At 74.4% G+C, this 57248-nt stretch carries 47 protein-coding genes, 1 tRNA gene and 1 pseudogene (2 of these 49 cut by a window edge); 22 read left to right on the top strand and 27 right to left on the bottom strand.

What is annotated here, in order from left to right:
• Positions 1-381: the 3' portion of a TerD family protein gene (locus KSE_RS12110; protein ID WP_033259359.1), read on the top strand. The gene continues 363 nt to the left of window position 1, outside the view; the window shows 381 of its 744 coding nt (coding positions 364-744); its start codon lies off the left edge, out of view; its stop codon occupies positions 379-381.
• Positions 382-424: 43 nt separating this feature from the next.
• Here the strand turns inward: KSE_RS12110 and KSE_RS12105 are convergent, their stop codons facing one another.
• Positions 425-1501, bottom strand: a complete 1077-nt coding sequence (locus KSE_RS12105; RefSeq protein ID WP_014135602.1) for a TerD family protein — start codon at positions 1499-1501, stop codon at positions 425-427.
• Positions 1502-1859: 358 nt separating this feature from the next.
• On the opposite strand from KSE_RS12105, the gene KSE_RS12100 reads away from it, so the two are divergent.
• From KSE_RS12100 to KSE_RS12090, 3 genes and pseudogenes are all read left to right on the top strand, one after another.
• Positions 1860-3032, top strand: coding sequence for an HpcH/HpaI aldolase/citrate lyase family protein (locus tag KSE_RS12100; RefSeq protein WP_014135601.1), 1173 nt, complete (start codon positions 1860-1862; stop codon positions 3030-3032).
• 291 nt (positions 3033-3323) lie between these two features.
• Positions 3324-5842 (top strand): annotated as a pseudogene (locus KSE_RS41110) (phosphoribosyltransferase).
• A 31-nt stretch (positions 5843-5873) separates the two neighbouring features.
• Positions 5874-6692 carry a hypothetical protein gene (locus tag KSE_RS12090; protein ID WP_014135598.1) on the top strand — a complete coding sequence of 273 codons (819 nt, stop codon included), beginning with the start codon at positions 5874-5876 and terminating at the stop codon, positions 6690-6692.
• Between the two features lie 115 nt (positions 6693-6807).
• Here the strand turns inward: KSE_RS12090 and KSE_RS12085 are convergent, their stop codons facing one another.
• Together KSE_RS12085 and KSE_RS12080 are read right to left on the bottom strand one after the other, a co-directional pair.
• Positions 6808-7023: an FmdB family zinc ribbon protein gene (locus KSE_RS12085; RefSeq protein WP_014135597.1), complete on the bottom strand. Its 216-nt coding sequence runs from the start codon at positions 7021-7023 to the stop codon at positions 6808-6810.
• Positions 7024-7049: 26 nt separating this feature from the next.
• The gene (locus KSE_RS12080; protein WP_014135596.1) at positions 7050-8306 is read right to left on the bottom strand and encodes a coiled-coil domain-containing protein; all 1257 of its coding nucleotides are present in this window, start codon (positions 8304-8306) and stop codon (positions 7050-7052) included.
• Between the two features lie 181 nt (positions 8307-8487).
• On the opposite strand from KSE_RS12080, the gene KSE_RS12075 reads away from it, so the two are divergent.
• Positions 8488-8559, top strand: a tRNA-Val gene (locus KSE_RS12075).
• 79 nt (positions 8560-8638) lie between these two features.
• Here the strand turns inward: KSE_RS12075 and KSE_RS39345 are convergent.
• The gene (locus tag KSE_RS39345) at positions 8639-8818 is read right to left on the bottom strand and encodes a hypothetical protein (RefSeq protein ID WP_193365921.1); all 180 of its coding nucleotides are present in this window, start codon (positions 8816-8818) and stop codon (positions 8639-8641) included.
• A 135-nt stretch (positions 8819-8953) separates the two neighbouring features.
• Here KSE_RS39345 and KSE_RS46490 point away from each other — a divergent pair.
• A protein-coding gene (locus KSE_RS46490; RefSeq protein ID WP_456236163.1) for an IS630 family transposase occupies positions 8954-10017 on the top strand; the annotation gives its coding sequence in 2 pieces (ribosomal slippage) (positions 8954-9401 and positions 9401-10017; 1065 coding nt in all).
• A gap of 46 nt (positions 10018-10063) precedes the next feature.
• On the opposite strand, the gene KSE_RS12055 is transcribed toward KSE_RS46490, so the two are convergent.
• From KSE_RS12055 to KSE_RS44585, 6 genes are all read right to left on the bottom strand, one after another.
• Entirely contained in the window at positions 10064-14293 is a 4230-nt protein-coding gene (locus KSE_RS12055; RefSeq protein WP_014135594.1) for a caspase family protein, read from the bottom strand.
• 47 nt (positions 14294-14340) lie between these two features.
• Positions 14341-15186: a lipase family protein gene (locus KSE_RS12050; RefSeq protein WP_202523300.1), complete on the bottom strand. Its 846-nt coding sequence runs from the start codon at positions 15184-15186 to the stop codon at positions 14341-14343.
• A gap of 293 nt (positions 15187-15479) precedes the next feature.
• Positions 15480-16424, bottom strand: coding sequence for a DUF6602 domain-containing protein (locus tag KSE_RS12045; protein WP_014135592.1), 945 nt, complete (start codon positions 16422-16424; stop codon positions 15480-15482).
• A gap of 760 nt (positions 16425-17184) precedes the next feature.
• Positions 17185-19374, bottom strand: coding sequence for a glycosyltransferase 87 family protein (locus tag KSE_RS12040; RefSeq protein WP_014135591.1), 2190 nt, complete (start codon positions 19372-19374; stop codon positions 17185-17187).
• Positions 19374-20498: a glycosyltransferase gene (locus KSE_RS12035; RefSeq protein WP_014135590.1), complete on the bottom strand. Its 1125-nt coding sequence runs from the start codon at positions 20496-20498 to the stop codon at positions 19374-19376. The genes KSE_RS12040 and KSE_RS12035 overlap by 1 nt, the downstream gene beginning before the upstream one ends.
• Positions 20499-20515: 17 nt before the next feature.
• Positions 20516-20758, bottom strand: a complete 243-nt coding sequence (locus KSE_RS44585; protein WP_014135589.1) for a hypothetical protein — start codon at positions 20756-20758, stop codon at positions 20516-20518.
• 2807 nt (positions 20759-23565) lie between these two features.
• Between KSE_RS44585 and KSE_RS12025 the strand changes: the two genes are divergently transcribed.
• Entirely contained in the window at positions 23566-24141 is a 576-nt protein-coding gene (locus KSE_RS12025; protein WP_033258062.1) for a flavoprotein, read from the top strand.
• Positions 24142-24334: 193 nt separating this feature from the next.
• Here the strand turns inward: KSE_RS12025 and KSE_RS12020 are convergent, their stop codons facing one another.
• Positions 24335-25681 carry an acyltransferase gene (locus KSE_RS12020; RefSeq protein ID WP_014135586.1) on the bottom strand — a complete coding sequence of 449 codons (1347 nt, stop codon included), beginning with the start codon at positions 25679-25681 and terminating at the stop codon, positions 24335-24337.
• 324 nt (positions 25682-26005) lie between these two features.
• Between KSE_RS12020 and KSE_RS12015 the strand changes: the two genes are divergently transcribed.
• Entirely contained in the window at positions 26006-27547 is a 1542-nt protein-coding gene (locus KSE_RS12015) for an APC family permease (protein ID WP_014135585.1), read from the top strand.
• 67 nt (positions 27548-27614) lie between these two features.
• On the opposite strand, the gene KSE_RS12010 is transcribed toward KSE_RS12015, so the two are convergent.
• A complete protein-coding gene (locus KSE_RS12010; RefSeq protein ID WP_014135584.1) occupies positions 27615-28265 on the bottom strand; it encodes an NAD(P)-dependent oxidoreductase in 651 nt (216 codons plus the stop codon).
• A 278-nt stretch (positions 28266-28543) separates the two neighbouring features.
• Between KSE_RS12010 and gcl the strand changes: the two genes are divergently transcribed.
• The 3 genes from gcl to KSE_RS11995 all read left to right on the top strand — a co-directional run bounded on the left by gcl (position 28544) and on the right by KSE_RS11995 (position 31942).
• Positions 28544-30325, top strand: coding sequence for a glyoxylate carboligase (gene gcl, locus KSE_RS12005; protein ID WP_033258061.1), 1782 nt, complete (start codon positions 28544-28546; stop codon positions 30323-30325).
• A 203-nt stretch (positions 30326-30528) separates the two neighbouring features.
• Positions 30529-31371: a S1 family peptidase gene (locus tag KSE_RS12000; RefSeq protein ID WP_014135582.1), complete on the top strand. Its 843-nt coding sequence runs from the start codon at positions 30529-30531 to the stop codon at positions 31369-31371.
• Positions 31372-31456: 85 nt separating this feature from the next.
• Positions 31457-31942, top strand: coding sequence for a membrane protein (locus KSE_RS11995; RefSeq protein WP_014135581.1), 486 nt, complete (start codon positions 31457-31459; stop codon positions 31940-31942).
• On the opposite strand, the gene KSE_RS11990 is transcribed toward KSE_RS11995, so the two are convergent.
• Both KSE_RS11990 and KSE_RS11985 read right to left on the bottom strand, forming a co-directional pair.
• Positions 31911-32147: a DUF2277 family protein gene (locus tag KSE_RS11990; RefSeq protein WP_014135580.1), complete on the bottom strand. Its 237-nt coding sequence runs from the start codon at positions 32145-32147 to the stop codon at positions 31911-31913. The two genes, KSE_RS11995 and KSE_RS11990, sit on opposite strands and share 32 nt — an antisense overlap.
• Before the next feature lie 59 nt (positions 32148-32206).
• The gene (locus tag KSE_RS11985; protein WP_014135579.1) at positions 32207-33220 is read right to left on the bottom strand and encodes an Lrp/AsnC family transcriptional regulator; all 1014 of its coding nucleotides are present in this window, start codon (positions 33218-33220) and stop codon (positions 32207-32209) included.
• A 104-nt stretch (positions 33221-33324) separates the two neighbouring features.
• Between KSE_RS11985 and KSE_RS11980 the strand changes: the two genes are divergently transcribed.
• On the top strand, positions 33325-34110 hold the full coding sequence (locus tag KSE_RS11980; protein ID WP_014135578.1) for an inositol monophosphatase family protein: 786 nt from the start codon (positions 33325-33327) through the stop codon (positions 34108-34110).
• 360 nt (positions 34111-34470) lie between these two features.
• On the opposite strand, the gene KSE_RS11975 is transcribed toward KSE_RS11980, so the two are convergent.
• Positions 34471-35139, bottom strand: a complete 669-nt coding sequence (locus KSE_RS11975; RefSeq protein WP_014135577.1) for a 4'-phosphopantetheinyl transferase family protein — start codon at positions 35137-35139, stop codon at positions 34471-34473.
• 215 nt (positions 35140-35354) lie between these two features.
• Between KSE_RS11975 and KSE_RS11970 the strand changes: the two genes are divergently transcribed.
• Positions 35355-36728, top strand: coding sequence for a choice-of-anchor A family protein (locus tag KSE_RS11970; RefSeq protein WP_033258097.1), 1374 nt, complete (start codon positions 35355-35357; stop codon positions 36726-36728).
• A gap of 72 nt (positions 36729-36800) precedes the next feature.
• On the opposite strand, the gene kynU is transcribed toward KSE_RS11970, so the two are convergent.
• Both kynU and KSE_RS11960 read right to left on the bottom strand, forming a co-directional pair.
• Complete coding sequence (kynU, locus tag KSE_RS11965) at positions 36801-38030, bottom strand: kynureninase (protein WP_014135575.1); 1230 nt, start codon at positions 38028-38030, stop codon at positions 36801-36803.
• 17 nt (positions 38031-38047) lie between these two features.
• Positions 38048-38893, bottom strand: coding sequence for a tryptophan 2,3-dioxygenase (locus KSE_RS11960; RefSeq protein ID WP_014135574.1), 846 nt, complete (start codon positions 38891-38893; stop codon positions 38048-38050).
• Between the two features lie 166 nt (positions 38894-39059).
• Here KSE_RS11960 and KSE_RS11955 point away from each other — a divergent pair, with 166 nt between their 5' ends.
• Positions 39060-39491, top strand: a complete 432-nt coding sequence (locus KSE_RS11955) for an Lrp/AsnC family transcriptional regulator (protein ID WP_033258059.1) — start codon at positions 39060-39062, stop codon at positions 39489-39491.
• Between the two features lie 133 nt (positions 39492-39624).
• Here KSE_RS11955 and KSE_RS11950 read toward each other — a convergent pair whose 3' ends face one another.
• Together KSE_RS11950 and KSE_RS11945 are read right to left on the bottom strand one after the other, a co-directional pair.
• Positions 39625-40266: a MarC family protein gene (locus KSE_RS11950; protein WP_014135572.1), complete on the bottom strand. Its 642-nt coding sequence runs from the start codon at positions 40264-40266 to the stop codon at positions 39625-39627.
• Between the two features lie 17 nt (positions 40267-40283).
• Complete coding sequence (locus KSE_RS11945; RefSeq protein ID WP_014135571.1) at positions 40284-40601, bottom strand: barstar family protein; 318 nt, start codon at positions 40599-40601, stop codon at positions 40284-40286.
• 115 nt (positions 40602-40716) lie between these two features.
• Here KSE_RS11945 and KSE_RS11940 point away from each other — a divergent pair, with 115 nt between their 5' ends.
• The 3 genes from KSE_RS11940 to KSE_RS11930 all read left to right on the top strand — a co-directional run bounded on the left by KSE_RS11940 (position 40717) and on the right by KSE_RS11930 (position 43940).
• Positions 40717-41280 carry a DoxX family protein gene (locus KSE_RS11940; protein ID WP_014135570.1) on the top strand — a complete coding sequence of 188 codons (564 nt, stop codon included), beginning with the start codon at positions 40717-40719 and terminating at the stop codon, positions 41278-41280.
• A 48-nt stretch (positions 41281-41328) separates the two neighbouring features.
• Entirely contained in the window at positions 41329-41847 is a 519-nt protein-coding gene (locus KSE_RS11935; RefSeq protein ID WP_197540709.1) for a hypothetical protein, read from the top strand.
• 266 nt (positions 41848-42113) lie between these two features.
• The gene (locus KSE_RS11930; protein WP_014135568.1) at positions 42114-43940 is read left to right on the top strand and encodes a glycosyl hydrolase family 18 protein; all 1827 of its coding nucleotides are present in this window, start codon (positions 42114-42116) and stop codon (positions 43938-43940) included.
• A gap of 149 nt (positions 43941-44089) precedes the next feature.
• Here the strand turns inward: KSE_RS11930 and KSE_RS11925 are convergent, their stop codons facing one another.
• Positions 44090-44653 (bottom strand): MarR family winged helix-turn-helix transcriptional regulator, encoded by a 564-nt coding sequence (locus KSE_RS11925; protein ID WP_014135567.1) that lies wholly within the window; start codon positions 44651-44653, stop codon positions 44090-44092.
• A gap of 153 nt (positions 44654-44806) precedes the next feature.
• Between KSE_RS11925 and KSE_RS11920 the strand changes: the two genes are divergently transcribed.
• A complete protein-coding gene (locus KSE_RS11920; protein WP_014135566.1) occupies positions 44807-46093 on the top strand; it encodes an MFS transporter in 1287 nt (428 codons plus the stop codon).
• Between the two features lie 108 nt (positions 46094-46201).
• Here the strand turns inward: KSE_RS11920 and KSE_RS11915 are convergent, their stop codons facing one another.
• The gene (locus tag KSE_RS11915) at positions 46202-47203 is read right to left on the bottom strand and encodes a DNA polymerase III subunit beta family protein (protein ID WP_014135565.1); all 1002 of its coding nucleotides are present in this window, start codon (positions 47201-47203) and stop codon (positions 46202-46204) included.
• A 130-nt stretch (positions 47204-47333) separates the two neighbouring features.
• On the opposite strand from KSE_RS11915, the gene KSE_RS11910 reads away from it, so the two are divergent.
• The gene (locus KSE_RS11910; protein ID WP_231873161.1) at positions 47334-48962 is read left to right on the top strand and encodes a dolichyl-phosphate-mannose--protein mannosyltransferase; all 1629 of its coding nucleotides are present in this window, start codon (positions 47334-47336) and stop codon (positions 48960-48962) included.
• Positions 48963-49129: 167 nt separating this feature from the next.
• Complete coding sequence (locus tag KSE_RS11905) at positions 49130-49720, top strand: TMEM165/GDT1 family protein (RefSeq protein WP_014135563.1); 591 nt, start codon at positions 49130-49132, stop codon at positions 49718-49720.
• A 15-nt stretch (positions 49721-49735) separates the two neighbouring features.
• Here KSE_RS11905 and KSE_RS11900 read toward each other — a convergent pair whose 3' ends face one another.
• Complete coding sequence (locus KSE_RS11900) at positions 49736-51190, bottom strand: hypothetical protein (protein ID WP_014135562.1); 1455 nt, start codon at positions 51188-51190, stop codon at positions 49736-49738.
• 112 nt (positions 51191-51302) lie between these two features.
• Between KSE_RS11900 and KSE_RS11895 the strand changes: the two genes are divergently transcribed.
• Complete coding sequence (locus KSE_RS11895) at positions 51303-51521, top strand: hypothetical protein (protein WP_014135561.1); 219 nt, start codon at positions 51303-51305, stop codon at positions 51519-51521.
• Between the two features lie 44 nt (positions 51522-51565).
• Positions 51566-51880 (top strand): antibiotic biosynthesis monooxygenase family protein, encoded by a 315-nt coding sequence (locus tag KSE_RS11890; RefSeq protein ID WP_014135560.1) that lies wholly within the window; start codon positions 51566-51568, stop codon positions 51878-51880.
• 52 nt (positions 51881-51932) lie between these two features.
• On the opposite strand, the gene KSE_RS11885 is transcribed toward KSE_RS11890, so the two are convergent.
• The 5 genes in view from KSE_RS11885 to KSE_RS45765 are tightly spaced (at most 2 nt apart) and all read right to left on the bottom strand, a layout consistent with a single transcriptional unit that may run on beyond the window.
• Positions 51933-52775 carry an ECF transporter S component gene (locus tag KSE_RS11885; RefSeq protein WP_014135559.1) on the bottom strand — a complete coding sequence of 281 codons (843 nt, stop codon included), beginning with the start codon at positions 52773-52775 and terminating at the stop codon, positions 51933-51935.
• Positions 52772-54388, bottom strand: coding sequence for an ABC transporter ATP-binding protein (locus tag KSE_RS11880; RefSeq protein WP_014135558.1), 1617 nt, complete (start codon positions 54386-54388; stop codon positions 52772-52774). The genes KSE_RS11885 and KSE_RS11880 overlap by 4 nt, the downstream gene beginning before the upstream one ends.
• Positions 54385-55578: an energy-coupling factor transporter transmembrane component T gene (locus tag KSE_RS11875; protein ID WP_014135557.1), complete on the bottom strand. Its 1194-nt coding sequence runs from the start codon at positions 55576-55578 to the stop codon at positions 54385-54387. The genes KSE_RS11880 and KSE_RS11875 overlap by 4 nt, the downstream gene beginning before the upstream one ends.
• A 2-nt stretch (positions 55579-55580) precedes the next feature.
• Positions 55581-56369, bottom strand: coding sequence for an SCO2322 family protein (locus tag KSE_RS11870; protein ID WP_014135556.1), 789 nt, complete (start codon positions 56367-56369; stop codon positions 55581-55583).
• Positions 56366-57248, bottom strand: partial view of a prenyltransferase/squalene oxidase repeat-containing protein gene (locus KSE_RS45765; RefSeq protein WP_014135555.1) — the 3' portion only. 500 nt of this gene lie beyond the right edge of the window; the window shows 883 of its 1383 coding nt (coding positions 501-1383); its start codon lies off the right edge, out of view; it ends in the stop codon at positions 56366-56368. The genes KSE_RS11870 and KSE_RS45765 overlap by 4 nt, the downstream gene beginning before the upstream one ends.

Raw genomic sequence — 57248 nt, 5'->3', positions numbered from 1 at the left:
TACATCAAACTCTCCGGCGACGACGTCTCCGGCGCCCCCTCCGGCGAGACCATGCACATCAACCTGGAGAAGAAGGACCAGTTCAAGCGGCTGCTGGTGTTCGTCTACATCTACGACGACACCCCCGCCTTCGACCGCACCCAGGCGGTGCTCACCATCGTCCCGCAGAGCGGCCCGCGGATCGAGATCAAGCTCGACGAGCGCGCCCCGGCGGCCCGTTCGTGCGCGGTGGTGCTGATCGAGAACGACGGCGAGGGCAAGCTCACCATCCGCCGCGAAGTGCGGTACGTGCACGGGTTCCAGTCCGACCTGGACCGGCTGTACGGCTTCGGCATGCAGTGGGAGCGCGGCTACAAGAGCCCCTCCGCGCCCGGGAACTGACCTCGGCGGGCGGGAGGGGCCGGGGGCTTGCGGCTCCGGCGGTTCAGCGGGGCTGGAACTGCGGGCCCTGCGGCGGCAGCGCGAACGGCGTTCCCGCCTGCGGCTGTTGCTGTTGCTGTTGCGGCTGCGGGGGCTGGAGCGGCTGCTGGGCTTGCGGGGGTTGCGGCGGGTAGCCGTACCCCTGCTGCGGGGGCGGGTAGCCGTAGCCCTGGGCGGCGGCGGGCTGCGGGTAGCCGTAGCCGCCGGGCTGCTGCTGCGGGGGCTGTTGCGGCGGGTAGCCGTAGCCCTGCTGCGGGGGCGGGTAGCCGTAACCGCCCTGCTGCGGCTGCGGCGGCTGCTGGGCGTGGTGGACGGTCGGCGGCAGCGCGGGCGGGGGTGGCGGTGGGGTGGTCGGGGCCGCCGGGACGGGCCGGGCCGGGGTGGGCGCGGCCGGGGCGAGCGTCCAGTCGTCCTCGTCGGCCGGGAGCGGCTCGGGCCGCGACGGCGGCGGCTCGGGGGCGCTCGGGCGGGCGAGGCGCGGGTCGCCGCCGCGGTCGGTCAGGTCGACCGCGGAGCCGTCGGCGGGGCCGTCCGCGGCCTCGTCCTCGACCGTGATGCCGAAGTCGGTGGCCAGCGCGACCAGTCCGTCCGTGTAGCCCTGGCCGACCGCGCGGAACTTCCAGCCGCCGGCCCGGCGGTACAGCTCGGCGGCCACCAGGGCGGTCACCGGCTCGTCCTCGTCGACCGCGAACTCGGCCAGCGCGGGCGCCCCTTCGGGCGCGGCCGCGTCGAACAGCAGCACCCGCAGGTCCGGCACCGCCGGGAAGGCGCCGCCCTCCGCGGAGCCGGCCAGCACCACCCGGTCGATCTCGGGCGGCAGTTGGGACAGGTCGATCTCCAGCCCGTCCCGGACCGCTCCGTCCGCGACCTGCTTCGGCAGGTGCCGGACCAGGCCGGACGGGTGCCGGGGCTGGTTGTAGAACACGAAGTCGGAGTCGTCGCGGACCTTGCCGTGCACGGTCAGCAGCAGGGCCGAGGCGTCCACGTCCGGGATGCCCGGGGAGTCCGTCCAGCGCAGCACGGCACGGACGGCGGCGGCCGTCAGCGGGATGTTGGCGCCCTTCGCCATCACGTGCGTCATGGCGCACCATCCTGCCGCCTGCCGGGGCCCCGGGACAACGCGGGGCGCGGCATCGGCGTGCCGGAGGGCGGAGCGGGAGCGGTCCGGGGCGGTCCGGGGGCGGACCGGCCGGGAGAGGGGCAGGTGGCCGGGCCGATGACGGGGCCGACAATGTTGCGAGAATTCGATGTTTCGAACTCTTTCGCCGAGGTCATCCGGCCGTACGATAAGCGGCCAACGGCCCCGGTGCTCCCTGCCCGGGACGGCGCCGGCGCTCCGGGCGAACTTTCCGGCCGCGCCGACCGTCCCAAGGTAAGGACGAAGGCGTCAGCCGTTCCCGCCGCCGGCGGGGCCCACCAGACCACAGCGGGAGAGCACCTTGCGCCACTTCGGGCATCTCGCGGACGACGTCCGCAGCCGGCTCTTTCACGAGCAGCCCGCCCCCTTCGACCGCGACAGCGAGGCCGCCGTCCTCGCCACCGCCCTCGGCGCCACGCTCTACAGCCCCGCCACCCGGACCACCCTGGCCCGCGACGTCCGCAAGCAGGCCGCCCGCGGCGTGGTCTCCATGGTGCTCTGCCTGGAGGACGCGATCGCCGACCACGAGGTCGACGGCGCCGAGCGGAACCTGGTCGCCCAGCTCACCGAACTCGCCGGCCAGGACGCCGACGCCGACCTGCCGCTGCTGTTCGTCCGGGTCCGGGCCGCCGAGCAGATCACCGACCTGGCCGCCCGGCTCGGCCCGGCGCTGCGGCTGCTCAGCGGCTTCGTGGTGCCCAAGTTCACCGAGGACAGCGGCCTGCCCTTCCTGGAGGCGCTGACCGCCGCCGAGGAGCGCACCGGGCAGCGGCTGTTCGTCATGCCGGTGCTCGAATCGCCCGAACTCGCCCACCTGGAGAGCCGCCGCGAGCAACTGCACGGCATCGCCCGGCTGCTCGACAAGCACCGCTCCCGGGTGCTGGCCGTCCGGCTCGGCGTCACCGACCTGTGCTCCGCGTACGGCCTGCGCCGCTCGCCCGACCTGACCGCCTACGACGTCGCCCTGGTGGCCGGCGTGATCGGCGACGTGGTCAACGTGCTCGGCCGGGCCGACGGCACCGGGCACACCGTCACCGGGCCGGTCTGGGAGTACTTCCCGCTGCAGGAGCGGATGTTCAAGCCGCAGCTGCGCCGCACCCCGTTCGCCGAGGTCACCCCGCCCGCCGACCGGGTCCGCCAGCAGCTGATCGAGCACGACCTGGACGGCCTGATCCGGGAGATCGAACTCGACCGGGCCAACGGGCTGCTCGGCAAGACCTGCATCCACCCCAGCCACGTCGCCGCCGTGCACGCGCTCTCCGTGGTCACCCACGAGGAGCTGTGCGACGCCCGGGACATCCTGCAGCAGCACCGCGGCGGCGGCGGGGTCAGCCGCTCCGCGTACACCAACAAGATGAACGAGGCCAAGCCGCACCGGGCCTGGGCCGAGCGGGTGCTGCTGCGGGCCGAGGTGTTCGGCGTCGCCCGGCCCGAGGTCACCTTCGCGGAGCTGCTCTCCGCCTGCATCGGCTGAAGTCCCCTCCGGGGAGCCGCTCCTGACACCGGGTCAACCGATCGGCTGACGGGAGGGTCGACCGGTCGGCTGACGGGAGGGTCGACCGGTCGGCGCCGCCGTCATGGCCGGTCGGCCGATCCGCGGGCCCCCGCGGGCCCCGTACGCTCGACAGCGAACCGGGCGGACCTGCGCCCGCGTCCGTCCCACCAGCACCACCTGCCACGCCCGCACCACCCGCCTCGCCCGCCCCGCCCCGTCCGCGACACCGTCCGCCCCGCCCGCAGCCTTGCCCGTCGAGAGGAGCCCCCGATGACTGCCGACACCACCGCCCCCGGGCCGGTCGGGGCCGAGCCCTGGACCGGCCAGTGGGTCACCGACCGGCTCGGCCTGCGGCTGACCGGCGACCCCGCGCTGCCCGGGCTGATCGGCCTCGCCCTGCGGGTCAACCCCAAGCGCGCCCACCTGCTGGTCTCCCGGGTGCTGGGCAAGCACGTCCCGCAGCGGCCCGAGGTGGTGCACGGCGCCGGGGTCGACCTCGGCCGCCGGGTCGCCGAACTGCTCGGCCCGGCCGACGCCGCGCGCGCCGTCGTGCTCGGCTACGCCGAGACCGCCACCGCCCTCGGCCACAGCGTCGCCGACGGCCTCGACGCCCCCTACCTGCACTCCACCCGGCGGCCCGTCCCCGGCGTCGCCCCGCTCGGCGGCTTCGAGGAGGAGCACTCGCACGCCACCAGCCACCTGCTGCTCCCCGAGGACCCGCGGCTGCTGGCCGGCGACGGCCCGCTCGTCCTGGTCGACGACGAGTTCTCCACCGGCACCACCGTCATCAACACCATCCGCGCCCTGCACGCCGCCCACCCGCGCGAGCGGTACGTCGCCGTCGCCCTGGTCGACCTGCGCACCCCCGCCGACCGCGAGCGCCTGCGCGCCGCCGCCGCCGGGCTCGGCGCCCGCCTCGACCTGGTCGCCACCGCCGCCGGCGGCGTCGAACTGCCCGACGGCGTCCTCGACCGGGCCCGCGAACTGATCGCCGCCGCCCCCGCGCCCCGGCCCCCCGCCGGGCCGCCCGGCGAACTGCTCCGGGCCGAGCTGCCCTGGCCGGCCGGCCTCCCCGACGGCGGCCGGCACGGCTTCACCCCCGCCCACCGCCGCCGCCTCGACGCCGCCCTGCCCGCCCTCGGCGCCGCCCTCGCCGCCGACGCCGGCCCCCGGGCCCGCCGGGTCCTGGTGCTCGGCTGCGAAGAGCTGATGTACGCCCCGCTGCGGCTCGCCGAAGCCCTCCAGCGGGCCCGCCCCGACACCGAGGTGCGGTTCTCCACCACCACCCGCTCCCCGGTCCTCGCCCTCGACGACCCCGGCTACGCGATCCGCACCCGCCTCGCCTTCGCCGCCCACGACGACCCCGCCGACCGCAGCACCGAGCGCTACGCCTACAACGTCGCCGCCGGCACCGACCCCGCCCGCCGCTTCGACACCGTCGTCCTGGTCGTCGACGACCCCGCCGACACCCCCGCCCTGCACCACGGCCCCGCCGCCCTGCTGCCCGCCCTGCGCGCCAGCACCGACCGGGTGGTGCTCGCCGTTCTCCCGTCGTACCGCCCCGCGCCACCCGCCCGACGCCCCGCTGCCCGAGCATGACCCCGTACCCGTCGAAGGCACCCAGCATGACCGCACACACCGTCCCCTCCCCGCCCGCCGCCCGCCCGCTGCACGGGCCGGCCTTCTCCAGCTACCCGGCCGCCGACGTCACCTGGCTGCTCAAGGACCTCTCCGACGTCCACCTCGAAGCACCCACCGAGGAGCGCGAGGAGGCCGTGCAGTCCGGCGGCGCCCACTACGCCGAGTCGCTGCCGGTCGAGTACCAGCCCAGCGCCGACTACCAGCGGCTCTTCCACACCGCCCTCGACGCCTCCACCACCCGGCTGGCCACCGCCGTCGGCACCGTCGCCGAGACCCTGCTGCGCGAACGCGGCCCGCGCCTGGTGCTCGCCTCGCTGGCCCGGGCCGGCACCCCCGTCGGCATCCTGATCCGCCGCTGGCTCGCCCACGCCCACGGCCTCGACGTGCCGCACTACACCGTCTCCATCGTCCGCGGCTGCGGCATCGACCCGGTCGCCCTGCGCCACCTCGCCGCCCACCACCGCCCCGCCGACGTCGTCTTCGTCGACGGCTGGACGGGCAAGGGCGCGATCACCCGCGAACTCGACCAGGCCCTGGCCGGCACCGGCTTCGACCCCGAACTCGCCGTCCTCGCCGACCCCGGCGGCTGCGTCCGCACCTACGGCACCCGGGACGACTTCCTGATCCCCTCCGCCTGCCTCAACTCCACCGTCTCCGGCCTGGTCTCCCGCACCGTGCTGCGCGCCGACCTGACCGGACCGGACGAGTTCCACGGCGCCAAGTTCTACCGCGAGCTGGCCGGCGCCGACGTCTCCCGCCTGTTCGTCGACACCGTCGCCGCCGCGTTCCCCTCCGTCACCGACGCCGTCGCCGCCGAGACCGCCCGGCTCGCCGCCACCGACCGCACCCCCACCTGGGCGGGCTGGGCCGCCGTCGAGCGGATCAGCGCCGAGTACGGCATCGACAGCGTCAACCTGGTCAAGCCCGGCGTCGGCGAGACCACCCGGGTCCTGCTGCGCCGCGTCCCCTGGCGGATCCTGGCCCGCCGCGGCGCCGGCGCCGACCTCGACCACGTCCGGCTGCTGGCCGAGCAGCGCGGCGTCCCGGTCGAGGAGACCGACGACCTGCCGTACACCTGCGTCGGCCTGATCCACCCGCGCTACACCCGCGGCGCCACCGGCCCGGACGGCACCGCCGTCCACACCTGACCCCCGCCCCCGAACGAAGGAGACCCCGCCCGTGCCGCAGTTCCTGGTCGCCAGCGACCTCGACCGCACCCTCGTCTACTCCAACCGCGCCCTCGCCCTGGACGTGCCCGACCGGCTCGCCCCACGGCTCCTCGCGGTGGAGGTGCACGACGGCAAGGCGCTCTCCTTCATGACCGAACAGGCCGCCGCGCTGCTCGCCGAGATCGCGGCCCTCGCCCCGGTCGTCCCGGTCACCACCCGCACCCGCGCCCAGTACGAGCGGATCCACCTCCCCGGCCCCACCGCCGACTGGATCCCCCCGTACGCGGTCTGCGCCAACGGCGGCCACCTGCTGGTCGACGGCGTCTCCGACCAGGACTGGCAGCGCGAGATCCGCGCCCGCCTCGGCGAGCACAGCGCCCCGCTCGCCGAGGTCGTCGAACACCTCGCCCTCACTGCCGACCCCGAGTGGACCCACAAGCGGCGGGTCGCCGACGAGCTCTTCGTCTACCTCGTCGTCGAACGCGCCGACCTCCCGGCCGGCTGGATCGACGACCTCACCGCCTGGTCCGCCGCCCGCGGCTGGACGGTCTCGCTCCAGGGCCGCAAGGTCTACGCCGTCCCCGCCCCGCTCTCCAAGGGCGCCGCGCTCGAAGAGGTCCGCCGGCGCACCGGCGCCGCGACCGTCCTGGCCGCCGGCGACTCCCTCCTCGACGCCGACCTCCTGCGCACCGCCGACCTCGGCTGGCGCCCCGGCCACGGCGAACTCGCCGAGACCGGCTGGACGGCGGACGGCGTCACCGCGCTCACCGAGACCGGCGTGCACGCCGGCGAGGAGATCCTCCGCCAGATGCTCAAGCACCTCGGCTGACGGCCCGGAAACCGAAGCGGGCCCCGACCGGGGCCCGGGAACGTCGGCACAGCGGACCACCGGCCCGGGCCCGGAAGCGGCGCGACGGACGCCCCCGGCCCGGGCACCCGGCGGCTCAGCCGCAGCAGCCCCCGCCGCAGCAGCCGCCCCCGCCACCCCCGCCGCCGGCCGGCGCGGAGGCCGTCGCGCCGGTCACCGCGACCGCCGAGAGCAGCTTGACGGTGTCGGGGTGACCCTCGGGGCAGACGGCCGGGTCGTTGGCCCGGGCCATCGGACGGTTGAGCTCGAAGGTGGCGCCGCAGGAGCGGCAGCGGAAGTCGTAGCGAGGCATACCGAGCAGGGTACCCAGCGGGCGGCTCAGTGCCCCCGGATCAGCGTGACCACTTCGGCCGCGGTCTCCCGGACGGCGGCCAGCTCGGTCAGGAAACGCCAGTAGTCGGGGTGCCGGCCGGACTCCTCGAGCGCGGCGACGGCCCGGTCGAGCCGGGCCACGGCGGCGTCCAGCGGCCCGGCGTGCCGCGGGTCGGGGGCCTGCCGGCCGGCCATCGCCAGGCGCTGGGCGTCCCGGATCGCGAACCGGGCCCGCTCGATCTCGCGCTGCGGGTCGTGCTGGACCTCGTTCAGCTGCCGCAGCCGCTCGTTGACGGCGGTCACCGCGCCGCCGGCCGTGTCGAGCAGCGCGCGCACGGTGCCGATCGCCGCCGTCGCGTCCGCCCAGCGCTGCTCGTCGCGGGCCCGGACGGCCTCGGCCAGCTTGCCGCGGGCGGTCCGGACGGCGTCCGCGGTCTGCGCGGGCACCTGCTGGAGGTCCTGCCAGCAGGAGGTGGAGAACCGGCGGCGCAGCTCGCTGAGCGCCGGGTCGACGGTGGGGGCGCGGTTCTCCAGGGCGTCGATCCGGGTGCGCAGCGAGGCGACCCGGTGGTCGATCTCGGTGGCCCGCTCGGGCAGCTGCGCGGCCTCGGCGCGGATCTCCTCGGCCCGCCGGGCGACGTCCTCGGCCCGCCGCAGGGTGGCCGGGACGCCGTGCTGGGCGACGCCCTGGTTCAGCCGGGTCAGCTCGGGCGCGAGCTCGGCCAGCCGGGCCGCCAGGTCGTCCGCGCGCAGGCCGGCCTCGCGGGCCCGCTCCAGGGCGGTGGTCGCGCCGAGCAGCGCCTGCCGGGCCCGCTCGACGGCGGGCGTGACCCGGATCAGCTGGGCCTCGGCCTGCTCCAGGACCGGCTGCAGGCGGCTGACGAAGGTGCCCAGCTCGGCGCGCTTGGCGTCCAGCTCGCGCTTGGCCTGGTCGAGCTGCTGCCGGGCCCGGGCGACCGCGCCCGGGTCGCTCTCCGCGGACTCCAGGTCGACGGCGTCCAGCGCGCCCAGGTAGGCGACGGTGACCTGGTCGATCCGGGCGGTCAGGTCGGCGAACTCGCCCTCGACCCGGCGGGCGGCGGCCGGGTCGCCGGCGGACTTCACGGTCTCCACCGCGAGCAGCGCGTCCCGCTGGGCCGAGTCCAGCTCGTAGAACGACTCCTGGGCCGCCTCCCGGGCCGCCCTGGCGTCCGCGCGCGCGCCGTCCCGGCGGTTGCCGCCGCCCCACCAGCCGCCTCGACCCCCGCCACCGCCGCCGGCCACCCTCACCACGCGCTCCCCGCTCCGTATCCGTTCCACCGCTCTTCCCGCCATTCTCGCCGATCACCCGCCCCGCCCGGCACCCCCGTTCCGCACCCCGCTGAGACGGGGCGGCGAAGCACCCCCGGGACCAGGTAGTCTGTCGACTCGTCGTGCGACCGGCCGTGCCGGTCCACCGCGGCGGGGGCGCATAGCTCAGCGGTAGAGCGCCGCCCTTACAAGGCGGATGTCGGCGGTTCGAAACCGTCTGCGCCCACACTGAAGATGCAGGTCGGAGGCCCCTCCACCCTTCCGGTGGAGGGGCCTCCGACGTTGCAGCACGGATTTAGCACGGATCAGGCCGCAGCGTGCCCGCCGGCCTCCAGAGCGGCCAGCTGCTCTGCGAGCTGCCGGGCCTTCCGCGCCGCCTTCTCCGCCTTCTGCCTGGCCTTCGCCAGTGCCTTGGTCCGCTGGGTGTCAAGGCGGTCGGAAACCTCGTCCAAGCGGTCGGGCCAGAGGTGACCGTACGTGTCCAAGGTGAGAGTGGCAGTCTTGTGGCCGAGCATGGTCTGAACCACTTTCACGTCTGCACGACTTGCAACTGAACTTGATTGGGTGATGTCGGAGCTGTTCGCCCGACAGGGCCGAACTGGTTCCGGTAGCCCTGGGACATGAGGTATGCGCAGGGCGGTGGGTTGACCGACGCCGGGAGGGCCGCGCGGGAGCGGTTGCGGCTGCAGGCTGTGGAACGCTTCGAGGGCGGGCAGAAGAACGGGGAGATCGCTGCCGGGCTGCGGGTGAGTGAGCGGTCGGTGGAGCGGTGGCGCCGGGCCTGGCGCGAGCGTGGGGAGGCCGGGGTCCTGTCCAAGGGATCGCCCGGGCGCCCGAGGCTCAGTGACAAGCAGATCGCCAGGCTGGAGCGGGAGTTGGAGCGCGGCCCGCTGGTCCACGGCTGGGCCGATCAGCGGTGGACGCTGGCGCGGGTGAAGACGCTGATCGGCCGGCTGTTCCACGTGTCGTACACGGTGGAGGGCACCTGGCGGCTGTTGAAGCGGCACGGCTGGTCGTGGCAGCAGCCGGCCCGCCGGGCGATCGAGCGCGACGACGCGGCGGTGGAGTTGTGGAAGAAGGAGACCTGGCCGTTGGTAAGAGCACCGCGGCGGCCCTCGGCGCCTGGGTCGTCTTCGAGGACGAGGCCGGGCAGTCGATGACTCCGCCGCGCGCCAGAACCTGGGGCCGCATCGGGCGCACGCCGGTGGTCCGCGTGCGCGGACGGGGATCCGGCCGGGTCTCGATGGCGGGCATGGCCTGCTACAAGCCGGGCGAACGGTCCCGGCTGATCTACGCGATCCGCGAGTACCGGGGACGCAAGGGCGAGCCGAAGGGCTTCGGCTGGCGCGACTTCCGCGACCTGGTCGTCCGCGCCCGCGTCCAGCTCGGCGGCCCGCTCGTCCTCGTGTGGGACAACGCCCGCATCCACCTCGTGCCACCGCTCAGGGCGTTCTTCGAGGCCAACGCGCACTGGCTGACCGTCTTTCAGCTGCCCACCTACGCGCCCGACCTCAACCCGCAGGAGGGTATCTGGTCGCTGGTCAAACGCGACATCGGAAACCTCGCGGCCGCCGACCTCGGCCAGCTGACCCGGGCCGTCAAGCGCAAGCTCAAGATGATCCAGTACCGTCCCCACCTCGTCGACGGCTGCCTCGTCGGGACCGGCTTGATCATGGATGGCTGACCGACATCACGAGTTCAAGTTCAGTACCTCACGTATGGGCAGCTGTTCATTCGCCGGGGTTATCCACACGCGGTGGATAACCCGCCTGGCTGAGTCGGCGGCGATAGTGGGCGACGTCGCTGTGGAGGCTAACGATGAGGTCTCCCGCAGCGGTGATTGCGACGCCACCTGGTGAGTTGATCGGGATGGTTGCGGCAGCCTTTTGGGTGGCCAGGTCCCATACCCGCACCGTATTGTCCCGGCTGGTGGTGACGGCGACGGTGCGGCCGTCGAGCACTGTGCACGCCACTGCGAGCACGGTGCCGGTGTGGTCGGTGAGGGGTTTGCCGAGGGGTTGGCCGGTGGCAAGGTCCCACACCCGCACCGTGCTATCCGCACCGGTGGTGACGGCGACGGGGCGGCCGTCGAGCACTGTGCACGCCACCGCGAGCACGGCGCCGGTGTGGTCGGCGAGAGGCTCGCCGACGGGTCGGCCGGTGGCAAGGTCCCACACCCGCACCGTCTGGTCCGCGCTGCCAGTGACGGCGACGGGACGGCCGTTGAGTTCGGTGCACGCCACTGCGTTCACATTGCTGGTGTGGCCGGTGAGGGGTTTGCCGAGGAGCTGGCGGGTGACCAGGTTCCACACCCGCACATTGTTGTCCCAGGCAGCGGTGACGGCGACGGGGCGGCCGTCGAGTTCGGTGCACGCCACCCCGGGTACGGCGCCGGTGTGGTCGGTGAGAGGCTCGCCGACGGGTCGGCCGGTGGCAAGGTCCCACACCCACACATCGTCATCCCAGCCAGCGGTGACGGCGACGGGGCGGCCGTCGAGTTCGGTGCACGCCACCGCGTACATGTTCCTTGTATGGCCGGTGAGGGGTTCGCCGAGGGGTTGGCCGGTGGCAAGGTCCCACACCCGCACCGTGCCATCCCAGCTGGTGGTGACGGCGACGGGGCGGCTGTCGAGTAGGGTACACGTCACTGCGGTCACGTTGTTGGGGTGGCCGGTGAGGGGTTGGCCGAGGGGTTGGCCGGTGGCAAGGTTCCATACCCGCACCGTTTTGTCATGGCTGGTGGTGACGGCGACGGTGCGGCCGTCGAAGACGGTGCACGCCACCGCGAGCACGTTGGCGGTGTGGCCGGTGAGGGGTTGGCCGAGGGGTTGGCCGGTGGCAAGGTCCCACACCCGCACCGTGCTATCCGCACCGGTGGTGACGGCGACGGGGCGGCCGTCGAGCGCCGTGCACGCCACCGCGAGCACCTCGTCGAGGTGGCCGGTGAGGGGTTGGCCGAGGGGTTGGCCGGTGGCAAGGTCCCACACCCGCACCGTGCTATCCGCACCGGTGGTGACGGCGACGGGGCGGCCGTCGAGCGCCGTGCACGCCACCGCGAGCACCTCGTCGAGGTGGCCGGTAAGGGGTTCGCCGAAGGGCTGGCCGGTGGCAAGGTCCCACACCCGCACCGTTTCGTCCCAGCTGGCGGTGACGGCGACGGGGCGGCCGTCGAGTTCGGTGCACGCCACCCTGTATACGGTTTCGGTGTGGCCGGTGAGGGGTTGGCCGAGGGGTTGGCCGGTGGCTAGGTCCCAGACCCGCACCGTTTTGTCATGGCTGCTGGTGACGGCGACGGGGCGGCCGTCGAGCGCCGTGCACGCCACCGCGGCCACCTCGTCGGTGTGGCCGGTGAGGGGTTGGCCGAGGGGTTGGCCGGTGGCAAGGTCCCACACCCGCACCGTCCGATCCACACCGGTGGTGACGGCGACGGGGCGGCCGTCGAGCGCCGTGCACGCCACCGCGAGCACGTTGGCGGTGTGGCCGGTGAGGGGTTGGCCGAGGGGTTGGCCGGTGGCAAGGTCCCATACCCGCACCGTTTCGTCATGGCTGGTGGTGACGGCGACGGGGCGGCCGTCGAGCGCCGTGCACGCCACCGCAGTCACGCTGTTGTTGTGGCCGGTGAGGGTGTGGCGGAGGGCGGGGCTGAAGGCGCTGCCGGTGGCCCAACGAGGTGTCCAGGTTCCCACTGGGATGCGGTGGGTGAGGTCGTTGTGCAGGTCGGTGGCGCCAGCGCTGGCGGCGTTTAGGGCGAGCACTTGCCGTCGGACAGACGGTGCACCTTCGTGGTGGAGGTGGAGGCCAGTGCGGTAGACGGCGGCGTTCAGGCGGGCCTCGGGGCTGTCGGCGTGGTGGAGGTGGGGGGTGAGGCCGCGGGGGTCGGCGTGGACGAGGTACTCGGTGTCAGTGAGGACCTGGTCGAGGAGACCGGCCTGGGCAGCGTGGTAGGCGATGTGGGCGAGGGCGTAGGGATGGGCGCGGGACCAGTCGCGGGTGGCGTCGGCCCGGTAGGGGACCCGGCTGGTCAAGACGTGGGTATAGGCGGCGTGGATGCCTTGGGGGTCGGTGTCCTGGCGCAGGTATTCGGCCATCGCCTCGTGGTAGAGCCGGTAGGCGGAGCGGCCGTTCTCGGTGGCCTCCACGACGTAGGAGCCGGCCTGGTGGCGCAGCCACAGGATGTCGTCATCGGTGCAGGGACGGCCGGAGGTCTCGGTGGCGAGGGGGGCCCAGATGTCCTCCCAGGGCAGGCCCTGGCCTTGGGCGTAGGCGAGGGGGCGCAGGAGGTCGATCGCGCGCTGGGCGTCTGGGCCGAGGCGTCGGTGGAGGTCGCGGTGCATGGCGTCGCCGGCGTAGCGGGGCAGGGAGGCCCGCCAATGGGGGTCGCCGGGGTCGGGGATGGTGGGGGTGGCGGCGAGGGTGGCGGCGGTGATGCGGGCGACGAGGAAGGAGCGGTCGGCTGCTTCGGCGACGGCCTCGGCCACGGGCCGGAGCCTGGAGGGGCGGCGGCGGTAGGGGGAGCGGCGGTGGGCCTCTAGGAGGGTGCGGATGGCGTAGGCGGTGATGGCCTGGGGGTCGGCGTAGCGGTCGTCGTCGAGGTCGATCGCCTGTTCGGGGGTGGTGCCGAGGCGGGGCAGGAGGTAGGGGCGGGTGCCGAGCAGGAGGCGGATGCGGCCCTGGGAGTGTTCGATGAGGGGGCGCAGGAGGCCGGCGGTGAGGGTATCGGGGCTGGCTGCTTCGTCGAGGGCGTCGATGAGGACGGTCAGCGGCCGGGGGCGGAGGGTGAGGGCTTCGAGGAGTTCGCCGACGGTGGTGGCGCGGGTGCGGGCGGCGGCGTTCAGGGCGTCCAGGACGTCGGAGTCGCTCAGGCGCTGGGCGTAGACGGCGGCGTCGATGGTGCCAGGTTGAACCAGGTCGGTAGGTAGGCCGAGGGTGTGGGTGGGGACGGTGCGGTGGCGTTCGGGGTGGGAGAGGGCGGCGATGAGTCCGAGGACGGCTGTCTTTCCGGAGCCGGGGGCTGCGGTGACGACCCGGCAGGCCGCGTCGCGGTGGTCGGCGGGGTGGTTGAGCCAGGCGGCCAGGTCGCGGAGGGCGGTGTGGCGTCCGCTGAACCACCACGCGGGGTCCACGTCCTCGTCGGCGGTTCGGTGGTAGCCCATGGCGCGCACCAACAGGCGGGAGACGAGTTCCGTCTCCCGGCGTCGGTCCTGTTCGTCGAAGGCTGCGGTCTGTTGCAGGGCGAGGTCGACTTCGGTCAGGCGTACGTCGTGGCGGGGGTTGGGGAAGAACGGCGGCGCCTCGCCGTCCAACCCGACCATGGTCAGGCCGATGCGCTGGTAGCCGGGGCGATCCGTGGAGTCGTTCATGTGCTGGACGAGTGCGTTCACCGACAGTGCTTGCGGGCCGTGCCCGGCCACCGGCAGGCTGGCGACCGCGTCCTCCAGCAACTGCGGGAACGCCCCGGCCAGGGCCGGTTGGTGCGGCTGCGCGGAGGAGACCACCACCAGCCCCGATCCAGTGCCCTTGCCCCACAGCGCGCCCACGCGCTCCAGCGCGGCGGCGGCCATCTCGTTGCCGCCCTGGCCCACGTAGCAGGCGTCCAGCATCAGCAGCACCCGCCGGATCCGGGTGCCGCGCAGCAGCACCCGGGTCAGCTCCGCTGTCGGCAGCGCGGTGTAGGCGAGGTCCTCGGGGTCGGTGTCGGCGGTGAGCAGGACGTGCTCCTCGCCGTCGCCGAGGATCTCGCCGTGGCAGGACAGGTAGAGCGCCAGCAGGTCGTCCTCCCGGCGCTCCGGGGCGGCGCAGAACCTGCGCAGGGCGTTGGTCAACTCCTGTTTGGTCGGGCTGAGCGGCAGCGGGTCGTGGAGCCGGTAGCCGAGCGTCGTGGTGAACAGCTCGACCACCCGCTCACGGGCCTGCGCCAGACCGGGCCGGTCCCATTCCCGGTTCTGTGGGTAATCGGCCACCGCCGCGGCGATCAGGTACCGCCGCGGCCCTCCGTCACCCGCACCACTCACGCCAGGCCCTCCGCGATTGCCTTCCCGCACAGCGCGTCCGTCAGGTAGGAGGTCGCGTCGTGCGCGTGAGTTCCATTGGACAGCACAGCCGAGCGCAACCGCTCCCCGAAGACCGGGCGCAGATCTTTCACCAGCGCCACCACGTCCCCGGTCGCGGCCAGGTTCGTCCACACCAACTGCTCGCCGCCCGGCCACGCCCCGCGCACGGCCTTGCCCTCCTGCCCCGGGGCGGGCTGCAAGCGGTGCACGACCAGGTTCGGGATGCCCAGCGGAGAGCCGATCGTCACCAGCGCCCGCACCCCGTGGCCCGGCAGCGCGCACAACGCCTCGTAGGCCACCACCGAGCCCAGCGAGTGCGCCACCACCACCCGCGTCTCTGGGCCGATCCGCGCCATCACCCGCTCCCGGGCCCGCTCGCGAACCTGCTGGTCCGTCAGGTACGCGCGCACCTGCTTCAGGTCCGCGACCACCGCCCGCAGCGCCAGGTTCGCGAAGAACTTCGAACCGGACAGGGCTCGCAGCGCGGCCTGCACCGACCGCGGGGTCGCCACCAGGGTCCCGTCGGCGTCCGGCGCCACCACCGCGGGGTCCGTCTCGGCCGCCGCCTGCCACCAGGCCGCCAGCAACTCCTGCTCGAAGCCTGCCTCGACATCCCCGGCGGTGTAGGGCGGATCGCCCGCCGCCAGCAGCTGCCCGGCAGGACGGAACAGGTCCCCGTAGAACCCCATCGCCACATCCGACTCCGACAACAAGCCCTCGAATTCAGCCCGGCGCAGCCCGTCACTCAGCGCCGGAAACCACACGGACCGCAGCCGGTCCTCCCCCTGAACCTGCTGCCCCATCCCGTGCACACACACCACCCGAGCCACGAACCCACCCCCATGACAGGCAAAAGCACCAACCGGCGAAAGACCTCCCACACCTACCAGCTCGCACCCCGCACGTCCGGCGAATCCGGAGATCGACGACCCGGCTCGTCGAACACCCCGGCGGCGGCCACTACGGACAGCGGCCACCAAACCCTCCGCCGATGTCCACCGCACCCTGTCCGTGACTGGCTGGCCGAGATCTTTCACATCCTCGCCATCTGGCTCACCGAGAATATGGTTGTCGGCACAGGCCAAGCAGTGCATACCTACAACAAGACCGTCGACCAGGGTTCCCACTGTCGCTGACGGGCATCGCGTGAGCCGCGGATCTGTTCGCGCAGCTGTTTGGGATAGATGCTCTGGTCCCATACCCGCTCGGGGCCGCCCATGCCGCCGCCCTTGACCGCCTCGAAGTAGGAGGCGATGGGTCGCAACGTGGGGTCGGCCCAGGCCATTCGGCGCAGAAGCGTAGTCATCATGGAGTAGAGCGGATTGATCTGCTCCGCATCCTTGCGCGAACTGTGGTGAATGCGGCCGATACGCGCAGAAACGGTCGTCCAGTCCTCACCCGGCCGACCGACCAGCGGCAGTTTCCAGGCCGTCCAGGTGCCGACGTCGGAGACACAAGCCATGTCGAGCATCTCGTGCGGAAGGTCGATCTCGTCTAGTCCTTTCTGGAGATACTCGTCGATTTTGTCCATTGCCGAACCAGCACCAGCCCAAGTGTGGGAATGGGCGAGAACGCCGTAGATCGGAGAGCCAAACAGAAAATGATACGGGTCGTCCTGGAGACGCCTGGTCATGCTTCGCAAGGTTTTGGCGTTACGGGCGGCCTTGATCAGGTCCGCTCCGGTGAGGGTGAGCTTGCATTCGAACGCCGCAACCACCGCATCGGCCAGGTAGACCTTGCGACCTTTGTTGATCATCCCTACAGGATAGGAGGGCGGCAGTATCACAATGTCAATCTGCGGGGACGCCTTCCCTTCGACCGTTGGGAAGAGACTCCCGTTCGAGGACAGCAGTGCCCCCTTCGTGATCACGTGATAGCCGGCCGGAAGCCACCCACGCAGCAGTGTCGCCCAGTTCTCCTCGCCCTGGTCACCCGCGGTTCCGTTGTCTCCCTGATGGGTCCTTCGGATGCGCTCGTACTCGTGGGTGAGCTCCTGCGCTTCACGGTCGAAGAAGGTCATCAAGTCGTGCTGTTCTGGCATGAGCTGATTCTCCCGCTTTCACTCAGCCGACGTGACGAGTTCGTCAACCTTGCAGTGGCGCTCTGATCTGGTGAGGCCCGCAGGGGGACAGTCGTTGTGCACTCTCGTGAGGCTGACCCCACGGCTGCGATCGATACAAGACCAAGCCTGCCTTCTTGCCCAGGGTTCTCTGCTCTGGCTGCTCCTCCCGGTTCGTCGGCTTGTCGGGAGGTGGCGGTATCAGCATGTCAGATCGGCCCATTGGTTACGCTCTGTAAGCGTGAGGAGGCGATGTGACCCGCGGGCTTGCGGCGATGGAAAGCCTTACTTGGCATCTATGGGGAAGCGCTGGGCCTGCGATACTGACGAGGCTGTCGCAGGGGCAAGTGGCAGTCCAGGCGACGGCGATCAGCAGGCTGGCGGACTGCTACGCGGCACGGATTCAGCACGGATGAGGCCGAGAATCGTGGAGAGGTTGCGAGAAGTCCAGAGAGTCATTCTCGCAGGTCAGAGCCATAGTAGCTGGCGTTTCCGCAGGTCAGTGACCTGCCCGTAGAAAACTTACAAGGCGGATGTCGGCGGTTCGAAACCGTCTGCGCCCACGGTGAAGATGCGGTGAGAGGCCCTTCCGTCGATCCGACGGAAGGGCCTCCGACGTTGCGGCGCGCCTCCGGCCGAGTCGGCCCTCCGCAGGCGGAAGGCCCGGACCGTTCCGACGGTCCGGGCCTTCGCCGCTTCCGAACTTCCGAACTTCCGAACTTCCGGGCTTCCGGGCGCCGGATCAGCGGCCGGTCTGCGACGGCACCGCCCCCGGAGCGCCCTGGGCCGCCTGGTCCGGGGCCGCCGGGCCGAGGCTGGGGTCGATCTGCCTGGCCTGGGCGTAGTACTGCGCCGCCGCGGCGCGGTCGGTCGGCTCGGCCAGCGTGCCCAGGTTGTAGAGCGCCCTCGCCATCTTCGGGTCGAGGCGCAGGGCCTCGTGGTACTCGGCGGACGCCGCGTCCGCCCGGCCCGCCGCCTGGTGGAGGGTGCCCAGGTCGTAGTGCGGGAAGGCGTCGGCGGGGTCGATCCCGGTGGCGGTCCGGTAGGCCGCCGCCGCCAGGTCGGTGTCGTTCCCGCGCTGGGCGGCCATGCCGAGGTACACCAGCCGCTCGGCCGCGACGTGGGCGGGCAGGTCCTTCAGCGCGTCGCGCGCTTCCGCGAGCCGGTCCGGCCGGGCGACGTGGAGGTAGAGGAAGGCCCCCGGGGAGTTGTCGATCAGGACGTAGTGCGAGGCGAAGTAGTCCGTCACCTCGGGGGTCCAGGGGACGAAGGTGCTCCGCTCGGCCACCTGGAGCAGGTAGTCGGCCCGCCGCATGCCCTCCAGCCAGACCCGGGAGGTCGCCTCCGGGGGGTTGGCGTTGGACTGCGAGGGCTCGTGGTCCGGGTCGTCGGCCAGCCAGCTGCCGAACGGGTCCACCAGGACCGGGCAGGCCGAGCCGGCGCCGAAGCGGTCCGCCGTGATGAGCCGGGCCGGGTCGTCGGAGAGCACGCAGGAGCCGGGCTTGATGGCCGCGGCCAGGCGCGGGCCCGGGTCCGTCGCGCCGCCGAGGTAGCCGCGCACCGAGGAGCAGACCTGCGGGACCATCAGGACCACCATGATCGCCAACGCCGCCATGCCGCCGCCGCGCACCAGCTCGCTGCCGACGCGCCGGACGGCCCGCCCGACCAGCGCGCCGACGAGCAGGCCCAGGAACACCCCGGGCGAGTACCCGTAGTGCGCGTAGAAGGAGGAGGAGAAGCAGACCGCCGTCACCGTGAGGGCGGTCGCGGCGAGCAGGAACCAGTCCTGGGCGGTGTTGCGCCCCGCGCGGTAGACGGCCCCGGCCGCCAGGGCCACGGCGACCAGCAGGCCGACCGCGACACCGGTCGACACGTGCAGGCCCGAGGGGCCGCCGCCGAGCCCGACGACGAAGCGCAGCCGCTCTCCCGCCGGGGTGCCCAGGGAGTCGCGGGTCAGCTGGGTGGTGATCACGTCGTGGACCAGCCGGCCCGGCGCGAGCAGCAGGAACGGCAGCAGCGGGACGGCGCCGCCGACCAGCAGGGCCGCCCCGATCCGGCGCTCCGGCCGGTCGCCGCGCCGCCGGCCCCGGCCCACCCGGACGGCGAGCAGCAGGGCCAGGGCGGGCAGCAGCGCCCACAGCTTGATCGTGCAGGCGATCCCGAGGGCGAAGCCGGCCAGCCGCAGCCGCCGCGCGGACCGGGTGGGCGTGCCGTCGAACTCGAAGGCGGCCAGCGCCCCGACCAGGCAGCACAGGGCCGTCCAGGGCTCCAGCGTCAGGCTCTGGCCGGCGAGGTAGGTCAGGGGGAAGCAGGACAGCAGCAGACCGGTGACGATCATCGCGGTCCGGCCCCGGGACCGGGCGAGCAGCGTGCCGCCCGCCACCACCCCGACCGAGGCGAGCGCGGTCAGCAGCCGGGCGACCACCAGCGCCGCCGGCTGGCCCACGACGCTCCCGAGCACGGCGACGGGCGCCATCAGCAGCGGCAGGCCCGGCGGGTGCAGGAAGGTGAAGTCCCGGTACGGCAGCACGCCGTGGACCAGCCGGAGGGAGGCGGCGAGCAGCACGCCGTCGTCGTAACCGTGGGCGCCGGTCAGGGCCTTGGGCAGGCTGAACAGGTAGACGTAGAGCGCGGCCGAGAGCGCCGCCGCACCGCCCGTGACGGTCAGGGCGGTGCGCGGACTGACGGCCGGGGCCGACCGGGCGTACCCGCCCGACCCGCCCGACCCGCCCGGTTCCCCCGACCCGCCCGGCTCATCGGGCCCGGCGGCCGCTGCGGACGCCGCGGAGTCCGGGGCCTTCCGGGAAGCGGGCGGCGCGGCGGGCGTCGCAGCGGCCGGCACGGCGGCCGGCTCGGCCTCCGGGGAGTCCGTCTGCGGGGGGAGCAGCGCGCTGAGCGCCTCGTTCAGCCGCAGGTTCAGCTTCAGGTTCACTACACCCTCTCTTGGACGCGGGCCGGGACCCGGGCGGGAACCCCGAGCCGGGCGAGCGCGAACTCACGGTTCTTCACGGTCTGCTCCCGGTACCGGGCGGGCAGGCCGTCGTCACTGAGCAGTCGGTCGCAGGCGTCGAGCGACGCCCGGGGGTCCCCGGTCCAGTACGCGGTGATGGAGTACTCGAACAGCAGCCCCCACCGGTACACCCAGGGCCAGACGAAGAGCAGGTCCTCGGCCGGGGGCCGGGGGTCGGCCAGGGCGGTGGCGGCGAACGCGTGCGCGGCCCGGTAGCGGCCCGCGACGCGCAGGCGGGAGGCCAGCTCGTAACACGCCTCCAGCCGGTCCGGCCTGGCCTGCCAGGCCCGGGTCAGGGCGTCGATCCCACCGGCCAGGTCGCCGGACTCGGCGCGCAGCACACCGGCCTGGAGCAGCGAGAAGTAGACCTCCTCCGCCCAGCCGCCCATCTCGGCGCGCCGCTCGTAGAGCCGGACGGCGCGCTCCGTGTCGCCCAGGTCGCGGCAGGTCTGCGCCAGGTAGAAGACCGTCCTGGCGTTGTCCGGGTGCCGCTCGAACGCGGCGGTCAGCAGCCGCTCGTCCCGCTCGAACTTGTCGGCCCGCGAGCCCCCGTCCGCGAAGTGCTCGACGACCAGCGCGTCGAGGTTCGCCGACCGGTCGCCATCACCACAGGTGAGGTACTCGTGCGTCACCCCCTCGTAGCGCCACGGCAGACCGGCGCGCACCAGGCGCTTGATCCGGTACTCGCTGTCGCCCGGGTGCCGCAGCCGGTACGAGTCGAGGGTGAGCGCGGGCAGCGCGGCGTCGACCCGGACCACCATGTCGGCGTCGATGAGCAGCAGGTAGTCCGCCCGCCCGGCGGCCAGCCCGATGTTCTCCGTGCGGTTGTGGCCGAAGTCGCGCCACTCGGTCTCGTGCAGCTCACCGGGGACGTCCGCGAGCAGGCGCCGGACCAGGTCCTGGGTGCCGTCGGTGGAACCGGTGTCGCTGATCACCCAGTAGTCGATCAGGCCGCGCACCGACTCCAGGCAGCGGGCCAGGACCCGGGCCTCGTTCTTGACGATCATGCAGAGGCAGATCGTCGGTCGGACCTGGGCGGTAGTCACGGCTACGGTCCCTCCCATCAGCTGGGTGCGATGCAACGGGTCTGCACCGTCACGTTGTGGCTCGACGAGGTGGTGTTCGAGATGCTGTAGCCGAAGCTGGTGGGGTTCCCGATCACGCTGACGACGACCATGCCGTTGATCCCGCCGGCGCTCCCGTCGTAGAGGATGCTGGCCCCGACGGCCACCGCCGGTGCGGCGCACTCGCCGCCGAGGATCGTGCTGAAGGTGCCCGGGCCGAGGGAGATCGTGCTGCCGTTCACGAACGAACCCGTCAGATTCGACAACCCGGACGGCCCGGTCGCCCCGGTCGCCCCCCTGGCACCGGTGGCGCCAGTGGCACCCGCCGGCCCGGTCGGACCCGTCGGGCCAACAGCACCGGCCGGGCCGCTGGGACCCGTCGCGCCAGTAGCACCGACGGCGCCGGCCGGCCCCTGGGCGCCCGTCGCGCCTGCCGGGCCCGCAGCACCTGCCGGTCCTTGGGCGCCGGTAGCGCCGGTGTCGCCGGTCGGTCCTTGAGCACCGGCAGCGCCGACCGGGCCCTGAGCACCCGTCGCACCTGTGTTGCCGGTCGGCCCCTGAGCGCCGGCAGCACCCGTCGCGCCGGCCGGTCCTTGGGCGCCGGTAGCGCCGGTAGCGCCGACGGCGCCGGCTGGGCCCTGGGCGCCCGTCGCGCCTGCTGGGCCCGCAGCACCCGCCGGTCCTTGGGCGCCGGTAGCGCCGGTGTCGCCGGTCGGTCCTTGAGCACCGGCAGCGCCGACCGGGCCCTGAGCACCCGTCGCACCTGTGTTGCCGGTCGGCCCCTGAGCGCCGGCAGCACCCGTCGCGCCGGCCGGGCCCTGAGCGCCTGCTGGGCCTTGGGCGCCTGTCGCACCTGTCGCGCCTGCCGGGCCAGCGGCTCCCGCTGGTCCTTGGGCGCCGGTGTCGCCAACCGGACCTGCCGGGCCTTGGGCGCCGGTGGCACCCGTGTTGCCGGTCGCACCTGTCGCGCCGGTCGGGCCCGCAACGCCCGCCGGGCCCTGGGCGCCCGTCGCGCCGGCCGGTCCTTGGGCGCCGGTGTCGCCAACCGGACCTGCCGGGCCTTGGGCGCCGGTGGCACCCGTGTTGCCGGTCGCACCCGTCGCACCTGTCGCGCCTGCCGGGCCAGCGGCTCCCGCTGGTCCTTGGGCGCCGGTGTCGCCAACTGGACCTGCCGGGCCTTGGGCGCCGGTGGCACCCGTGTTGCCGGTCGCACCCGTCGCACCTGTCGCCCCGGCTGGGCCTGCAACGCCCGCCGGGCCTTGGGCGCCGGTAGCGCCGACGGCGCCGGCCGGGCCCTGGGCGCCCGTCGCGCCGACTGGGCCTGCAACGCCCGCTGGTCCTTGGGCGCCGGTGTCGCCAACCGGACCTGCCGGGCCTTGGGCGCCGGTGGCACCCGTGTTGCCGGTCGCACCCGTCGCACCTGTCGCGCCTGCCGGGCCTGCAACGCCCGCCGGGCCTTGGGCGCCGGTAGCGCCGGTGTTGCCGGTCGGTCCTTGAGCGCCGGCAGCGCCCGTCGCACCTGTCGGGCCATCAGCGCCCGCTGGTCCTTGGGCGCCCGTCGCGCCCGCAGGGCCTTGAACACCCGCCGGGCCTTGGGCACCGGTAGCGCCAGTATCGCCGGTCGGTCCTTGAGTACCAGCAGTACCGGCCGGACCCTGAGTACCGGTCGCACCCGTCGCACCTGTCGGGCCATCAGCGCCCGTTGGGCCTTGGGCGCCGGTAGCGCCGACGGCGCCGGCCGGGCCCTGAGCGCCTGCCGGGCCTTGGGCGCCAGTGGCACCTGTGTCGCCAACCGGACCTGCCGGGCCTTGGGCACCGGTGGCGCCATTAGTACCGGCTGGGCCTGCAACGCCCGCCGGGCCTTGGGCACCAGTAGCGCCTGTCGCGCCGACCGGACCCTGAGCGCCTGTCGCGCCCGTCGGGCCAGCGGCCCCTGCCGGGCCTTGGGCACCGGTGGCACCATCAGAGCCGGCCGGGCCCTGAGCACCCGCCGGGCCCTGAGCGCCTGTCGCGCCCGCCGGGCCTTGGGCGCCGGTGGCGCCATCAGCGCCTGCCGGGCCCTGAGCACCTGTGTCGCCAATCGGACCCTGAGCACCGGCAGGGCCTGCTGGGCCTTGGGCACCTGCCGGGCCTTGAGCACCCGTCGCACCCGCAGCGCCTGCGGCACCGGTCGGGCCTGCCGGACCTGCCGGGCCTTGAGCGCCCGCCGGACCTGCCGGGCCCTGGTCGCCTGCCGGGCCCGCAGGGCCCGCCGGCCCGCGCGCGCCGGTCGGGCCGGTCGCGCCGGCGGGGCCCTGAATGCCCGCCGGGCCGGTGTCGCCCGCCGGGCCGGTGTCGCCTGTCGGTCCGGGCGGGCCGGGGCGGCCGTGGTGGTGGCCGTGGTGGTGGCCGGGGTCGCACTTGGGGACTACGCCGTCTAGGCCGACGTACTTGGCGCTGACCCAGCCGTCGCGGTGGGCGAGTCGGTACCAGCTGGGGTTTCCGTAGACTTCCGCGCCGGCTGTCCAGCAGGCCACGGCCACCTGCTCGCCGTTGTCGTACGAGCCGATGATCTCTGAATCGGTGGTGGGGCGGGCGCGGATCCACTGGCCGTTCGCGGCCTGCTCGGTTCCCCAGGTCGTGGCGCTCCAGGCGGGGCCGGCCATCAGCAGTGCGGCCACTGCGACGGCGGCGGTGCCCGCGATGACCTTCTCGGTGACCGGTCCCAGCGCTCTGCGGCCTCGCGACGAGGCTCTGCGATTCTGGGGCACGGTACCGACTCCTTCCAGGCCGACAGCGTCAGCCGAAACGGCGATCGAGTGCTGCCAACGCACGCGGACCAAGCACACGGATCTCCGACGGTAGGAGCGGGGACCGGGCGGGGAACGGCAGCGACCCCGCGCCCGGGCTGTTAATTCACACCGCCGGCCGAGTGCGGGTCCGCCGGCGGCTCTGACGTCCCGTCTGTTCCGAGGCGGCGTCAGATCGACCGGGGAAGCCGCTCTTCCCCTGCTCCGCCCGTGGTGCCGGGGCGTTGCGGGGGCGGGGGTGGAGCGGGTTGCATGGGGGGATGGGAGACGTGGGGGCCGGGCGGCCGGTGGTGTACCTGTTCGGATCGGCGGCGGGGGTGGTGGCCGGGATCGGGGACGCGGCGCGGTCCGGGCTGGCGCGGGGGTGGGACGTGGCGGTGGGGTTGACGCCGTCGGCGCGGGAGTGGCTGGCGGCGCGGGTGCCGGAGCTGGAGGAGCTGACCGGGCATCCGGTGAAGTCGGCGTACCGGTGGCCGGGGCAGCCGGACGTGTTGCCGCCCGCGGACGCGGTGCTGTTCGCGCCGGCCACCTTCAACTCGGTGAACGGGCTGGCGCTGGGCCTGACCTCGTCCTGGGTGGTCGGCTACGCGGCGGAGGCGGCGGGCAAGGGCGTCCCGGTGCTGGTGATGCCCTGCGTGAACACCGCGCTGGCGGCGCACCCGCAGTTCCCGCGCAGCGTGGCGGCGCTGCGCGAGGCCGGGATGCGGGTGCTGCTGGGGGAGGGCGGCTTCGTCCCGGGGGAGCCGGGCGCGGGTGCCCCGTTCCCGTGGGACGCCGCGCTGGACGCGGTGGCCCGCGAGCTGGGTCCGCGGGCGGCGGGCGGGGGCGGCGCGTGAGCGGGCGGGGTCCGGCGGGCGTGGGCGGGGCTCCGGGACTTCGGCCGGGAGGGCGGCTACCGCGTGGTCGGGGGTTCGGGCCCGGACCGGGTGTTCCTGCTGTCGGCACCCGGTCCGGCGCGGGCGCCGGCGTGCTTCGTACGACTGGTGGAGCAGCGGTTGGAGCAGCCGGCGGGGTGGGTTGCCGGGCGGGTCAGAGCAGTTTGCGCGGGGCGAGGGCGGGCCGCGGGTCGTCGGCGCGGCGGTGGGGGTGGAGCAGGTCGGCGGCGGTGCGGAGCTTCGCGGCGGCGCGGGCGGGGAGGACCAGGGTGTAGAGGTGGCCCTCGCCGCGCGGGCCCTCGACCAGCCAGGACGTCCAGGGCAGTTGGAGGGTGGCGGCGGGGCTGAAGGCGAGCGGCAGCCGGCCGGCCAGCGGGAGGTCCTGCAGGCCGAGGCGGCACCAGCTGGAGACGGTGAGGGTGCGGCGGCCGGGGTCGAAGCCGGCCGGGACGCACTCGCCGACGCGGTCGCGGCCGACCTGTTCGAGGAAGCGCAGGTTGCTCCGGACGCTGAGGTGCTTCTCGGTGAACTCCTCGATGGCGGTGCGCAGTTCGGCGGCGTACTCGGCGGGTGCGGTGCCCGGCCGGTAGGGCAGCCGGATCTCGCCGAGCAGGTTGCCGAGGGCGCCGTCGGGCAGGCCGAGGACGCGCCGCAGGTTGACCGGCATGGTGAGGGTCTGCTCCTCGTCGCCCGCGCCGTCGATCTCGCGCAGCACGTGCAGCAGGTGGGCGCAGAGCGCGTCGTTGGCGGAGAGCCGGCGGCCGGCGTCGGCGCTGTGGGCGGCGCGCAGCCGGGCGGTCTCGGCGGGGGAGAACCAGACCTGGACGGTGCGGTTGGCGAGCGAGGCGCCGGCCACGGCGCGGCGCAGTTCGGCGGCTTCGGCGGGGGCGGGCAGCCGGAGCGCGGGGGTGCCGCAGTCGGCGGCGGGCAGGTGGGCGTCGAGCTGGGCGTCCCGGTCGGGGGCGCGGACGACGGCGGGCGGGGCGGTGCCCTCGGTGCCGGCCGACCAGGCGCGCATCAGCAGGGCGAAGGTCTGCATGTCGCCGACGGCGTGGTGCCAGGAGACGCCGAGCGCGCAGCCGCCGTCGGTGAGCCGGTTGAGCCGGACGGTGAGCAGCGGGAGCGGTTCCCGGCGGGCCTCGGTGGCGCGGACGTGGTCGACCAGGCCGCCGGCGGGCAGCGCCATCCGGTCGAACGCCTCGGTGAGGGTGTAGGGGGCGTCGGCGACGGTGAAGGGGACGCCGGAGTCGTCGGTGTCGATCCAGAGTTCGCCGTCGGGGGCGGTGCGCAGCCGGCCGGCGAACTCGGGCAGGTCGCCGAGGGCGCGGGCCAGGCCGGCGGCGAGGGCGTCGGGGTCGAGCGGGCCGTCGTGGAAGAAGACCACCGAGACCGGCAGGTCGGCGAGCAGCAGGTCGCCGACGGCGCAGCGGACCGGGCCCGGTCCGGGCCGGCCGGCCCGGACGGTGCGGACCTCGGTGTCGGACGTCAGCGTGCCGGTCATCCCGGTTCCCTCCCCAGATCCCTGAAACGACGGGGGAACGATAGGGGCCCGCGGGCGGCGGACACCAGAGGTGCCCGAACGAACGGTTCCGGTCCGGGCGGGTATGTGGCGTTTCTCATACTGATGCCCGAAAAGGCGGAAACCGGGTGGAGTGCGGTTTTCGTCCCGGGCTGATCGGCGATCCGGAAGGCCGAAACGAAGGCGTTCCACGCTAAAAGATCATGTAATCAACGGAAACTGACCCTATCACTTCAATGAAACCCAGGTGATCACCCGGCTTCCGCGCCGCTCCGCTGCGGAAACAGTGGGAGTTACGGTTCCGGCATGGTTCAGCTCCACGACCGCCCGGCGTCCCCACCCCGAGGTGGCGTCCGTTCCAAGGGCCTCAACAGCAACTCGGTGGGCCTGCTCGGCAACGCGGTGATCGGCGTGTCGACGGTGGCCCCGGTCTACTGCCTCACCACCACCCTGGGGACCACGGTGGCCGCCGTCGGCCTGCAGATGCCGGCCCTCTTCCTGGCCGGCTTCCTGCCGATGATGCTGGTGGCCTTCGCCTACCGGGAGCTGAACAAGGCGATCCCCGACAGCGGCACCTCGTTCACCTGGACGGTCAAGGCGTTCGGCCCGAAGATCGGCTGGATGTGCGGCTGGGGCCTGGTGATCGCGACGATCATCGTGCTGTCCAACCTGGCCGGCGTCGCCACCGAGTACCTGTACCTGCTGCTCGGCGAGATCACCCGCAGCGACTCGGTCGCCGCGCTGAACGACGACAAGCTGATCCACGTGGCCACCTGCCTGGCGCTGATCGCCGTCGCGACGCTGATCAGCTACCGCGGCATGACCGCCACCAAGGGCGTCCAGTACGCCCTGGTCGGGCTGCAGCTCGCGGTGCTCGGCCTGTTCGGCGTGATGGCGATCGCCAAGGCCGCGGGCCACGGCGCGGCCGGCTCGCTGCACTTCTCCTGGAGCTGGCTCGACCCGTTCCAGGCCAGCTCGTTCACCTCCTTCGTGGCGGGCCTGTCGCTCTCGCTGTTCATGTACTGGGGCTGGGACGCCTGCCTGAGCGCCAACGAGGAGACCGGCGGCAGCGAGAAGACCCCCGGCCGGGCCGCGATGCTGGCGATGGCGGTGCTGGTCGGCTCCTACCTGTTCACCGCCGTCGCGGTGCAGATGTACGCGGGCATCGGCGCCACCGGCACCGGCCTCGGCAACCCGGACACCTCCTCCAACGTGCTGGCCGTGCTGGCCGGCCCGGTGATGGGCACCGGCCTGGGCGTGCTGCTGTTCGTCGCGGTGCTGGCCTCCGCCTCCGCCAGCCTGCAGACCACCTTCATCCCGGTCAGCCGGACCGTGCTGGCGATGAGCGTGTACGAGGCGCTGCCGGCCTCCTTCACCAAGGTCAACGCGCGCTACCAGACGCCGGGCCGGGCGATCGTCACCGCGGGCGTCGGCACCGGCGCGTTCTACACCGTGATGACGCTGGTCAGCTCGCACGTGCTGGCCGACACCATCGCCGCGCTGACCCTGATGATCTGCTTCTACTACTCGCTGACCGCGTTCGCCTGCGCCTGGTACTTCCGGCACGACTTCCGCAACTCGGTCCGCGACGCGCTGCTCAAGTGCGTGTTCCCGCTGCTCGGCGGGCTCACCCTGGCCGCGATCTTCGGCAAGTCGCTGGTCGACATGGTCGACCCCGCGTACGGCAGCGGCAGCTCGGTGTTCGGCGTCGGCTCGGTGTTCGTGGTCGGGGCCGGGCTGCTGGCGCTCGGCCTGGTGGTGATGGCCGTGATGACGCGCCGCAGCCCCGCGTTCTTCCGCGGCGAGGTGCTCACCCGGGACACCCCCGCCCTGGTCATCCCCGACTGAGCCGGGGAGCACCCGAAGGGCCCCGGACCGCGCGCGGTCCGGGGCCCTTCGGCGTGTCGGGGGAGGGTCAGTAGGCGACGGTGAAGCGCTCGCCGAGGTGCTTCGGCTCCTCGACCTCGTCCAGCAGCGCCACCGCGTAGTCCTCGGTGGAGATCCGGCTCTCGCCGTCCGCGCCGATCAGCAGGTCCTCCAGGCCGGTGCGGTAGGCGCCGGTGCGCTCGCCGGGGGCGATGGTGCCGGCCGGGGAGAGGTTGGTCCAGCGCAGGTCGGTGACGGTGCGCAGGAAGTCCAGCGCGTCGCCGTGCGCGTGCATGATCTGCAGCAGGAACTCCGGCAGGCCGGGGGTGTCCCAGACCTGCTTGCCGTCGGGGGTGCGCAGCGAGCCCGCGCCGCCGACCGTGAGCAGCCGCGGCGCGTCGGCGCCCAGCGTGCGCAGGCCCGCCACCAGCGACTCGAAGGACGGCGCGATCAGCGCCTGGTGGCCCGGCCCGTCGCCGCCGCCGACCGCGCTGACCACCACGTCCGCGCCCTTGGCGTGCTCGGCGACCGAGGCCGGGTCCAGCACGTCGCCGACCGCGACGGTCAGCGCCGGGTGGGTGCGGGTCAGCTTGGCGGGGTCGCGGACCACGGCGGTCACGGTGTGGCCGCGGCGCAGCGCCTCGTCCAGCACGCGGGAGCCGATGGTGCCGGTGGCGCCGTACAGGGTGATGGTGCTCATCGTGGACGTGTCTCCTCTGGTGGGTTCAGCCGCTTGGCGTTTTCCGTCGTCGGATCGACCGTACGGGCGCCCCGGGCAGGCGGGCGAGGTGCTGGGCCGACAGGGCGTGGTGAAAAACGGACAGCCGGGCTCGGCGGCGGGTCGGGCCCGGCGGGCGGGGCTGCAACGTTTTGTTGAAACGCACCTTGACGGCCCCGGCGCGGCCGTCTTAGCTTGCTTTCGCATTCCAAAACTATTCTTCCGCATCGCGGAAGAAGCGTCGACGGCAGGAGTAGCCGATGCCCCGCATGACAGCCGCCCGCGCGGCCGTGGAGATCCTCAAGCTCGAAGGCGTCGAGGTGGCGTTCGGCGTGCCCGGCGCGGCGATCAACCCCTTCTACGCCGCGCTCAAGGCCGCCGGCGGCATCCGGCACACGCTGGCCCGGCACGTCGAGGGCGCCTCGCACATGGCCGAGGGCTACACCCGGGCGAAGGCCGGCAACATCGGGGTCTGCGTCGGGACGTCGGGCCCGGCCGGCACCGACATGGTCACCGGCCTGTACTCGGCGACCGCCGACTCGGTCCCGATCCTCTGCATCACCGGCCAGGCCCCGGTCGCCCGGCTGCACAAGGAGGACTTCCAGGCCGTCGACATCGCCTCGATCGCCAGGCCGGTCACCAAGGCGGCGACCACCGTGCTGGAGGCCGCGCAGGTCCCGGGCGTGTTCCAGCAGGCGTTCCACCTGATGCGCTCGGGCCGGCCCGGGCCGGTCCTGATCGACCTGCCGATCGACGTCCAGCTCACCGAGATCGAGTTCGACCCGGAGGCGTACCAGCCGCTGCCGGTCTACAAGCCGACCGCCAACCGGATCCAGATCGAGAAGGCGATCGCCCTGCTGCAGGCCGCCGAGCGGCCGCTGATCGTGGCCGGCGGCGGCGTGATCAACGCCGACGCGGCCGGGCTGCTGCGGGAGTTCGCCGAGCTGGCCGGCGTCCCGGTGGTGCCGACCCTGATGGGCTGGGGCGTGCTCCCCGACGACCACGAGCTGAACGCCGGCATGGTCGGCCTGCAGACCTCGCACCGCTACGGCAACGAGAACTTCCTCGCCTCCGACTTCGTCCTCGGCATCGGCAACCGCTGGGCCAACCGCCACACCGGCGGCCTCGACGTCTACACCGCGGGCCGCACCTTCGTCCACATCGACGTCGAGCCCACCCAGATCGGCCGGATCTTCGCCCCCGAACTGGGCATCGCCTCCGACGCGGGCGCCGCGCTGGAGCTGCTGATCGAGGTCGCCCGCGAACTGGCCGCCGCCGGAGGGCTGAAGGACCGCCGGGAGTGGGCGCGGAGCACCCAGGAGCGGCGGGCCGCGCTGCAGCGCAAGACCCACTTCGACGACGTGCCGCTCAAGCCGCAGCGCGTCTACGAGGAGATGAACCGGGCCTTCGGGCCGGAGACCCGCTACGTCACCACCATCGGCCTCTCGCAGATCGCCGGCGCCCAGATGCTGCACGTCTACCGGCCCCGGCACTGGATCAACTGCGGCCAGGCCGGCCCGCTCGGCTGGACCATCCCCGCCGCGCTCGGCGTCGCCACCGCCGACCCCGACGGCCAGGTGGTCGCGCTCTCCGGCGACTACGACTTCCAGTTCATGATCGAGGAGCTGGCGGTCGGCGCCCAGCACCGCATCCCGTACGTGCACGTGCTGGTCAACAACGCCTACCTCGGGCTGATCCGGCAGGCGCAGCGAAACTTCGACATCGACTTCCAGGTCAAGCTGGAGTTCGAGAACGTCAACGCCCCCGAGCTGGGCGTCTACGGCGTCGACCACGTCCGGGTCGCCGAGGGCCTGGGCTGCAAGGCGATCCGGGTCACCCGCCCCGAGGACCTGCTGCCCGCGTTCGAGCAGGCCAAGAAGCTGGCCGCCGAGTTCCGCGTCCCGGTGGTGGTCGAGGCGATCCTGGAGCGGGTCACCAACATCTCGATGGCCGCCGCCGACATCGACAAGGTCATGGAGTGGGAGGAGCTGGCCACCGCGCCCGGCGACGCCCCGACCGCGATCCGCGCGCTGCGGGCCTGATCGGCGCGCCGCGGGTCTGACGGAGCGATCGGCGGGGCCTCGCCGCTTGCCGGGCAAGGGAGTTGGCGAGGGGTCGGGGGACGTCGCGGTCTTGACACGATGTCATGGGCGCGCCAATTTAGGGGAATCCCCAGTGGTCCCCCACGTGGCACCCCCGCGCGGCACCCCCGTGCGGCACCCCCACACCTCCGAGAGGCACCCTCATGAAGAAGCCGCTCACCGGCGCCCTCTGCGCGCTGGCCCTCGCCGCCCCCGCCGCCCTGGTCGCCGCCGCCCCCGCGGCCGCTGCCCCCGCCCCCGCCCCCGCCGCCGTGGCGGTGAACTTCGCCGGGACGGTCGCGCTCAGCAACTGCTCGGGCTCGCTGGTCCGGATGCCGAACTCGGTCGACAGCGACCCCGGCCTGATCCTCACCAACGGCCACTGTCTGGAGACCGGCATGCCCGCCGCCGGCCAGGTCATCACCAACCAGACCTCCACCCGCGGCTTCACCCTGCTCAACGCGAGCGGCGGCAGCCTCGGCACGGTCAAGGCCAACCGCGTCCTCTACTCGACGATGACCGACACCGACGTCACCCTCTACCGGCTGAGCAGCAGCTACGCCACGATCAAGAGCCGCTACGGGATATCCGCGCTCACCCTGGACACCGCCCACCCGGTGGCCGGCAGCTCGATCAAGGTGGTCTCCGGCTACTGGAAGAAGATCTACTCCTGCAGCGTCGACGGCTTCGCCTACCGCCTCAAGGAGGGCAGCTGGACCTGGAAGGACTCGGTCCGCTACACCTCCGGCTGCGACATCATCGGCGGCACCTCCGGCTCGCCGGTCGTCGACGCCACCACCGGCAAGGTCGTCGCGGTGAACAACACCATCAACGAGGACAGCCAGACCTGCACGGTCAACAACCCCTGCGAGGTCGACCAGAACGGCACGGTCACCATCCGCCCCGGCCTCGGCTACGCGCAGGAGACCTACACCATCCCCAACTGCTTCGCGCCCGGCAACGTGCTCGACCTCACCCGGGCCGGCTGCGTGCTGCCCCGCCCCTGACGGGGCCCGCGGAGGGGCTCCGGTAAGCGCTGCTAGCGTGGCCGGAGTTCCGTCCTCCGTGTCGTGGTGAAGGGTTGCGCCCGCGATGGCCAAGTTCCTGTTGAGTCTGCACCTGCTGGCCGTCGCGCTGTGCATCGGGCCGGTCGCGGTCGCGGTCAGCATGTTCCCGCGCAAGGCGAGGGCCGCGCTCGCGGCCGGCCCGGAGCAGGAGGGTGCCCGCGCCTCGGTCCGGCTGCTGCACCGGATCGGCAACCTGTACGCGCTGATCGGGCTCGCGGTGCCGCTGCTCGGCATCGGCACCGCGCAGGCGATGGACGTGCTCGGCAACGCCTGGCTGATCGCCTCGATCGTGCTGACCGCCGTCGCTGCGGGCGTGCTGCTGCTGTTCGTGCTGCCCGGTCAGCAGGCGACCATCGACGCGCTGGACGCCACCGCCGACCAGGACGCCGAAACGGCCCGCGCCACCGCCAAGTTGAAGCTGCTGCCGATGACGGCGGGCGTCTTCAACCTGCTGTGGGCGGTCGTCCTGGTCCTGATGGTCATCCGGCCGGGGTCGACGACCGGTTCGTGACCCCGCGGACCTCGACCGCGGCCAGCAGTTCCGCCGTCGCGGCCGCGACGGCCGCCACCGCCGCGTCGAACGCGGCCCGGTTGTGCGCGGCCGGCGCCCGGAACCCGGAGACCTTGCGGACGTACTGCAGCGCCGCCGCGTGCACGTCCTCGGGCGTGGCGTCGGGTGTCATCGGCGGACGGAGCGTCTTGATGCTTCGGCACATGCCCCCAGTCTGCCGCGCCCCGCTGACAGCCGGAGCGGGAACCGCGCCCCCGCCGGCGCTCAGCGGCCGTCGAACCGCCGCAGCCCGATCCCGGCCCGCTTGACCGCGCGGGCCACGATCGCGGTCTCCGCCCGCCGCACCCCGAGCGGGCCCAGCACCTCGGTCTGGAACCGGTACAGCGCCGCGTGGTCGGGGCAGAACACGGCGGCCGTCAGGTTGCCCGGCCCGCTGACGGCCAGCACCCCGTGCACCTGCGGGTGCCCGGCCAGCGCCGCCCCGGTCGCCGCGAGCCGGCCGGGCTCGACGTCCAGCCACAGGTTGGCGTCCACCCCGACGCCCAGCAGCCGCGGGTCCACGCTGACGTGGGTGCGCAGCAGCCCGGCCGCGCCGAGCCGGCGCAGCCGCCGCCGGACGGTCGACTCCGGCACCGCCAGGGCGCCCGCCAGCGCCGCGTGCGAGCGGCGCGCGTCCCGGCCCAGCGCGTCCAGCAGCCGGTGGTCGAGCGCGTCCAGCGGCGGCCGGCCGGCCGGGTGGCCGGTCGGGTGGCCGGGCGGGTCCGACGGCGGCTGCGGGGCGAGCGCGGCCTCCTCGGCGGGCGTCAGCGCGCCGCAGCGCCAGGCCGAGGCGTCCGCGAACAGGTGCAGCACGGCGTGCGCCGCGCTCTCCAGCACCGCGCCGGTGGCCGGCAGCCGCCCGTACAGCAGCCGGTCGCGGGCGGGCGCGTCGGCCAGCACCACCGCCGACACCTCCTGCCCGCCGAGCATCACGTCGACGAACGGCACCCCGTCCAGGGCGGCCAGCGCCAGCGCGATCGGGTCCGCCCGCCCGGGCGGCACCCGCAGCCGCAGCAGCAGCGCGCCGAGCGCGGCCGCCCGGGCGTCCGGCATCCGCACCACCCGGACGGCGCCCGTCCCGAACAGCCGGCCCAGCCGCCGGGAGACCGTCCGCGCCGACACCCCCAGCACCTCGGCGATCCGCCCCGGCTCGGCCCGCCCGTCCACCTGCAGCGCGTGCACCAGCCGTCGGTCGAGACCGTCCAGCAGGCCGGCCGGATCCGCCGTTTCGGTGTCCATCGGTGTCCTGTCTCCGTCGCTTTGGCGGCGGTGACGTCCCGAACCGCCGTGCCGACGGTACTCCTCGTCCCGTCACCGGAACGACGCCGACGAAGGAGCCGACCATGCGGGACCTGCTGGACGCCACCGAACGGGCCGTGCGCGAGGTCGGCCGCCGACTCGCCGCCCGGCAGCCCGCCGAGCCGCTCGACGCCGCCACCCCCGCCGAGGCGCGGGCGGCCTTCGCCGCCGTCGACCGCCCCGCCGCCCGGGAACTGCGCGAACGCCTCGGCGCGCTGCGCCCGGGGGCCGGCTGGCTGGACGACGAGTGGGCGCGCGAGCTGCCGGCCGACGGCGAGTGGTGGCTGTGCGACGCCACCGACGGCGCCGTCCAGTACCTGAGCGCCCTCCCGCACTGGGCCGTCACCGCGACCCTGCTGCGCGACGGCGCCCCCGTCCTCGCCGTGGTGCACGCCCCGCGCGAGGGCGCCACCCACACCGCGGCGGCCGGCGGCGGCGCCCGGCTGAACGGCCGCCCGTGCGCGCCCCGCGCCCGCGTCCTGGCCACCGCCGTCGCCGCCACCTCGCAGCCCCCGGACGCCGCCCGCGACCCGGAGGCGGTCCGGGCCGCCGGCGCCGCGCTGAGCGCCGTCCTGCCGCACGTGCCCGCCGTCCGCAACCTCGGCCCCACCGCCCTGCAGGTCGCCCGGGTCGGCTCCGGCCACCTCACCCTGTTCTGGCAGTACGGCGCCGACCCCGCCAACCTGCTGCCCGGCGCCCTGCTCGCCGCCGAGGCCGGCGCCCGCGTCACCGACGCCCGGGGCGAGCCCTGGACGCCCGCCGCCCGGTCCTTCGTCGCGGCGGCGCCCGGCGCGCACGCCGAACTGCTGGGTCTGCTGCGGGCGGTGTGACGGAGCGGCGGGGGAGGACGGGGGCCGGAACGCGCAGGAGAGGGAGTGGAGTTCGCGGACGGTGCGGAGGCGGCGCGGGCGTGCGTCGAGCGGCTGGGGGAGGAGGCCGGGACGCGGTTCGCCGCGATGGCGCGGCGCGGCTTCCGGGCCGGAGCGGGCGGCGGCCGGGGAGCCGGGCACGGCGTGGCCGGCGGCGGAGGGGGTGCCGCTGTCGCTGATGGCGGTGCTGGACACGGACGCGCTCGCGCCCTGGCCGGCCGGACACCCTGCACGGCGTCGCGGTGACCCGCCGGGACGCGGACGGCCTCGGCGCGGCCGACGGCGAGGGCCGCTGCTCCTGAGCCCGCCGGCGGGCCGGGGCTACAGCGCGGCGAGCCCGACCGGGAGGGTCGCGGCGGCGGCCAGCAGGGCGGTGGGGGTGGCGAGTTCGAGGTAGTGCAGGTCGCCGTCGCGGTGCCGGGCCGACGGGTCGGGCGGGTCGAGCGGGAGGTGCGAGAGGTCGAGCTCGGCGAGCGCGTCCAGGCTGGTGCGGCCGAGCTTGATCAGCGCCTCCTTGCGGACCCACAGGCGCAGGAACGCGGTGGTGGGGTCCGGGTGCGCGCGGACCAGCGCCCGCTCGGCGGGGCTGAGGACGGTCTCCAGCGCGGCGGGGTCGCTGGTGCGGGGGCCGAGGTGCTCGACGTCGACGCCGACCGGCACGGGCCCGGCCGCGGCGGCGACCACGCCGCCGCTGTGCGACAGGCTCAGGTGGGTGCCGGGCCGGTCGGTGAGGTACGGGCGGCCGTGGGTGGCCTCGCCGCAGCCCGGGCAGCGCTGGCCGAAGGCGACCTCGGCGGGGTCGGTGCCGAGCAGCGCGGCCGCGCAGTACCGGACCAGCAGGTGCGCGGCGAGGTAGTCGTCGCGGTCGGCGGGCCGCAGGAAGCGCCGCAGCCGCTCGCGCTCGTAGTCGGCGAGCAGCCGCTCGTCGGCGTCCGGCCGGGCGAGCACCTCGGCGGTGGTGGCGAGCATGGCGAGCGGCGTGTTCGGCACGGGTTCTCCCTCTCCAGACGGTCGCCTTCGTTGACGCGCCATCAGAATAGTCCGTTCGAATGATTTTTCGGCGCGTCTGTCTTCGGCTGCCCGAGAACGCTACGCCGTTTCCCCTTGGCTGGTCAGGTCTGCTGCCCGCTGACCCACCGTCAACGAGAGGGGTGTCCGTGCGATCCGGCGTCCGAGGCAAGAACCCGCTGCTCAGAATCGCCGTGGTGGCGACACTCGCCGCCGCTCCGCTGCTCACCCTGGCCTCGATCGGCCAGGCCGACCAGCTGGCCCCGCCGCTCGGCCCCTGCTCGGGCCCCAACTGCCCGAGCACCTGGGACCCGCCGCACACCGGCCCGTTCAACGGCTCGGACGCCTCGCTCAGCGTCTACGTCGGCGGCGACTACCGGGTGCGGCAGAACGCGGCCGAGGTCGAGGGCAAGATCGCCATCGTGGGCAACCTCGACATCAACAAGGCCAACGGCGGCGCCTTCAACATGGGCGTGGTCGGCGTCGGCTCGATGGTCACCCCGCCGAACGCCTCGGACCACGTCACGGTCGGCGGCTCGGTCACCATCGACGGCTCGCAGCCGCTGCCCAGCCGGCTGTTCATCGGCGGCACCGACTTCTTCGTCCAGCCGCCCAAGGCGCTCTGGGGCAACCTCAAGTACGGCACCACGCTGACCGGCCTGTACGACATCACCCCGGACGGCCAGGCGATCCAGGACCCGACCGCGATCGACGCGTTCAGCAACCTGACGCCGGTCATCGAGGACCACTCGTCCTGCATGGCCCAGCAGACCGCGACCGGCACGGTGGTCGACGACGGCACCACGGTCACCTTCACCGGCGACGGCACCAGCGCCCGGCAGGTCTTCAACTACGGCCAGAACATCGGCACCGACGGCGGCATCCGGAAGATCGACTTCGCCGGGATCCCGGCCGGCGCGACGGTCATCGTCAACATGACCGGCAGCAACGTCGTGGTCAACACCAGCAGCGGCACCGGCAACAACGACGACGAACTGACCGCGCTGCGGCCCAACCTGATGTGGAACTTCCCGACCGCCACCAGCATCGAGGTCAAGGGCACCGCCCAGTGGCAGGGCTCGATCATGGCGGGCAACCCGGCGAGCACCACCATCCTGTCCAACCCGGGCACCAACGGCCGGGTCTACCTGGCGGGCAGCCTGCAGCAGGAGGGCAGCGCGGGCACCGAGGTCCACAACTACCCGTTCAACGGCGACCTGCCGGTCTGCGGCGAGAGCCCCTCGCCGTCGCCCTCGCCGAGCGACTCGACCAGCCCGTCCCCGTCCCCGTCGCCGAGCGACTCGACCAGCCCCTCGCCGTCCCCGTCGAACAGCGAGAGCCCCAGCCCCAGCCCGTCGCCGAGCGAGAGCACCAGCCCGGCGCCGTCCCCCTCGCCGAGCGAGACCACGCCCGAGCCGACCGGGTCGACCTCGACCCCGGCCGGGCCGCCGCTGCCGGACACCGGCGGCGGTGACCTGGTCGCCCCGGCGGCCGGGGCCGCCGCGGTGCTGCTCGGCCTGGGCGGCGGCGTCCTCGCGCTGGCCCGCCGGGCCAGGGGCCGCCACAGCTGACCGGTGAGCCGGTAGGACGGCAGGAACGGCCGGGGCCCGCGGGCCCCGGCCGTTCCGCGCGTTCCCGGCGCCTCAGGTCACCTCGCCGCGGCGGGCGAACCGCCCGTCGCGCCACTCGCCGCTCGCCAGCACCTCGCGCAGCGCGCCCGCCGCGTCGTGCACGTCGGCGCGGGAGAGGTAGAGCGGGGTGAAACCGAAGCGCATCAGGTCGGGGGCGCGGAAGTCGCCGATCACGCCGCGGGCGATCAGCGCCTGGACCACCGCGTAGCCGTCCGGGTGGCGCAGCGCGACCTGGCTGCCGCGCCGGGCGTGCTCGCGCGGGGTGACCGGCTCGACGTCCAGGTCGGCGGTCAACTCCAGGAACAGATCGGTGAGTTCCAGGCTCTTGGCGCGGACGGCCGTCGGGTCGGCCAGCTCCCAGACCTGCAGCGCCGCCTCCAGCGCGGCCAGGCCCAGGATCGGCGGCGTGCCGGTCAGGAACCGGGTGACGCCCTCGGCGGGCCGGTAGCCCGGCTCGAAGTCGAACTGCCGGGCGTGCCCGAACCAGCCGGTCAGCGGCTGCCGGGCGGCCTCCTGGTGGCGGGCCGCCGCGTACAGGAAGGCGGGCGCGCCCGGGCCGCCGTTGAGGTACTTGTAGCCGCAGCCGACCGCGAAGTCGGCGCCCGCCGCGTCCAGTTCGACCGGCAGCGCGCCCGCCGTGTGGCACAGGTCCCAGACCGCCAGCGCCCCGGCCGCGTGGATCCGGGCGGTCAGGCCGGCCATGTCCAGCAGCTCGCCGGTGCGGTAGTCGACGTGCGAGAGCAGGACGGCGGCGGTGCCCGCGTCCAGCACGGCGTCCAGCTGCGCGGCGGAGTCCAGCAGTACGGTGCGGGTGCCGGGACGCAGCGCGCCCACGCCGTCGGCGACGTACAGGTCGGTCGGGAAGGCGTGCCGCTCGGCCAGCAGTGCCGGGCGGCCCGGACGCAGCCGCAGGGCCGCGCCCAGCACCTTGAACAGGTTGACCGAGGTCGAGTCGCAGACCACCACCTGCCCCGGCGCGGCGCCCAGCAGGTGGGCGCCGAGCCGGTCGCCGAGCCGGCCGGGCCGGTGGAACCAGCCCGCCTCGTTCCAGGACCGGATCAGGCCGACGCCCCACTCGTCCGCCACCACCCTGGCCAGGTGGCCCGGGGTGCGGCGGGGCAGCGCGCCCAGCGAGTTGCCGTCGAGGTACAGCACCCCGGCGGGCAGGTCGAACTCGGCGCGCAGGGCGTGCAGCGGGTCGGCGGCGTCGCGGGCCGCGCACTGCGCACGGGTGGGGGTCACAGCTGCTCCCGGGTCGTTCAGAGGGTGTCGCGGACGGTCCACAGCTCGGGGAAGACGTCCTGCTCGGCGGCGTGCTTCAGCCAGCTCAGGCCACTGGAGCCGCCCGTGCCCGGCTTGCCGCCCATCGTGCGCTTCACCGACGCGTAGTGCCGCTGCCGCCAGCGGGTGACCCGCTCCGCGGTGTCCAGCAGCCGCTCGCCGAGCTCGGCCAGGTCGGCCAGCGCCGGATCGGTGTACACGGCCCGCCAGGCGGCCTCCACGGCCGGATCCGCCCGGTACCGGGCGGTCACCGGCACCGCCGGCACCGCCAGGCCGCGCCGGGCCAGCACGCCCAGCGCCTCGGCGTACAGACTGGGAGTGCGCAGCGCGGCGAACAGCTCGTCGTACGCGGCGGGCGAGTCCCGGAACATCTCCAGCAGGCCCTCGCTGCGGTTGCCCAGCAGGAACTCCAGCCGCAGGAACGCCGCCGACTGGAAACCGGACGCCTCGCCCAGCACCGGGCGGAAAGCACCGAACTCGCCGGGCGTCATCGCGGCCAGCAGCCCCCACGAGTCGACCAGCACGTCCTGTGCGTGGTGCCCCCGGCGCAGCGCGGCCAGCGCGGTGCCCAGGTCGTCGGCGCGCAGCGCGGCCCGGGCGGCCGACCACTCGTGGTGCAGCAGGTCGAACAGCAGCTCCATCACCTGGGTGGTGACGATGAACGTGTACTCGGACGGCTCCGCGCTGAGCGGCCGCTGCAGGGAGTGCAGCTCGGCCAGCCGCGCGTACCGGGCGTAGGGGGTGGGCGCGTCGGTGTCGGTCGCCCCGGTGTCGTTCCGTTCGGGGTCGAACCGCAGGTGGGGACGGTGGGTCTGGCCGGTCATGGCCGTTGCCTCCTTGGTTCCGCCCGCTCGGGGTGCGGCGGGCGCCACCCATTGTGCGTCCCGGTGGCCTGATCTTGAATGGGTGAAGCCACCCGATCGGGTGCCCCGGCCTGCCGTTCGAAACGCGTTGGGCCGCAACCGCCTCACGAACGCGAAGGAGCCGCCCGTGGACGCGGTGGACCGCCTGCTGCTGGCCGAACTGCAGGGCGACGCCCGGCTCTCGTTCAACGAGCTGTCCCGCCGGGTCAACCTCTCGCCACCGGCCGTCGCCGAGCGGGTCCGCCGACTGGAGGGCGACGGGGTGATCACCGGCTACCACGCGCACCTCGCCCCCGCGAAGGCCGGAGCGGCGGTGATGGCCCTGGTCACCGTCGAGTGCTACGGCGTGCGCTGCCTGCTGCGCGACCCCGAAGTCGCGAACTGGCCCGAGGTGCTCCAACTCCACCGGGTCACCGGCGGCGCCTGCTGCGCCCTGCTCGTCGGCGTGCCGGACATGGCCGCCTTCGAGCGGCTGACCGACCGGCTGGGCGGCTACGGGCAGCCCACCAGCTCGATGATCCTGTCCAGCCCGGTGCCGTGGCGCCCGCTCAGCCCCTGAGCCGGGGCGGGCATCCACGGACGGGGGTGGGGCGGCGGGAAGTCGCCTGCGGCGGGCTCGGGCGGCGGAGATCGCCTGGCGGCGGGCCTGGGGGTTTGGGGGCGGTGCGGGGTGGGGTGGGGGCTGTCTGGGGTCAGTGGCCGTTCTGGGAGTCGGCGAGGTGGACGCCGAGGCTTTCCAGGCCGTAGAGGACCATCTCGACGCCGACCGCGGCGAGCAGGAGGCCGAGGAGGCGGGAGAGGACTTCGAGGGAGGTGCGGCGGCTGGCGCGCAGGAGGGGGGCGAGGAGCAGGACGCAGAGGCAGTCCACGGCGATCACGGCGACGTACATCGCGGCGACGGTGGAGTGCCAGCCGAGGGTGTCCCGGGTGAGGGACTCGACCAGCAGGGCGGTGATCGCGAGCGGGCTGGCCACGTACGGGAGCAGGAGTTCGCGGATGCCGTCGGCGAGCGGGTTGGCGAGGTGCTCGTCGTTCTTGCCGCCGCCGCCGAGGTGGAAGCCGAGGACCAGGGCCATCGCGTAGACGAAGAAGATCACCCCGCCGGCGATCTGCAGGGACTGGTCGGAGATGTGGAACAGCGCGGCCATGAAGTCCGCGCTGTAGGCCAGCACCAGGCCGACCAGGGCCGCCACCAGCGAGGAGACCAGGGTGAGTCGGCGCAGCTCGGCGGGGGTGCGGCCCTGGCTGAGCTGCGCGAAGGCGAGCAGCACCTTGGGCGGGCCGACCACGGCGAAGAAGGTGACGAAGACGGTGCTCAGGGTGATCGCCGACATGCGCCCATGATGCGGGGTCAGCGCAGCCGGACGGTGGCGCCACCCTGGCGCAGGACGTCGAGGACCGCGTCGAAGTAGGAGCGCTCCTCCTCGTCGGGGCCGGTCACCCGGCGGGTGAGGGCCTGCGCGGAGTCCATCGCCCGCTGCCAGACCAGGGTGAACGGGGGGACCGGGCCGAAGCCGCCGCGCAGGCAGTCGGCGAGGGCGTCCAGGTTGCGGCCGTAGTAGCCGTCGGGGGCCCCGACGGCGCGGCCGAGTTCGGCCCAGAGCGAGGGCTCGTCGGTGATCCGCTCGCCGTGCAGGACGTACGAGGGCGGCTGCGGTGCGGTGGTCATCGGGGCTCCGTTCTGCTGGCGGGCGTCGCCCGGATGGCTTCGCCGGGTCGATCGGGGCCGGTGCGCGCGCTGGGATGGGCCCTAAGTCTTCTCTTCCACACCAGGGGCAACAACCATGACCAGTCTGCACCGCAAGGATCTCGGTCTGCTGGCGCTGCGCGGAGCCGTCGGCGGAGTCCTGTTCGCGCACGGGACGCAGAAGCTGTTCGGCTGGTTCGGCGGCGCCGGGCCCGAGGGCACCGCGCAGGCGATGGAGCACATGGGCTTCGTGCCGGGGGAGCGCAGCGCGCGGGCCGCCGGCCTGGGCGAGGCGGGCGGCGGCGCGCTGCTCGCGCTCGGGCTGGCCACGCCCGCCGCGGGCTCGGTGGTCGCCGGGACGATGGCGGGCGCGATCTCGGTGCACGCCCCGGCGGGCTTCTTCGCCCAGGGCGGCGGCTACGAGTACCCGGCGCTGCTGGGCGCCTGCGGCCTGGCGCTCGGGGTGGCCGGCGCGGGCCGCTACTCGCTGGACGCCGCGCTCGGGCACCGGCTGGCCCGCCCCTGGGTGGGCGTGCTGGCGTTCGCGGCCAGCGCGGCGGGCGCCGCCGCGGTGGTGGCCCGCCGCCAGGAGGAGGTCCGCCGCCGGGAGGCGCGGGCCGCCGACGAGGCCGCCCTGGAGGACGGCACCGGGCTCTCCTGACCCGCCTTCCCGCTCCACCCCCCCACCCAATCGAAGGGATCCCCACTGATGAAGCGATCGATGCGGGCCGTCGCCGGCTGGACGGCCGCCGCGCTGCTGGGCGGCGCGGCCCTGGCGGGCTGCTCCTCGGACGGCTCGCCGTCCCCCGCCGTGTCCTCGGCGCTGGACGGCGCCAAGTCGGCGGTGGCCTCGGCGGCCTCCTCGGCGACGGCGGCGGTCGGCTCGGCCGCCGCCTCGCTGGGCGCCTCCGCGCAGGCCGCCGCGTCCTCGGCGCTGGCCAGCGTGAAGGGCGGGCTGGACGCGAAGGACGACGTGGTGCTGGGCAAGACCACCACCGGCTCGGACGGGAAGCTGTCGGTGCCGCTGACCGTCACGAACCACGGTTCGCAGGCCGGCAAGTACACGATTCAGGTCAACTTCGACGACGCGTCGGGAAACCTGCTGGACGCGGTGGTGGTCAGCGTGCCGGAGGTGGCGGCGGGGGCGTCCGCGCAGGCCACGGCGGAGAGCAACCGCTCGCTCGAGGGCGGTGTGACCCCGGTGGTGGCGAACGCGCTGCGGTACTGACCTGACACCGAACCTTAAGCGTGGCGTAAGCGTCAGAACCCGCTCTTGACGCCCGAGTTGGTCTAGTCCATTTTACTTGGCAGGTGCAGGGAGCCCCTGGGCCGGCGCCGGTGGTTTAGACCACCGGCGCCGGTTCGGCTTACCCGCACCTGGTGTTTGTGCAGGCCAACGCTCGATTCCCCTGTCATGCCCAGGTCGTGCGACCCCACCTCGTACGGTTCGTGCCTGGACGTGACGGGACCCCCACAACCAGGAGTCACGCAGCCATGCTTCGTTCCGTTTCCTCCGCGGCGCCCGCGCGCCGTCGGCCGAAGGGCTGGTCCGCGCTCGCGGCCGGCACCGCGGCCTCCCTGCTGCTCGGCAGCGCCCTCGCGCTGACCGCCGGCGGTACCGCCCAGGCCGCGCCGACCAACTCGACCGGTGCCCCGGCCACCAGCGGCGGCATCAAGGTCGCGTACTTCGACCAGTGGTCGATCTACTCGAACGCGTACTACCTCAAGACGATGCAGGACACGGGCGCCGCGGGCAAGCTCGACTACATCATCTACGACTTCGCGAACATCCACCCGACCAACGGCACCTGTTTCGAGGCCAACAAGGCCGCGTCGCAGAACGAGGACGACCCCAATGCCGGTGACGGCGCGGGCGACTCCTTCGCCGACTACCAGAAGAGCTTCGGCGCCGACATCTCGGTCGACGGCGTGGGCGACACCTGGAACCAGCCGATCGTCGGCAACTTCAACCAGCTGAAGAAGCTGAAGGCGAAGAACCCGAACCTCAAGGTCCTGATGTCGATCGGCGGCTGGACCTACTCGAAGTACTTCTCCGACGTGGCCGCCAGTGACGCCTCGCGCAAGAAGTTCGTCTCGTCCTGCGTCGACATGTTCATCAAGGGCAACCTGCCCGTCGAGGGCGGTTACGGCGGCGCGGGCACCGCGGCCGGCATCTTCGACGGCTTCGACCTCGACTGGGAGTACCCGGGCGGCAACGGCCACACCGGCAACCACGCCTCCCCGAACGACAAGCAGAACTTCACCGCGCTGCTCGCCGAGTTCCGCAGCCAGCTCGACGCCCAGACCAAGACCGACGGCCGCACCTACGGCCTCGCGGCCGCGGTCGGCGCCGGCCAGGACAAGATCAAGCAGGTCGAGACCGACAAGATCGGCCAGTACCTGACCTTCCTGGACATCATGACGTACGACATGCACGGCGGTTGGGAGGCCCAGGGCCCGACCAACCACCAGGCCCCGATCTACACCAACCCGAACGACCCGATGAACCCGGTCCCGGGTGGCAACGGCAAGTACTCGGTGGACGCGGCCGTCAAGGCCTACACCGTGGGTGACCCGCAGTACGGCATCGCGGGCGGCTTCCCGGCGAAGAAGATCAACGTCGGCATCCCGTTCTACTACCGCGGCTGGACCGGCGTCTCCGCCGGCACCACCCACGGCCTGTTCCAGAAGGCGTCCGCCCCGGCCCCCGGCGGCACCTACTCCGGCGGCGTCGCCGGCATCAAGATGTTCAAGGAGCTGAACGGCTTCGTCGACAACCCCAGCTACACCTACTGGGACGACGCCGCCAAGGCCGCCTACTTCTACGACGGCACCACCTTCTGGTCCGGCGAGAACGCCCAGTCCATCCAGGCCAAGCTCGACTACGCGCACTGCAACGGCCTCGGCGGCTCGTTCATGTTCTCGATGTACGACCTGGGCACCCAGACCGGCCTGTTCGACAAGACGGTGACCGCGACCAACGGCTCCGCCGCGTCCTGCCCGGCCGCCCCGACCGGCTCGGCCTCCCCGACCGCCTCGGCCTCCGCCTCGCAGTCGGCCAGCCCGTCCGCCTCCGCGTCGGCCTCGGCCTCCGCGTCGGCTTCCGCCTCGGCCTCGGCCTCCGCGTCCGCCTCGGCTTCGGCCTCCGCCTCGACCGGTGCCTGCGCCGGTGCCCCGAGCTGGAGCGCGGCCACCGTGTACGCCACCTCGACCAAGGTCTCCTGGAAGGGCCACTACTACACCAACAAGTGGTGGACCACCAACGAGGACCCGAGCCTGAGCGGCGCCTGGGGCGTCTGGACCGACAACGGCGCCTGCTGAACCACCGGCACCGCTGATCGGCTGAGCTGAACCCCGCGAGGGGCGCGAGGAGAGAGATCTCCCCGCGCCCCTCGTTCCGTTCTCCGGCCCGCCCGATGCCCCCGGCGGCCGCAGCGCCCGCGGCGCCCCCGGCGCCCCCGGCGGGTCGGTCAGCAGGTCAGGTCGTCGGTGCGGCCGAGTGCGTCCGGCTGGGTCTCCTCGATCCGGCGCAGCATCCGGGTCAGCGCGGCGGCCAGCTCGGGGCGGGTCTCGCCGGCCACGTCCTGGAGCAGGTCGGCCTCGAAGACGGCGGCCATCCGCATCAGCTCCAGCCACTTGTCGCGGCCCTCGGCGGTCAGCTCGATGATCACCCGGACCCGGTTGGCCTCGTCCCGGTCCCGGGTGACCAGGCCCTCGGTGACCATCCGGTCGATCCGGTGGGTCATCGCGGCCGGGGTCAGGCCGAGCCGCTTGGCCAGCTCGCCCGGCCCGAGCCGGTAGGGCGCGCCGGCGAACACCAGCGCCTTGAGCACCTCCCACTCGGCGGAGGTGATGCCGAGGGTGGCCAGCTGGCGCCCGTACGCCACGTTCATCCGGCGGGCCAGCCGGGACAGGGTGGAGACGATGGTCTCCACCTGCGGGTCCACGGTGGGGAATTCCCGCTGGTAGACGGCCACCTGTTCGGCGATGCCGAGCTCGGTGGCGGTCTGGGGCTCCGCTCTGCGTGTGCTCATGGGCCCATTCTCCCACGCAGCGTGCAGTTGTTAAGCCTTTGACCTCTCAGTCTTTGACCACATAGCCTTTGGGTGGTAAGACTTTAGGTCTGAAATCTTACGGAGTAAAGCCGAGGCGAGGGGCCCGGCTCGATGCGTGAAGAGGGGTGTGCAGTGAAGGAGAGGGGCGGCCGACTGCGCCGCGTCCAGATCGGGAACGCGCTCAGCGCGTTCGGCAGCGGCTTCACCTTGCCGTACATGTTCGTGTACGTGGACCAGGTGCGCGGCCTCGGCGCCGCGGCGGCGAGCGCCGTGTTCGTGGTGTTCGCGCTGGCCGCGCTGGCCGTGCTGCCGTTCACCGGCCGCGGCATCGACCGGTACGGGCCGCGCCCGGTGCTGCTGGCCGGCGCCGCGCTGGCCGCCGTCGGCTCGTTCGCCTTCGGGCAGGCCGCGAGCACCCCCGGGCTGCTGCTCTCCTCCTTCCTGTTCGGTGCGGGCGTCACCACCTGCCAGCCCGCGCTCGCCACCATGATCGTCCGCTGCACCGGGCGCGCCGAGCGCTCCCGCGCCTTCGCGCTCCAGTTCACCCTGGTCAACCTGGGCATGGGCATCGGCGCCCTGGTCGGCGGCCAGATCGTCGACACCGCCGACCCGTCCAGCCTGACCAGGCTCTTCACCATCGAGGCGGTCACCTTCCTCGGCCTGGCCGCCGTCACCGGCACCGCGAAGATGCCGCCGGCCGCCGTCGAACCCGCCCCGGCCGGGGCGGGCGCGAAGCGCGGCGGCGGGCTGCGGGCGATGGTCGCCGACAAGGCGATGCTGCGGCTGTGCGCCCTCGCCGGGCTGATCTTCTTCACCTGCTACGGGCAGTTCGAGTCCGGCGTCGCCGCGTTCGCCACCGACACCGTCGGCACCGCGCCGTCCACCCTCGGCCTGGCCATCGGCGCCAACGCGCTGACCATCGTCCTGCTGCAGATGTTCGTCGTCCGGATCACCGAGCGCCGCCGCCGCACCACCGCGATGGCCGCCGCCGGACTGGTCTGGCTCGGCGCCTGGGGCATGGCCGTGGTCGCCGGGCTGGTCCGCACCGAGGCGATGGCCGCGACGGTCGCGATCGTCGCCGTCTACGCCCTGTTCGGCGTCGGCGAGTCGCTGCTCGCGCCCACCATGGGCCCGATCGTCGCCGACCTCGCCCCCAGTCGGCTGCTCGGCACCTACAACGCCGGCTACGCGCTGGTGAAGCAGATCGCCGTCGCGGTCGGCCCCGCCGTCGGCGTCCTGCTGGTCGGCTCCGGCACCTGGCCGCTCTACCTCGCCGCGATGGCGCTCTGCACCCTGCTGATCGTCGCCCTCGCCGTCCGCCTGCGCGGACACCTCACGCCCGCCCAGGACAACGTCCGGGTGCTGCCCGTCCCGCAGCGCGAACCGCGCCCGGCGCGGGAACTCCAGACGGCGGCCTGAGACCCGACGTACCCCCGGGGGCCGGCAGCGTTCCGCACGCTCCCGGCCCCCGCCGCGCTGCCCGGGCAGGGTCGGGCCGGGGCCGGGCTGGGACGGCCCGGGGCCGGGTCAGCGGGCGATCGGCATCAGGAGGGAGAAGGTGTCGGCGCGGGACGGGAAGCGGATGGCCAGGGGGGCGATCGGGCCGCCGAGTTCGAGGACGAGTTGTTCGGCGGTGCCGGCGGCTTCCAGCAGGTAGTCGTGGTTGACGTGGACCAGCAGGGCGGTCGGGGCGGGGGTGCCGGGGAGGGCGTGGGCGGGGGTGGCGGTGAGGGTGGTGGAGCCGTCGGTGGCGGGGAGGGCGCGGAGTTCGGCGGCGGTGAGGGTCAGGCGGTGGGTGGGCTCGTGGCGGAGCAGCCGGCGGTAGTCGGGGAAGTCGGCGGGGACGCGCTCGCCGGAGAGCGAGCGGCCGGCCGCGCGGATCGCGAAGTGGTCGCCGTCGAAGGAGAGTTCGGCCTCCTCGGCGTCGGCGAGCAGGGCCCGGGCGGCGTCCGCGAGGGCGGTCGGCAGCAGGGCGGAGGCGGGCGGGCCGTCCAGGGCGGCCGGGCAGTCGGCGACCGCCAGCCGGTAGCGGTCGGTGGCGACCAGGTGCAGCGCGCCGTCCTCGGCGTCCAGGAAGATCCCGGCGACGGCGGGCAGCGCGGCGTCCGCCGGGGCGGCGAAGCGCACCGCGTCCAGGGCGGCGGCGAGGGCGGGGGCGGGGACGGTCAGGCGGGTCATCGGCACGGGGCACTCCCGGGAGTCGAGCAGGGCACGGACGGCGGAGAGCTCCCGGCGGGCGTCGGTCAGACCGTCCTCCAGGCGGCGCAGGTGCGCGTCCAGCTCGGCCCGGGCCTCGGCCGGGGAGCCGGTCAGCACCCGGGTGATCCCGGGCAGCGGCATCCCGACCCGGCGCAGCCGGGCCAGCAGCCGGGCGTCCGGCAGCTGCTCGTCCGCGTACCAGCGGTACCCGGTGCGCGGGTCCACGACGGCCGGGACGAACACGCCCGCGCCGTCGTAGAACCGCAGGGTGCCGGGGCTCAGGCCACAGGCCCGGGCCGTCTCGCCGATGCTGCGCATGGTGCTCTCCACGTCACGGAGCCTGGTCCCTCGACCTGGTCGAGGGTCAACCGTAACCGCGCGGCGGGCCCGGGGGAGAATGCTCCGAGCACCCCAGGCCGGGAGCCGCGGACGCCCGCGCGCGCAGGCTAGGATGCGGACAATGCGGACAAGTCGTCAACTGCGGTCGGACGGGGAGGACATGGCGCTGGCGGTGGCGGAGCGGCGGAGGCAGGACCGGGAGGTCGTGCCCCCGGCACCGGCGAAGGACAGGTACCGGTGGTGGGGGCCGCTCGCGGTCGCCCTGTTCGCCGGGGTGCTGCGGCTGTGGAACCTGGGGTACCCGCACGCCTTCGTCTTCGACGAGACGTACTACCCCAAGGACGCCTGGTCGCTGTGGGAGCAGGGCTACGAGTCTGCCTGGCCGGACAACGCCAACCAGCTGATCCTCGGCGACCCGCAGGTCATCCCGCTCAGCCACGCCGCCGCGTTCATCGCGCACCCCCCGCTCGGCAAGTGGATCATCGGCCTGGGCACCCACTTCTGGGGCCTGCACCCCTTCGGCTGGCGGATCGCCGTCGCCGTGCTCGGCACCCTCAGCGTGCTGATGGTCGCCCGGATCGGCCGCCGGCTGTTCCGCTCCACCCTGATCGGCTGCGTCGCCGGCCTGCTGCTCGCCGTCGACGGCCTGCAGTTCGTGATGAGCCGGGTCGGCCTGCTCGACGGCGTCTCCGCGTTCCTGGTGCTCGGCGCGTTCGGCGCCCTGCTGGTCGACCGCGACCGCACCCGCGACCTGCTGCGCGCCGCCCGCGCCGAGGGCGGCCTGGCCGCCGACCGGATCGGCCTCGGCCTCCGCCCCTGGCGGCTCGCCGCCGGCGTGCTGCTCGGCGCGGCCTGCGCGGTGAAGTGGACCGGCGCGCCCGTGCTGCTGGTCCTCACCGTCCTCGTCCTGCTCTGGGACCAGGCCGGACGGCGCGCCGCCGGCGCCCGGCGGGCCCGGCGCTCGACGCTCCGGCGCGACCTGTGGCCCGCCGTGCTGTCGATGCCGGTCGCCGCGCTGGCCGCCTACCTGCTGTCCTGGACCGGCTGGCTGGCCACCAGCGGCGGCTACGGCCGGCACTGGGCCGACGACCGCGCCGGGCTCTCGCCGGACAGCGTCCTCGGGATCCCGCTGCCGCAGGTGTCGATGAGCTGGGTGCCCGCGCCGCTGCGCAGCCTGTGGCACTACCACGCGGAGATCTGGGGCTTCAACACCAACCTGCACTCCCCGCACACCTACCAGTCGAACCCGTGGAGCTGGCTGGTCCAGGGCCGCCCGGTCTCGATGTACTGGGAGCAGCTCCAGCCCGGCCAGCGCGGCTGCACCGCGTCCGGCGGCTGCGCGAGCCAGATCCTCGCGCTCGGCACCCCGTTCCTCTGGTGGACGGCCTGCTTCGCGCTGGCGTACGCGCTCTACCGCTGGTTCTTCCGCCGCGACTGGCGCTCCGGCGCGCTGCTGGCCGCCGTCGCCGCCGTCTACCTGCCCTGGTTCCAGTACCAGGAGCGCACCGTCTTCTCCTTCTACATGGTCGTGCTGGTGCCGTTCCTGTGCCTGGCCGTCGCCCAGATGCTCGGCGCGATGCTCGGCCCGGCCGGCAGCACGCCGAGCCGGCGGCGCTGGGGCGCGGCCGGGGCCGGGCTGATCGTGCTGGCGATCATCGGGTGCTTCGCGTTCTTCCTGCCGCTGTACACGGCGGAGGTGATCCCGATGTCCGACTGGCACGCCCGGATGTGGTTCACCAGCTGGATCTGAGCCCCGGGGCGACCTCTTGGGCCGCGCGGGGTGTCCGCGGTGGCGTGCGCCGGAAAGGCCCGGTGCGTCCGGTAGCTTTTCCAGCGGGCCGCGGCCGTCCCGCGGTGACCGACGGGCGGTGCCGCCGAGCGGCGGCGTCCCCGACCCGGAGAGGCCCCGCGCCACCGATGAACGCCCCGACCGTCGCCGCGCTGACCTTCGGCATCGTCTTCCTCGCCGAACTCCCGGACAAGACCGCGCTGGCCAGCCTCGTCCTGGGCACCAAGTACCGGGCGGGCTACGTCTTCGCCGGCATCGCCGCCGCGTTCGCCCTCCAGGTCGGCCTCGCGCTGGTCGCCGGCGGCCTGCTCGCGCTGCTCCCGCAGCGCTGGGTCGAGGGCATCACCGGCCTGCTGTTCCTCGGCGGCGCCGCCATGCTGCTCTGGCACCAGGACGACGAGGAGGACGACGGCGCCGAAGGCCGGGAACCCGCCGACGACTCGTTCTGGAAGGTGGCCGGCACCAGCTTCGCCATCGTCGCGGTCGCCGAGTTCGGCGACCTCACCCAGATCATGACCGCCAACCTCGCCGCCAAGTACGACGACCCGGTGGCCGTCGGCCTCGGTGCCTGGCTCGCGCTCTGCGCGGTCGGCGGCCTCGCCATCGTCGGCGGGCAGAAACTGCTCCGGTACGTGCCGATGAAGGTCATCGTGCGGGTCGCCGCGCTGGCGATGCTGGTGCTGGCCGGGTGGAGCCTGTTCAAGGCAGCCACCGGCTGAACCGGCTTGGCGGGGTCAGCAGTTGTGCTTCGGCGCCGCGCTCTGCAGGGCCTCCTGGGTGGGGGCGTCGTACGTCCCGGGCTGGAAGCCGCGCAGGTTGTGGGCCTGCTTCTGGTCCTGCTGGAAGCTGCTCAGCACGCTCAGCGTCCAACTGCCGAAGCCCGGCTGGTTGGTGAGGTCGGTGCGGTTCTGGTCGAGCGGTCCGATGTTGTTGCAGTTGTAGGCCATCAGCAGGCGCTGCATCGCGACGACCTCCGGCCCGGTGTCGCCGAGCCGCAGAACCCGGCCGGGAACGAACGAGGGGGTGGGGCTGGGCGACGGCGCGGCCGCCGAGGTGCTCGGCGCCACCGCCACCGGCGCCTGGTTGGTCGGCACCGCCGGGGCCTTGCTGGTCACCGCCTGGGTCGGCCGGGCCGTGGTCCGGGTCGGCGACGGGCTCGGCTCCGCCGGGGCGGACGACGCGGCGGCCGGCGAGGTCTCGGCCGGGCTCGGCGACACCTCGGCCGGCGCGGACACCGCCGGACCGGTCGGCGCGGGCAGCGCCCGGTCGACCCCGGAGGTCGACGACGAGGACAGCAGCATCGCCAGGGTCGCGCCCAGCGCCGTCACCCCGACCGCACCGCCCGCGATCACCAGCCGGCGGCGGTCCGCGCTCTGCCGCCGCCGCTCCCGCCGGTCGGCCCGGCCGGCCTCGCCGTCCTCGCGGAAGGTGAACATGCCGAGGTCGGTCCCGGACGCGCCGCCGGGCGGCTCGTCCCCATACCCGTCTCCGGGTCCGTCCTCGTACCCGTCGAGCTGGATCAGCTGGGTCGCCTCGGTCGATCCGGCGGCGGGCACCGGCGGGTAGGCGGCGGCCGTCGGGGACGCGTACGGGGTGGCCCGGGGCAGCGGCATGGTCTGCTCGACCGGCGGCACCGCCTGGTCCGGGAACTGGCCGGGGAACTGGTCCGGCGGCGGGGTCGGTACGAAGCGGCCCGGCGCGGCTTGCGGGGGCGCCTGCCGGGGCGGGACGTGCTGGGGCGGCACGGGCGGCAGCAACTGGGTCGCGGCGGCGTCCGGGTGCGGCTGCACCGGCCCGAACGGGCTGGCGGCCTGCGGGACGCGCGGGGGACGGCCCGGCTGCGGCGGCGGGGCGCTCGGCGGGCCGGTGATCGGCTGCACCGCGGGCGGCCGGTCCGCGGACGTCGGCACCGCGACCGGGGGCACCGGAGCCGCCGGGGCCGACGGCGGGACGGGCGCGGCGGGCGGGACGTGCGGGCTGGGCGCGGGCGGCGCGATCCGGGTGGCGAACGGGTCGCCGGCCGGGTCGCCGGCCTCCACCACGGGCGTCCCGGCCACGTACGGCCGGACCAGTGGCGGGCCCTCCAGGTGCGGGAGGACCGCGGTCTCCTCGACCGGGGAGGCGGCGCCGCAGGCGCAACTGCCGGCCGTGCGTGCGGTGCCGCAGCGGGGACAGCGCTCTGCCGGCATGGGCCGGTCCTCCTCGGGTCGGAATCGAACGGGGTGATTATGCAGGAGCATTCCCCGGGGCAACAGGGACGCCCGTGACCCGGCCCGCTTCCCGTCCGGTACATGCGCTTTTATGGTCATTCGTGCCGGGCGCGGCATGCCCGCCGGCCCGGGCGGGCGCCCACTGGGACCGCTGCTCGATGACTGGCGACACCGGATCGACCAGCGCGGGGACGACTCCTCCGCGCAGATCCGAGAGGCGTGGCGCACCGGCAGCCTGTGCGGGCAGCGCGAGCGGGAGGCGCGCCGCAGGGAGACGGTCGAGCTCTTCGTAACACTCGCGGACGGGTAGAGCTGACCGGGACGGGTGGTGTGAGGTGGGGGAGGATGGGCGGCATGAGCGTAGTGAAGATCAACGTGCTGACGGTCCCGTCGGAGCAGCGGGAGGTGCTGGAGCAGCGGTTCGCGTCGCGGGCCGGGGCGGTGGAGGGGTCGGACGGGTTCGAGTGGTTCGAGCTGCTGCGGCCGGTGGAGGGGACGGACCAGTACCTGGTGTACACCCGGTGGCGGGACGAGGAGTCGTTCCGGGCCTGGATGGAGGGGCCGATGAAGCAGGCGCACCAGGGCGGCGGGGACCGGCCGCGGCCGGCGGCGAGCGGGTCCGAGGTGTGGTCGTTCGAGGTCGTGCAGCAGACCGGGCCGAAGGAGTAGCGGAGCGGGTGGCGGGGCCGGTCTCGGGGAGGCCGGCCCCGTTCGCCGTGGGTCAGCGGAAGGCGGCGCGGCGGGTGGCGCGGCGGAGGGTGCGCAGCAGGGGGCCGCCGACGCTGAGGCAGAGGACGGCGGTGAGGGCGGCGCGGGAGAGGTCCCAGCCGAGCGAGGTGGTGAGGCAGTAGACGGCGAAGCGGGTGAGGTTGGCGGGGAGCGGGTCGCCGGGGACGAAGGAGAGGGAGAGGCCGAGGCCGCTGATGTACGGCCAGCCCTGGAGGTTCATCACGGTGCCGTAGCCGACGGAGGCGGCGATGCCGTAGGCGGCCAGCAGCAGGAGTTCGGCGCGGCCGCGCAGCCGGGCGGCGCCCGGGAGGAGGCCGGCGCCGAGGCAGACCCAGCCCATGGTGAGCATCTGGAACGGCAGCCAGGGCCCGACGCCGCCGGTGAGCAGGCCGGAGGCGAACATGGCGAGCGCGCCCAGGACGAAGCCGAAGCCCGGTCCGAGGGCCCGGCCGGCCAGCACCATCAGGAAGAACATCGGCTCCAGGCCCGCGGTGCCGCCGCCGAGCGGCCGCAGGGCGGCGCCGGCCGCGGCGAGCACGCCGAGCATGGCGACGGCCTTGGCGTCGAGGCCCGGCGCGCCGGTGGCGTCGCGGCCGGCGGCGAGCTGGGCGACCGCGACGGCCAGCAGCAGCGGCATCAGCAGGGCGAACAGCCACGGCGCGTCGGCGGAGTGGCCGACCAGGTCGGAGCCCCGGGCGGCGAGCAGCGGCCAGCCGAACGCGGCGACGCCGATCGCGGAGACCAGGACGAGGAGCAGCGCGGCGCGCCGCCCGAGCGGGACGGGTCGGCCGAGGGCGGGCGGGGTGAGGGCGGGCGGGGTGAGGGGGTCGGTCATCGGGGCGGCTCGGCGGTGAGGGCCGCGAGGGCGGTGGCGGCGTCGGCGACGGTGAGGTGCGGGGGGAGGATCTTCGCGGTCTGCGGGGCGAAGGTGGGGGAGGCGAGGACGACGTCCGGGGTGGGGCCGTCGGCGACGATCTCGCCCTCGGCGAGGACGGCGGTGCGGTGGGCGAGTTCGGCGGCGAGTTCGACGTCGTGGGTGGCGAGCAGGACGGCGTGGCCGTCGTCGGCGAGCGCGCGCAGGACGGCGACTAGGCGGGCCTTGGCGGCGTAGTCCAGGCCGCGGGTGGGCTCGTCGAGCAGGACGAGCGGCGGGCGGGCGGTCAGCACGACGGCGAGCGCGAGGGTGAGGCGCTGGCCCTCGGAGAGGTCGCGGGGGTGCCGGTCGTCGGCGACGCCGGGCAGCAGGGCGGCGAGCAGGGCCCGGCAGGTGCCGGGCGCGGCGTCGGCGTCGTGGTCGGCGGCGGCGCACTCCTCGGCGACGGTCTCGGCGTACAGCAGGTCGCGCGGGTCCTGCGGGACGAGTCCGACCGAGCGGATCAGCTGCTTGGGGCGGGCCTTGTGCGGGGTGAGGCCGCCGACCCGGACGCTGCCGGAGTCGGGGGCGTGCAGGCCGACCAGGCTGCCGAGCAGGGTGGACTTGCCGGCGCCGTTGCGCCCCATCAGGGCGGTGATCTGCCCGGGGACGAGGGCGAGTTCGACGCCGCGCAGGGCCGGGACCGGGCCGCGCGAGACCACCAGCCGGCTGACCGTGGCGACCGGCGGGGCGGGCGGCGGGGACGGCCGGGGGGCGGGCGCCGGGAGCCGGTCGCGCAGTTCGGCCGCCCGGCGACGGGCGTCGCGGACGGTCAGCGGCAGCGGCGTCCAGCCCGCGAGCAGGCCCAGCTCGACCACCGGCGGCCGGACCGGCGAGCGGGCCATCAGCGCGGCCGGGTCGCCGAGCACCGGCGGCTCGCCGGGCCCGGGCAGCAGCAGCACCCGGTCGGCGTACTGGACGACCCGCTCCAGGCGGTGCTCGGACAGCAGGACGGTGGTGCCCAGGTCGTGCACCAGCCGCTGCAGGACGGCCAGCACCTCCTCGGCGGCGCCCGGGTCGAGCGCCGAGGTCGGCTCGTCCAGCACCAGCACCTTCGGGTGGACGGTCAGCACCGAGCCGATCGCCACCCGCTGGCGCTGCCCGCCGGAGAGCGCGGAGAGCGCGCGGCCGCGCAGGTCGGCCAGGCCGAGCAGGTCGAGGGTCTCCTCGACCCGGCGCCGCATCACGGCCGGGGCCAGGCCCATCGACTCCATGCCGTAGGCGAGTTCCTCCTCGACGGTGTCGGTGACGAAGTGCCCGGCCGGGTCCTGCCCGACCGTGCCGACCACGTCCGCCAGGTCGCGCGGCCGGTGGGTGCGGGTGTCCCGCCCGGCGACGGTGACCCGGCCGGTCAGGGTGCCGCCGGTGGAGTGCGGCACCAGGCCGGAGACCGTCCCCAGCAGGGTCGACTTGCCGACCCCGGACGGCCCCACCAGCAGGCACAGCTCGCCCTCCGGGACGGTCAGGTCGACGCCGGACAGGGCGGGCGCGGACGCGTCGGCGTACCGGACGCCGACCTGCTCGAAAGTGATCACCGGGTGCTCCGGGGAGAAGAGGGAGAAGAGGAGGCGGAGGGGCGCGGCCGGGGCGGCTCGGGGGTGGCGAAGGCGGGCAGCAGGCCGAGCAGCACGGCCAGCGCGGGCAGCAGCGGCAGGGTCGGCGCGACCGGCGGCACCACGCTCGGCGCCAGCGCGCCCGGCCAGCGGCCCGAGTACCAGATCAGCGCGGCCGCGACCAGCACGCCCGAAGCCGCCGTCAGCCACTCCGGCAGCGCCCACGGGTCCGGCCGGTAGCGGGTCCGCACCGAACGCCGCCCGCCCAGCACCAGGCCGCCCGCGGCCGCGCCCGCACCCGCCAGCAGCACCGGGAACGCCCACGGGTGACTGCCCGCGGTGAGCAGCCCGTACGTCGCCGAGCACACCGCCAGCAGCCCCAGCAGCGTCAGCGCCCCGGCCGTGCGCACCACCCGGCGCGGGACGGGCGCGGTCCGGCCGAAACCCCGGCTGTCCATCGCCGCGGCCAGCGCCACCGAACGCTCCAACGCGCCCTCCAGCACCGGCAGTCCGACCGACAGCACGGCCCGCACGCCCCGGTCGGTCCGGCCGCGCAGCCGACGCGCCGCCCGCAGCCGTCGGACGTCCTCCACCAGGTTCGGCGCGAAGGTCATCGCCACCACCACCGCCACGCCCGCCTCGTACAGCGCGCCCGGCAGCGAGCGCAGCAGCCGCGACGGCGAGGCCAGCGCGTTCGCCGCCCCCACGCAGGCCAGCAGCACCGCCAGCCGCAGGCCCTCGTACAGCGCGAACAGCACCCCCTCCAGCGTCACCGCGCCGCCCAGCCGGACGCCCTGCGCCCAGGCGGGGAGCGGGACCTGGGGCAGCGTGAACAGCACGTGGGTGCCGCCGACGGGCGAGCCCAGCAGCACCGCCAGCACCATCCGGGCAGCCAGCACCAGCAGGCCCAGCCGGAGGAACGCCGCGTACGAGCGCGACCAGGGGGCGTCGCCCCGGCGCGCCGCGACCACGTAGCCCGCGACCGCCAGGATCAGCAGCAGGAGCAGCGGATTGGTGGTCCGGCTGGCCGCCGCGGCCAGGCCCAGCGACCACAGCCACCACGCCCCCGGATGCAACTGCCGGGGCAGCGCGCGACTGTGCGCGGCCGCCGAACGGCCCTGCGCGGCAGGGGAGTCGGCGACCGGGTCGCGGGACAGGCGGTGGACGGACACGGTCAGCGGGCGCGGCGGCGACGGGCCTGCCAGACCGCGCCCGCGCCCAGCAGGACCACCGCGCCGACCCCGGCGAACAGCCCGAGGTCCGGGCCGCCGTCACCCGAACCGCCACCGCCACTGCCGCCGGCGGCCTTCGCGCCGGCACCGGCCGCGACCTGCTCGCCGCAACCCGCGTGCGGGTAGCCGGAGATCGCGCACAGCATCGCGCCCGAGTCGTAGCGCAGCGGCGCGGCCACTGCGGCCAGCACCTCGGCGGAGTTCGCCGCCGTCGGCACCGAGGCGCACAACGAGCGGGCGGCGGGCGGCTGTTCACCGCTCGGGGCGTCCTGCGCGGTGCCGAAGTCCAGCACCACGGCGACCCGCTTGTGCCCGCCGGCGGCCGCCGTGCCGCCGCACACCGCCGCGAAGTCCGGCGCCGGGCCGGGACGCGGCGTGTCCTGCCCGCCGTCCGGGCTCAGCACGAACCGCCAGCCGTCCACCGCCCCGTCCGCCGGCACGTTCCCGGCCGGCCCGACCTGCTGGTACGCCCAGCCGTCCGGACCGCCCTTCCAGAACGACCAGTACCGGTAGTCGGCCGCGGAGGAGGCTCCGGCTGCGGGGCCGAGGAGGGTCGTGCAGGCGGCGAGCAGGGAGAGGAGCAGGGTTCCCGCCACGGCGGGGCGTCGGCGTGGCGCGCGGGTGGGGCCGAGGAGGGTCGTGCGGGCGGCGAGCAGGGAGAGGGGCAGGGCGGCGGGGCGGGTGGACGGAAGTGGGGTTCCTGTGCCGGCCGGGCGGTGGCGGGGGGTCATCGGTCCTGCTCCGGCTGGTCGTCCTCGGCGGCGGGAGGGGTGGCCGGGGTGGTCGGGGCGGTCTTGTGGCGGCGGCGGTTGAGGCTGAGGAGGAGGCCGGCGCCGATGCCGGCGAGGAGGCCGACGCCGATCAGCCAGCCGGCCGAGAAGCCGCTGTTCTCGTCGGGTTCGGTGATCGCGGCGCCGGGGGCGCGGGTGGCCTGCGGGTCGCCGGCGGCGGGGGCGGACTTCGGCTTGGGGCCGGAGTCGAGCAGCAGCTGGACGAGGTTGGCGCCGCCGAAGTTGTACGGGTCGAGCTTGGCGGCGCGGGCGGTCAGCACCAGGGTGGCGGTGGCGGCCGGGTCGGTGCCGTTCTTGCCCTGGGCGGCCCACGGGTAGGCGTTGCCGGCCAGCCAGTCGGCGGCGCCGGCGGCTTCGGCGGGGTGGCCGGAGGCGACCAGGCCGAGGACGGTCCAGGCGGTGGAGTTGTAGTCGGGGGTGGTGGTGTCGGCGCCGGGGGTGGTGGCGACCAGGTGCTGGCCGCCGGCCGCGAGGCGGCCGGTCAGCCAGGCGGCGTCGGCCTCGGCGGAGTCGGCGGGCGCGACCGGTCCGGTGTTCTGGCCGGCGGCGCAGGCGAGGGCCTTGGGCGGGGTGTCCTTGCGGTCGGTGGTGGTGACCGGGAGGTGTCCGCCGGCGGCGGCCAGCAGGGCCTGCGCGGAGGCGATGGTGTTGGCGCCGGCCGGGACGCCCTCGGCGGGCTGGTAGAGGAACGCGCCGCGCTGGTCGGCGGCGTTCGCGCAGCCGAGCTGGAAGGAGGCCAGGCCGTCCCGCCCGGAGTGGCCGCCGGCGCTGACCGTGGCCGGGTCGAGGCCGGCCGCGAGCAGGCCGTTCAGCACCACG

It is taken from the genome of Kitasatospora setae KM-6054, from assembly GCF_000269985.1.
GTDB lineage: Bacteria > Actinomycetota > Actinomycetes > Streptomycetales > Streptomycetaceae > Kitasatospora > Kitasatospora setae.
Note: the sequence above shows the minus strand (reverse complement) of the source record. Positions and strands in the feature narration are given on the sequence as shown.

Bases quoted from the DNA above. Each gene is read 5' to 3' on its own strand.
- KSE_RS11945 (WP_014135571.1), bottom strand. From the start codon at position 40,601: ATGACCACCGCACCGCAGCCGCCCTCGTACGTCCTGCACGGCGAGCGG.
- gcl (WP_033258061.1), top strand. From the start codon at position 28,544: ATGCCCCGCATGACAGCCGCCCGCGCGGCCGTGGAGATCCTCAAGCTC.
- KSE_RS11890 (WP_014135560.1), top strand. From the start codon at position 51,566: ATGAGCGTAGTGAAGATCAACGTGCTGACGGTCCCGTCGGAGCAGCGG.
- KSE_RS11870 (WP_014135556.1), bottom strand. From the start codon at position 56,369: ATGACCCCCCGCCACCGCCCGGCCGGCACAGGAACCCCACTTCCGTCC.
- KSE_RS11995 (WP_014135581.1), top strand. From the start codon at position 31,457: ATGGCCAAGTTCCTGTTGAGTCTGCACCTGCTGGCCGTCGCGCTGTGC.
- KSE_RS12105 (WP_014135602.1), bottom strand. From the start codon at position 1,501: ATGACGCACGTGATGGCGAAGGGCGCCAACATCCCGCTGACGGCCGCC.
- KSE_RS11895 (WP_014135561.1), top strand. From the start codon at position 51,303: ATGGTCATTCGTGCCGGGCGCGGCATGCCCGCCGGCCCGGGCGGGCGC.
- KSE_RS12020 (WP_014135586.1), bottom strand. From the start codon at position 25,681: ATGACCGGCACGCTGACGTCCGACACCGAGGTCCGCACCGTCCGGGCC.
- KSE_RS12050 (WP_202523300.1), bottom strand. From the start codon at position 15,186: ATGGGGCAGCAGGTTCAGGGGGAGGACCGGCTGCGGTCCGTGTGGTTT.
- KSE_RS12025 (WP_033258062.1), top strand. From the start codon at position 23,566: ATGGGAGACGTGGGGGCCGGGCGGCCGGTGGTGTACCTGTTCGGATCG.
- KSE_RS12015 (WP_014135585.1), top strand. From the start codon at position 26,006: ATGGTTCAGCTCCACGACCGCCCGGCGTCCCCACCCCGAGGTGGCGTC.
- KSE_RS11905 (WP_014135563.1), top strand. From the start codon at position 49,130: ATGAACGCCCCGACCGTCGCCGCGCTGACCTTCGGCATCGTCTTCCTC.
- KSE_RS11935 (WP_197540709.1), top strand. From the start codon at position 41,329: ATGAAGCGATCGATGCGGGCCGTCGCCGGCTGGACGGCCGCCGCGCTG.
- KSE_RS12010 (WP_014135584.1), bottom strand. From the start codon at position 28,265: ATGAGCACCATCACCCTGTACGGCGCCACCGGCACCATCGGCTCCCGC.
- KSE_RS11985 (WP_014135579.1), bottom strand. From the start codon at position 33,220: ATGGACACCGAAACGGCGGATCCGGCCGGCCTGCTGGACGGTCTCGAC.
- KSE_RS11940 (WP_014135570.1), top strand. From the start codon at position 40,717: ATGACCAGTCTGCACCGCAAGGATCTCGGTCTGCTGGCGCTGCGCGGA.
- KSE_RS11900 (WP_014135562.1), bottom strand. From the start codon at position 51,190: ATGCCGGCAGAGCGCTGTCCCCGCTGCGGCACCGCACGCACGGCCGGC.
- KSE_RS11925 (WP_014135567.1), bottom strand. From the start codon at position 44,653: ATGAGCACACGCAGAGCGGAGCCCCAGACCGCCACCGAGCTCGGCATC.
- KSE_RS12045 (WP_014135592.1), bottom strand. From the start codon at position 16,424: ATGCCAGAACAGCACGACTTGATGACCTTCTTCGACCGTGAAGCGCAG.
- KSE_RS11990 (WP_014135580.1), bottom strand. From the start codon at position 32,147: ATGTGCCGAAGCATCAAGACGCTCCGTCCGCCGATGACACCCGACGCC.
- KSE_RS11960 (WP_014135574.1), bottom strand. From the start codon at position 38,893: ATGACCGGCCAGACCCACCGTCCCCACCTGCGGTTCGACCCCGAACGG.
- KSE_RS11930 (WP_014135568.1), top strand. From the start codon at position 42,114: ATGCTTCGTTCCGTTTCCTCCGCGGCGCCCGCGCGCCGTCGGCCGAAG.
- KSE_RS12000 (WP_014135582.1), top strand. From the start codon at position 30,529: ATGAAGAAGCCGCTCACCGGCGCCCTCTGCGCGCTGGCCCTCGCCGCC.
- KSE_RS12085 (WP_014135597.1), bottom strand. From the start codon at position 7,023: ATGCCTCGCTACGACTTCCGCTGCCGCTCCTGCGGCGCCACCTTCGAG.
- KSE_RS11950 (WP_014135572.1), bottom strand. From the start codon at position 40,266: ATGTCGGCGATCACCCTGAGCACCGTCTTCGTCACCTTCTTCGCCGTG.
- KSE_RS11910 (WP_231873161.1), top strand. From the start codon at position 47,334: ATGCGGACAAGTCGTCAACTGCGGTCGGACGGGGAGGACATGGCGCTG.
- KSE_RS11885 (WP_014135559.1), bottom strand. From the start codon at position 52,775: ATGACCGACCCCCTCACCCCGCCCGCCCTCACCCCGCCCGCCCTCGGC.
- KSE_RS11980 (WP_014135578.1), top strand. From the start codon at position 33,325: ATGCGGGACCTGCTGGACGCCACCGAACGGGCCGTGCGCGAGGTCGGC.